The organism is Xanthomonas sp. NCPPB 3442, from assembly GCF_056725145.1.
On sequence record NZ_CM161514.1, the window covers coordinates 3,729,842 to 3,787,512 of the forward strand.

Here is a 57,671-nt window from a genome sequence, read left to right on the forward strand (position 1 = left end):
CGAAGGCGGCGCGGCGACGTGACGCGTGCCAGTCCATTCATCGCCAACAGGCGCTCCAGATGCGGCGCACGTGGCTGCGGATCGGTCTTGAGCGCATCGGCTTCGCGCCGTTTGAAGTCGTGCTCGATCCTCTGGAGAAGACGCAGCCGCGTGTTGAGGTGGTCGATGCGCGCGTCTCCTGCACGGAGTTTGCCTTTGAGCTGCAGCACACGCTCACTGGATCCGAACCAGCCCTGCATGGTGATCCTGGCAGAATCGAAGGCCGTCGCCGCGTCATATCTGGAGTCGCCGATCAGCCGCTCTACGTCGGTGGTGTCCTTGCCAAGCCGCTTGGCGAGCGCGATGAAATCGCCGCCGAGTTCTGCCACCGGCAACGACTCCAGACGCGTGCCTTTCAGTATCTCGTCGGCCTGCTTTTGCGCTGCGCTGCGCTCATCCATGACCCGCCGCGCGGGCGCTGCCGCCGAGCTGGAAGCATCAGGCGTGCGCACGCGTGCCTTGCGCGACCGGCTCGATTTGCCTGCTGTCGTCGTGGTTGTCGGCACGCTTGATGTTGTCGACGCCGGTGCCTGCCCGGGCGAGGCCGCCGCTGTGCCAATCAGCTGTCTGTCCTGGACGGCGAACTCACACATGTCAACAATTGCCTGACGTTGGTCGGCAAGTGCCTGTGCAAGATCGAGCATCGTCGGCCATAGATGATCTCTGGCATGCTCACCTGCTTCGATGAGCGCGGCGGCATCCACACACAGCTGCATCCCGGCTCGGCCGCGTATCTCGGCGTATTCGACGAGTACCTTTTTGCACCGGGCCAGCCCCTCCGGGGTGAGCGAATGCTCGGTTGAGGAAAAGCGTTCGACATGGACCTGGATCACATGCTTGAGTGCTTCGCCCACCTCAGCATGGTGAAGGCTGTCGATTTCTTCGAGCTCCCTCAGTCCGTCAAGCACCTGGGGCAGGCCGCACTCGCTGGCCTCATCGGCAAGGCGCCTTGAATGTATTTCGACGAGCATTCCGCGGACGGTCTGCATCCGTTCATGGCACGATCCCATCATCGCCCTGACGACCGGGAGATGGTCCTTGAGCGAGTCGCGTGGCCCCTGACCCGTCATCGGCGACCTGATGCGCTGGCAAACCTCCTCCATCGCTGCAAGCGCATTCAGAAGATGCCCGCGTAACGCAAGCCATGGTCCCGGTTGCTGCAGACGCATGGCGTCCGCGGACAACACCACCATCTCAACCCTTTGGGTATTCACATGGCCAAATTCGCTGGCCATTTTCTGATCGATCATCTTCTCGCATGCGCCGTAGTGAAGCGATGCGGCTACTGCGAAATGCGGCACCAGGAAATTCTCGTGTTCTTCGACGTTGTCGACCGGCATGCGTTTTTGGATATTCAGCTCGGCCAGCGCCTGCAAGGCTTGTCGAGCGGATTCGATCGCAGACTTTCCGGATTCGAGTCTTGCTTCCAGCGCTCTGATATCCGCTGGTGCGTCACGTTTTTGTGCCAGGTCGTTGAAGCGTTTCAGCCTGGATGAGGCCTTGCTCAATACTTCGAAAGGATCTGGCCCTTGCGGAACTGGCGCCGCGGCAAAGAGCGCCGCCATGACGTCCTGTGCGTTGGTGGACGATGCCGCTGGAAGATTGGCTCTGGAGGCTCGGCCCAGCCGTCGCGGCCTGATGGAAAGTCCGCCGAGTTGCGCTGAGGGCGCCGCACTGGCGGCAGAGCTACTTGCGGCTGATCCCGAGCCCGATGGTGTCGGTGCAGTTTGAATCAATTGCGCGGGATCCGGTGGGGCCTGCTTGGTCGATTCAATTTTAGGCACGGTGCATCCTCCGATATCGCCATTCGATTTGCTCGCACACCGCGCCCAGTTTTCCCCGTCCCGGAATGTGCGTGGAACGTGGCGGCGCCGTACGCCAGGCCTTGCGAGCCGGCAGCGATGCGTGTTGCCACTGCGTGGCGCAGTCACCGCGTGACCCGTGCCATGGCGCTCGAACCGCCTGCCTCATCGTGTTGCATGCTGCAGCGCCTGCCTCACTCACTGCTGGCTCGACCCGGCATTGTTCATCATGCAATTGCCGATGACGTGCAGCGAAAACCGTGTTGCCGTTTCAACGCAGGAAGCGCGACCCGCTCATGTCGATGTGCGTGACATCGCTGCCTTAGTAAACCACCGAATGCGGCGCGGTTTGCATGCGGCGCGAATGCGTGGTGACTGAGACGAAGACGAGCCGGCTGCGCATGCAGTTGTTCAATGACCAGACGAGGCGGTCAAGGCATCTCCCAATAACTTGGGCACCTCTCAAGACCCGTCATCATGTCCGATGCCTTTGAATCATCGGCACAACGCTCAGGAATCAAGAAACGACGCAATGTTGCAGATCCGGTGGACGCCTATCCATGGCAAGCCCTAGTTCGGAAACCTCAGCAGGCAGTTCGAGAGAATTTTCAGGCTCAACGCACGTCTTGCGCATGCACGTTGAGATCGCCCCGCCCTCTACACTGTTTCGGCTGAAAACTGCTGCGCATTCGCCAACGCACGATATTCGCGCGGCGTCATGCCCACCGCTTGCTTGAATTGCCGCGCGAACGCGCTTTGGTCGCTGAAGCCGCAAGCGTGGCCGATTTCGGTAAGGCTCTTGTTTCCGTGCAGCAGATGCATCGCCATCTGCAGACGCAGCTTGGCCAACACTTGCTGCGGCGTGAGCTGGAATACCTTGCGGAACGAGCGCTGCAGCTTGGACATGGAAAACCCGGTGATCTCCACCAGCGCCTGCATGCGGACGTTCTGCGCGTAATTGGCGTTGAGATACGCCAGCGCAAGTCGCAGCTTTTCGTACTGCGATTCGTGCCCGTCCTGCGGGCCCAGATCGCGCGAGATGCCGATGATGCCCTGCACCTTGCCATTCACCAGCAACGGACGCTTGCAGGTCAGGCACCAGCCAGGCTCACGGTTAGCGAACAGGTGGAGCTCCAGCAGGTTGTCGATCACCTCGCCGGCCAGCACCTGCTCGTCCTGATTGGCGTAATTGGCGCCCAGGCCACTGGGATAGACCTCGGCAACACGCTTGCCGATCAGGTCCTTGCGCGATTTCAGCCCCAGCCGCCGCAGCATGGTCTGGTTGACGTGGGTGTAGCGGCCCTCGCGATCCTTGACGAAGAACAACACGTCCGGCACGGCATCGAACAACGCTTCAAGATCGGCAGGATCGATGCTCTTCATGCGAGAGGGTTCATGCAGGGCAAGGTGCTCGAGACCGGGAAAGGCGCATCAAACCAGGCGCGCGATCGAAACGATTCGCCCCTGCCGCGCCATGATACGCCGCATGCGCGATCGGCCTGCGGCCGGAGGACTCAGCGCGAGGTGCTGCCTGCGTCCACTGCCGCCGGTGCAGGCTTGGCATCTCCCGCCGCAGCGGTCGGGTTACCGATGCGATCCAGCGGCACCTGTCGCGCACGCCAGCTCTGCACCACCGCCGCACCGGCCTGTGAGCCCACCTGCACGCGCAGCCGCGCGCTGCCGCCGGGCGCGATGAACTCGATCTCGCAGTCGCCCGCGGCCATGCAGCTATCGGCCGCAAGGGGATCCACCAGTTGCCAGCCTTGCTCCATCACCGCCTGCGCAAACGCGCGATACCCCATGCCGGATTTCAGCACGGCCGGCAATGGCACGCTCGTATCGCCGCCTTGCTCGGAAGACGGAACCGCCACCGGGGCGCGCGCGGGCGCAACGGCAGGCCGCGACGCGGCGCCCAGGGCGGGACTGCAGATCAGAGCGATTACCCACAATGCGGGGCGGAACGACGTGCGCATGCAAACGGTCCTTGCGGTCCTGGCAGGGAACTGGGAAGAGGAAGATGCGCTAGTTTGACATGCCTGTGATGCGCTGCGGCAATTGCATTTGGGATGCATTGGCCCGTGATCTGCACAGCGGCGCTGCAACCGGTTCACGCCAAGCGTGCTCATCCAGCGCACGGGATGTCAGTGGAACGGCCAGACGCTCCGGATCGACAATTGCCGCCGGCAGACTCATCGGTATCAGCGCGTCCACCGCCGATCCGGTCGCCATCGTCGCAAGCAAGCTGCATGATTGCGGTTTGCGCGCGGAGTTCCCGATGGCCATTGCCAACGCTTCAACCACGACGTCTTCAACCTATGCAGTCGGCCAGCTATGGCGCTGCCGCGGGCGCAGTGCCGCCGAAACGCCGCTACTGCTGATCAACCAGATCGATACGCATCCGCAGGGAGGCCAGATCCTGCACGTGACCATCAGCGACGTCCAGGTCCGTCATGCGGGAATGCCCAACGGAACGCTTGACACGCTGCCGCACATTCCGGTGATTGCACAGACGCTGGAGCGCAGCGCTGCCGAACATGTCGGCGACAGCACGCCCAATCAGGCGTATCTGCCCGGGTATGCCGAGTGGAAGGCCGCGTTCGACGCCGGGCGTGCCGGCTCGTTCGGGATTGCGGTGTCGGAAATTCTGGACATCGTGGAAGGCCAGCTGGCCAAACGCGGCTAGCACTGCGCAGGTGTCAGGTGGGCATGGACTGCCGGCAAGACTGCGGTGCACGCGCGGCAGATGCGAGGTGGAATAACCGCTGCTTGCTCTGGCGGTGCGCGAGCACTCCAGGCGCAACGGGCAGGATGCGGTTGCCAAAACGCTGACTTCGACAACGCCCATCGCCCAGGGAAAGCATTCGCTCAAGCAACCGACACGCCGCGCCTGGCGGCGTGTCGGTCGTCCGTCACTGGCCGATATGCTGCTTCAACCAGCCATTGACGGTGTCATGCCACAGGATGCTGTTGTCCGGCTTGAGTACCCAGTGGTTCTCGTCCGGGAAATACAGGAACTTGGAATCGATGCCCTTGCGCTGCAGCGCGGTGAAGGCAGCCAGGCCCTGTTCGACCGGAATGCGGAAATCCTGCTGGCCGTGGATCACCAGCATCGGCACCTTCCACTTGTCTACGTGCAGCACCGGGTTGAACTTCTCGTAGCCGGCCGGGTTCTGCCACGGCGTGCCGCCATTTTCCCACTCGCTGAACCATAGTTCCTCGGTGGCATAGCCCATGGTGCGGTTGTCGAAGACGCCGTCGTGGTCGACCAGGCACTTCCATGGTTGATTCCAGTTGCCTGCCATCCAATAGACCATGTAGCCGCCGTAGCTGGCGCCCAATGCGCAGGCCTTGTCGCCGTTGAGGAAGCCGTATTGCTTCTGCGCGGCGGCCCAGCCTTTTTGCAGATCTTCCAGCGGGCGGTCGCCCCAATGCTGGCTGATGGCGTCGGTGAATTCCTGGCCGTAGCCGGTGGAGCCGTGGAAATCGATCATCACCACCGCGTAGCCCTGGCCGGCGTAGGTCTGCGGATTCCAGCGGTTGCTCCAGCCATTGCCGAAGCTGCCCTGCGGGCCGCCGTGGATCAGGAACGCCACCGGGTAAGTCTTGCCCTGCTGGTAGTTGTACGGCTTGACCACGTAGCCGTGCACGGTGTCGTTGTTCCAGCCCTTGAACTGGAACTGCTCGTAGTCGCCGAACTGCACGTCCGGCAACAATTCGCCCGCGCTCTGGCTGATCGCGCGCAGTCCCTGGCCTTGCGTGTCGCTGACGAAGATCTGGTCACCGCTCTTGAGCGAGTTGCGGGTAAAGGCCAGCGTATTGCCGGCCAGCGTGGGGGCGTGCACGCTGCCCTCGCCCACCAGCTTGGTTGCCTCGCCGCTGGCGATATCGATCTTGAACAGTGGGTGCTCGCCGAGTTCGTCGGCACTGGTGTAGAGGCTGGCACCGTCTTCGCTCAACACGATCTCGCCCGCCGAGCGGTCCCACTTCGGCGCGATCTCGCGCGTCTTGCCGCTGGCCACATCCATCGCCATCAGGCCGAAGCGGTCGGCCTCGAAGCCCGGGCGCTTCATGGCGCGGTAGTACAGCGTCTTGCCGTCGGTGCTGAACACCGGGCCGGCATCCCAGGCCGGGTTGGCCGCGGTCAGGTTGACCGGCGCGGACTTGCCGGTCGCATCCAGGCGGTACAGATCGAAGTTGGTCTGCCACGGCTCGTCATTGCCGGTGGGCTTGCCGCTGGCCTTGGCATTCTTGCTCGCCTCCGGGCCATGCGGCTGCGGAATGCGCACGCTGGCCACCACGCTGGCGCCATCGGGCGACCAGGTGTAATCGTCGTTGCCGCCGAACGGCTTGGACGGCGCGTCGCCGGCCAACGTGGCGCTGATCGCCGATGCCCCGACCACTGCCTTGGCACCGGCCGCAGGCAACTCGGCCACGAACAGGGTGTTGCGGCGGCCATCGTTCCAGGTGTCCCAATGACGGACGAACAACTGGTCGTACACCACGCCGCTGGCCTTGTTGTTCTTGAGCTCGCCCAGCTTCTTCTTGGTGCAGCCCAGGTCCGAGCCGCAGTCCTGGAACACGCCCGCGCTGAAGGCGATGCGCTTGCCGTCCGGCGAGAGCTTGTAGCTGTCCACGTCCACCGCAAATGCGGTGAGTTGCTGCGGCGTGCCGCCGGCCATCGGCTGCGCGTAGAGCTGCTGGCTACCGGATTTGCTGCTGAGGAAGTACACCGTCTTGCCGTCCGGCGACAACGCCGGGCTGTTGACGTTCCATCCTTCCGGGGTGAGCCGCTTGGGCGGCGCCAGATCGCGCGTGCGCAGATTGCGCACCCACAGGCTGGTGGCCGGCTTGCCATTGGCGGTCTTGGCCTGGCGCTTGGCGAACAGCACCACGCTGCCATCCGGGCTGAGCGTAGGCGAGGACACCCGGTCCAGCGCCACCATGTCGCGCACATCGAAACCGCGCGCAGCGGCAAGGCTTGGCAGGGCAGCCAGCAAACACAGGGGCAGTACGGCGTGACGCAGCTTCATCGAGATCTCCGGCAACGGCAAAACGTCGATGGTAGGCGTTGCTGCGGCGCACGCGCAAAGGCAGGAGATCCTGCGGCGCGACGCGGTGCGCCGCGCACGCATGCGCAGACCATGCCGCCTGCACGCGACACGGGCGGCTGGGCGCTTTAGAGCGGCTTACGACGTAGCGAGCAGTCGTCAGGTGGGTGCGGACGGCGCACTCAAAACCGGCGTGGACGAGTGGTACACATGCCGATTCCGGGCACCGGCCGCGCCCGCCTGGCGGCTGCGCAGTCGTTTTGTTCGCTGCTCTTAGAAGCGGTGCGACAAGCCTACGTAGACCTGGGTGTCGGGCGTGCGGTCGTTGAGGCCGAAATTGGCGCCTACGTCCAGCTGCAAGAGCGGATTGAGCAGATACGACGCCGCGATATCGGCCGAGTACTGCTCCACGGTCTGCGCCGGATCGCGGTTGATGGAGGACCACACCTCCACCGCCATCGACAACCTTGGTGTCAGTGGGCGCGCCAGATTGATCACGTTGACGATGGCCACATGCTTGCCGCTGCCATCGCTGTCGGCCAACCAATCCAGTTCCGGACCGAACGTCAGCGAGAAGCTGCTGGGCAGCACGAAGTTGACCGGCAGCGCCAGGCCGCCTTCCCAGGTGTCGTTGCCCAGGCCGGTACGCGCGGTGGGTGCCTTGACGAACGGCAGCAGCGCCACGCTGGCGGTGTCGCTCTCGTACACACGCGCCTTCATGCGCAGATAGAGATCGCCGCCGCCGCTCAGGCTGCTGCGCGCGCCGGTGGCGCGGTCGGTGGTCTTGACCTGCAGTTGCGGCGCCCAGTTGAGTTGCAGATCGGTGCGGTCGCTGACGCCGTACTTGAGCGTGGGATTGGTGAAGTACGCCGTCTCTGTGCGTGTGCCGGGCTGGCTGTCGCGCGTGTAATTGCCGATGTCGGTTTCCAGCTGCCACTCGCCAGCCGGCACGGTGCAGGTGGCATTGGCCTTGGTCGGCCGATCGGTGCAAAGCGCCGCGTCGGTGGCGTCTTGCGCCTGCGCCTGAACTGCGAGGCTGCTCAGCGCTGCCGTAACGATGACGGCGAGCAGTGTCTTGCGGGAAGACGAGCGCGAGGTGATGGTGGGCATTGCGGTGATTCCAGGGCAAAGCGCGGCACGAATCGCATGACCGTGCCGCGCTGAAGAGTGGGAGGTGGTGCGTTACGACGCGCGGTATGGCGGCGCTGCGCTTGGTCAACGGTGCCGCAACTGCGGTTTTTTCGGGCGGCGTCGGTGCGGTCGCGATGCGATGCACACGCCCACTGCAGGGAAGTGCGCGGGCCTGCACTGCCAGACACTTGCCTGGCGTTGCGGCGTCATGCACAGCGCATGAGCGCACCACGGTCTACCGGGTGGTTGGGATCAGATCAGTCCAGCATGCAGCACTCGTGGCGCACCGTTGTGCGGGAGACGGCACGATAAGCAGCAGCGGCATAAAGTCGCTATGCACGGCAGTTGCGCAGGGCGTAAAGCCGGCGCAAAGACATTGAATCTGGATGGCGGGTTAGCGGATGGCTGTGCAGGCCGCGATGCCCGCATGCGGCAGTGCTGCACGGTTTGCATGCGGTGTGCAGGACGCAGTGGCAGCGATGCAATCGAAACGGCGAATCGAGCTCCATCGTGCGCAGGACCTGGCGCCATTGCAGCGCTGGCATGTCTTCGCCAGGTAAAGCCCGGGGGCCCAGACAGCTGTTTCCCGTTCCCTCACAGCTGTGCTGGATCAAGCTGCGCGCACAACCAGGCGCGGCTTGCAGATGGCGCATGCGGGGCGCATGCGGGGCGCATGCGCCATCTGGCATCACACTCAGGCGGCCTGTTCGCCGCGCTTGCCAACGCGATACAGCAGCCAGCCGACCAGGGCCAGAATCGCCAGGCCGACCCACTGGTTGAGCTGCAGCGCGGCCGGCAATGCCAGCACGTCGGCGCGGCTGGACAACACGATCGGCACCGCAATGGCGATGCCCATCAACGCCTCGCCGGTGATCAGGCCAGCGGCAAACAGCACGCCCGGGCGATGCACGCGGTCACGGCCGTCTTCGTCGTCGGCACGGATGTTGTGGAAGCGCTCCACCAGATGCGCGATCAGGCCGCCGAGGAAGATCGGCACCATCAGTTCCAGCGGCAGATAGATGCCGATGGCCGCGGCCAGCACCGGTACACGGAAGCGCTTGCCGTTGGCCTTCAACCATTCGTCCAGCGCGATGATGGCCGCGCCCACGCCGGCACCGATCGCGATCATGCTCCACGGCAGCTGGCCACCGAACAGGCCCTTGGCCACCGAGGCCATCAGCGTCGCCTGCGGCGCGCCCAGCGAGTTGGGATGCTGTGGCGTTGCTGGGCCGATGCCGTAGGCTTGAGCCAGCAGGTTCAGCACCGGCGCCATGATCAACGCGCACGAGAACGCGCCAATACCCAGCATCAGCTGCTGTTTCCACGGTGTGGCACCGACCAGATAACCGGCCTTGAGATCTTGCAGGTTGTCCCCGCCCACCGCCGCCGCGCAGCACACCACCGCACCGATCATGATCGCGGCCACTGCGCCCAGCGGTGCAGCGCCGATACCCACCGGCACCAGGCCGCTCTTGCCGAGCAGCAACACCAGCACCGCCGAGGCGAACAGGATGGTGGAGATGGTGATGCCCGACACCGGGTTGTTGGAAGAGCCGATCAAACCGGCCAGATAGCCCGAAACGGACACGAACAGGAAGCCGGCCACGATCATGATGATGGTCATCGGGATCGACACATGCCACTGCTGCACGATGGCCTGATACAGGCCCAGCAGCGGCAGCGTGCACAGCACCAGCGCCACCAGCATCCACTTCATCGGCAGATCGCGCTCGGTCTCTGCAACCACGCCGCCGCCACTCTTGCGCGCAGCGGCAAAGCCGCTCTTGACGCCGGAAAACAGCGATTTCCGCAGCGAGAACAAGGTCCACACGCCACCGATCAACATCGCGCCGACACCCAGGTAGCGAATCTTCGCGCCCCAGATGCCGAACGCTGCATCGGCAGCCGACGCATCGACCAGGCTCTGCGCCAGGGCCGGGTCCGAGCCCATGAAGAACTGCTGGTACAGCGGGATGGCGATGTGCCAGGACAGGATCGAGCCGGACAGCACCACGATGCCCACGTTCAACCCGACGATGTAGCCCACGCCCAGCAGCGCCGGCGACAGGTTGGTGCCGATATAGCCCACCAGCCGGCTGCTGCCCAGGTAGGTGGCCTGCGCCCAGGTGTCGGGAATCACGCGCAGGCCGCTGGCCGCAGCCAGCTTGACCAGCGCACCGATGGCGCCGGAGATGGCCAGGATCTTCAGGCCCGGGCCGGGATTTTCGCCGGCCTTGAGCACTTCGGCCGCCGCCTTGCCTTCGGGGAACGGCAGCGGGTCTTCAACGATCATCGAGCGACGCAACGGCACCGAGAACAACACGCCAAGCAGGCCGCCCATGCCGGCGATGCCGAGCACCCACCAGTACTTGAAGTCCGGCCAGTAGCCCATGATCACCAGCGCGGGGATGGTGAAGATCACCCCGGCCGCGATCGACGAGCCGGCCGACGCACCGGTCTGGACGATGTTGTTCTCCAGAATGGTGCCACCGCCCAGCAGGCGCAGCACACCCATCGACACGACGGCCGCCGGGATGGCGGTGGCGATGGTCAGGCCGGCGAACAGGCCGAGGTAGGCATTGGCGGCCGAAAGCACGACCGCCAGCACGATGGCCAGCGCGACGGCACGGAAGGTGAGCTGGCGCGGCTGCGCGTCGTGGCTCATTGGGCATTCCCCTGTAGGCAAAAAATCCGCACCACGCTAGCGCCTGCGTCCACGCGAGTCCAGCTGCGGCGCGGCGTGACAGTGTGCGTGCGATGGCGGGTGGACGTCGCAGGGGCAACCCGACGCACGCGCTGCCGGCTGGGTTGCAATCTGTCCGATCGCAGCGGTATCCGGCGCGTTGGCTGTTGAGGACGCGGGCACGTTTCGAACCACGCTCACCCCCAGCGTCGATACAGGTGCGCCGCGCCGTGCAACTGGCGTCAGCTGCTGCCGGGTGGATGTTATTGCGCTAACGCGCCTGCCGGGATCTGCGCCCGGCGCGGCGATCACTGCACGGCAACAGCCCGACACCGCGCGTGCGACGCCAGGCGCAGAAGAGTGCGCGTGCGCCGCTACGCCGGGAATGACGCAGCAGCGCATCCTGCCGAGGGTTAGTGCAGCAACTCGGCAAAGGCGCGATCAGCCTCGATGACCTCCGGCAGCGCGGCGAACAACGCGTCCAGATCCACGCCGTCCATCAGCGGGCTGCGTATCGCTTCCAATGCCGCCGCGGTGGCGCCGCCATGCGCATGCAGCGCATCGCAGACCAGTACCGCCTGGGCCACCAGCAATGGCATGCGTGCCCCGTCCGGGGCCGCGGCGGGCCGGACCTGGTACGCGATGGCTTGCTGGATCACCACGGGCAGCTGCCAGCGCCGTGCCAGCTCGGCCCCGACTTCCGGGTAGCCGAAGCCCAGTTGCAGGGTTTCTTCGGCCGCATGACCGGCAGAGGAGGTTTCGTGATTGATGCGGCTGGCGTATTCCGGCGCACCGGACTGGATCAAGAGCTCGCCGATGTTGTGCATCATCCCGCAGGTGAAGGCCGTCTCCGGGTCCAACCCCTGCTGGCGCGCCAGCAGGCGGCAGATGCCGGCCACTTCGAAACTGTGCCGCCAGAAGGCCTTGAGGTCGAAGCCCGGGCCAGCCCGGAACGCGCCCGTCATCGCCGACGCCAGCACCAGGGTGCGCAGGGTATTGAAGCCCAGCCGCATGGCCGCGTCTTCCACGCTGGTGGAATCGCGCAGGCCATGGAAGCGCGCCGAATTGGCCAGCCGCAACACTTTGGCGGCAATCACCGGATCGCGCTCGATACTATGCGCCAGCGTATCGATATCGGTCTGCGGATCGTCGAATTGACGGATCAGGTCTTGCGCCACCTTGGGCACGGTGGGCAAGGTGTGCAACTGGTCGAACAACGCCTCCAACTTCATGATCGCCTCGTGGGTGAAAGACAAGCCAGCGCGGCTGCGCGGACCTGCATGGTGTAGCACGGACCGGTTCACTGCCAATGACCGACGGCAGGATGATTCACTCAGGCTTCTGGCTGGGTCTGTACAGCGCACTGCCTCACCGCGTGGCCCAACTGACAGGAGAGGCAAGCGAACTGGACAGTTCGACGAGGCGACCGTCTCGGTGACCCTCAGTCGGCCTTGGCGCCACCCAGCGATTTGGATAAAAACGCCAACAGCTGGGTGTAGAACGCGCGTCGATGGGGCTCGGTGTAGAAGCCGTGGCCTTCTGTGTCGAAGTACAGCGTTTCCACTGGGGTGCCGGCCTGGCGCAACGCTGCTTCCATTCGCTTGCTGTGCTGGATGGGCGCGCGCTCGTCTTCGCCCCCTGCAGCCAGAAACACCGGCACCTTGATCTGCCTGGCCAGACTGACCGGCGAACGCGCGGCCAGGGTGGCCGGATCGCCCAACCATTGCTTGAGATAGTTCTCGCCGGAACCGCGCTTCTGGATATCGCCGCTGGTGAACATCATCGGCAAGTCGTAGACGCCCACATACCCGGCCGCGCACGCATACAGGCCCGATTCCTTGGCCGCACCCATCAGGGCTGCGTACGCACCGTAACTGGCGCCAAAGATGCAGATCTTGCGTGCGTCCGCATACCCCTGGTCAATCGCCCAACGCGTTGCATCGGTCACATCGTCCTGCATGGTGCCGCCCCACTGACGCGCGCCGGCGTGCTGGAAGTGGCGCCCATAATTGCCAGAGCCGCGGAAATTGATCTGCAGCACCGCATAACCCGCTTGCGCCAGCAGTTGCGCATCGTCGTCGAACTGCCAGCTGTCGAAGATCTCGAAGGGACCGCCATGGGGCATCACCACCATTGGCAGATGTTTGTCGCCCCCGCTGCGCGGCAGCGTGAGATACCCATGCAGTGGCACCCCGTCACGTGCCTGCAGTGCAATCGGCTGCACGGTGGCCGTGCGCTCGGGGTCGAACCAGTCGCGCCGACTGATCACATGCTGGGCTTTGTTCTGTTGCGTATCGAACACGTAGAAATCGCCAGGGTTGCTGCCCGAATAGGCTTCAAGCATCACGTAGCGACCGTCTTTGGTGCTGGAGGTCACGCGCACCGCATTGCCGGCAAAGGCCGCCTCCAGGCTGTGATACATCCGCGCCTGTGCCCCATGCTCGTCGAAAAAGCGGGTGCGGGGGCGGTCGGCCATGAAAATGGCGCCGACCGGGATGGTGGTGCCGTTGCGGTAGATGATCTCCAGGGGGTCGGCCACCGCGTCGCGCAATACCTGCTCACGGCGATTGGCCTGGATGTCCCAGCCGACGATCGCATCGGGGCCGTCGGCACTTTGCACGCGCAAGTACGCAATGCGCTCGTCTTGCGAAAAACCCAGCGGTGTTTCGACATGGCCACTGACCTGCTCGTCATTGATCAGCGCCCATTCGTCGCCCGCGCCCTTGCGGTAATACAGCTTGCTGACGTTGTCCGAGCCCGCCCCCTGCGCGAAGCGCACCTGCCCATGATGGTCGGTGGTGAAGCTGGCGCGCTGAATCGGCGCACGCGCAAGCGGGAGGCGGCGGCCGGTGGTGACGTCGAGCTTTTCTGCGCGCGTATAAGGATCCTGCCCCGACATCGGCCAGATCGCCACGATCACGCTGCGGTCGTCGTCGGGCAAGGGGTCGGTCAGGAATGCGGCCACCGCTTCGGTCTTCTTGACCTTGATGTTGGTGCCAAGGCCGGTGCCGCGTGCGCGGTAACCCACCAGCAACTCGGCTCCGGTGCCATCGGCATTGATGGCATACAGCTCGCCGGTCGGCAGCGGCTTGTCGAGCAAGCCGTACTTCTGTGCAATGGAGATCAACACGCGGGTGTCGCTGACCCAGGCGAAATCGCTCACGTAGGTGTTTTTTTCCAGCACGAAGGTGGCGCCGATGCTGTTGTCCGAACGCCGCATGATCGCAAGGGCGGTCTTGTCTTCCATCGGCACGGTCGCGGCGAAATACGCGCCGCTGGGCGATAGCTTGATGTCGGCGAACTTGTCCTTCTTGATATAGGCGCCGACATCCACCTGGGCCGTGGCAGTGCCGGCCGCCATCAGCAGCACCAAGGCCGCAGGAATGATCCATTTCCGCATGTACGACTCCGTGTTGTAGGCAAACCGATGGCGAAATCTAGCAGCAATCCATGCACCTAAAAAGCGTCAATGGAAATCGCGCGAGGGCAGCTGCATGTCGCCGAGCAGGTTGCTGAGGTCGTACAGGTCGCAGGCGATGAGATGCTCTACGCCGTCCACGCGTTCCCAGCGACCGCGCACGGCGAGCAGGCGCGATTCCAGTAGCGCACGGCGGCGACGCAGCGCAAGGTGCGACCAGACGATGACGTTGATCATGCCCTGCTCGTCTTCCAGGGTGACGAAGATGGTGCCCTTGGCGGTGGCCGGGCGCTGGCGCTGGGTAACCAGGCCGGCCACATGCACGCCGCTGCCATGGCGGCGGCCCTGCAATTCGCGCAGGCCCAGGATGCGCCGCTGGCGCATCTGCGGGCGCAGCAGCGCCATCGGGTGCTGGCGCAGACTCAGGCCGACCGAGCGGTAATCGGCAAGGATTTCTTCGCCGGCGCGCGGCGCCTCGAACGCCACCGGGCGCTCCTCCGGGCTGCCCGGCAACAGGGGGCGGCGCGCCTCCACGCCGGCCATTGCCCAGCGCGCGGCGTTGCGGTTGCCCACCATGCCGTGCAAAGCGCCGGCTTCTGCCAATGCCAGGCGTGCTTTTTCGTCGAGTGCGGCGCGCAGGCACAGATCGCCGATATCGGCGAACGCCCGCTGCGTGCGTGCGGCAACGATGCGCTGCGCCACCACTTGCGACAGTCCGGCGACCTGCCGCATGCCCAGCCGGATCGCCGGTTGTTCGCCGGGATCGGCAGCGCTGCGCCACGGCCGGCCGCCGACCAGGGTGTTGTCCCAGTCGCTGTGCAATACATCCACCGGCAGCACCTCCACACGCTCGCGCTCGGGGCTGCCGCGGCGCGCATCCTGCACGATCTGGCTGGCCGAATAGAAACCCATCGGCTGCGCGTTGAGCAGCCCGCAGGCGAAGGCGGCCGGCTCGTGGCGTTTGAGCCAGCAGCTGGCGTAGACGAGCTTGGCGAACGAGGCGGCATGGCTCTGCGGAAAACCGTAGGAACCGAAACCCTTGATCTGTTCGAAAATCTGGTCGATGAAGCTGGAGGCGTAGCCTTTGCCTTCCATCAATGCGCGAATGCGCATGCGATGCGATTCCATGTCGCCACCGCGGCGCCAGGCCGCCATCGAACGGCGTAGCTTGTCGGCCTCGTCAGGGTCGTAGCCGGCGTGGATCACCAACTCCATGACCTGCTCCTGGAACAGCGGAATCCCCAATGTCGGCCCGAGAATTTGCTCTACGCCTTCGGAGGGATAGTTGATCAGGCTCTTGTCCTTGCGACGTTGCAGGTACGGATGCACCATGTCGCCCTGGATCGGGCCAGGGCGCACGATCGCCACTTCGATGACCAGGTCGTAGAACTCTGCCGGTTTGAGCCTTGGCAGCATGGCCATCTGCGCACGCGACTCGATCTGGAACACGCCGACCGTATCGGCGCGCTGGATCATCTTGTAGGTCGCCGCATCCTCATCCGGCAAGGTCGCCAACGTGTAGTCGCGATGACGGTGGCCACGCACCAGGTCCAGCGTCTTGCGAATGCAGGTCAGCATGCCCAGGGCCAGGCAATCGACCTTGAGCAGCTTCATGGTTTCCAGATCGTCCTTGTCCCACTGGATGATGGTGCGGTCGGCCATCGCGGCATTTTCCACCGGTACCAGCAACGACAACGGCTCGTCGGAGATGACGAATCCGCCCACGTGCTGCGACAGATGCCGTGGGTGATCGCGCAGGTGGTCTGTCACGAGCAGGATCTTGTTGATCAGCGGGTTGGCCAGATCGAAGCCGGCTTCTTCGATGCGCTGTTCCATCGGTGTTTCGCCATTGCCCCAGCCATAGCAATTGGCCAGCAAGGCAATCTGGTCCGGTGGCAGACCGAAGGCCTTGGCCACGTCGCGCACCGCGCTCTTGCCGCGATAGCAGATCACCGTCGCCGCCAGCGCTGCGCGTTCGCGCCCGTATTTGGCGTAGACGTATTGCAACACCTCCTCGCGGCGTTCGTGCTCGAAATCCACGTCGATGTCCGGCGGCTCGTTACGCGCCTTGGACAAGAAGCGCGAGATCAACAATCGCGTCTTGCTCGGATCAACCGAGGTGATGCCCAGTGCATAGCAGACTGCCGAATTTGCTGAAGATCCACGCCCCTGGCACAGGATGTCTTTGGAACGCGCAAACCGCACCACATCCTGTACCGTGAGAAAGAAAGCCTCGTATTCCAGTTCGGCGATCAACGCCAATTCGTTCTCGATGTCGTCGCGTATTTTCTTCGGCACCCCATCCGGCCAGCGCTCCCGCATCCCGGCTTCAGTGAGCTGACGCAGATAACTGGCAGGCGTATGCCCCTGCGGCACCAATTCTCTGGGATAGGTGTATTGGAGCTTGGAAATGTCGAAGGTGCAGCGTTGCGCCAGCTCCACGGTGGCCTGCAACAACCCATCCGGGTAGATATTGCCCAACGCGCGCCGGGTGCGCAGATGGCGCTCGCCATTGCGGAACAGGTGTGCGCCGCATTCGGCCAGCGGCAGCGTGTGACGGATGGCGGTCAAGGTGTCTTGCACGATGCGCTCGCGACGCTGCGCCATATGTACATCGCCGCTGGCCAACGCGGTCATGCCCAACTGCTGCGCCAGCGCTTGCAGGACCTGCAGGCGTGCGACATCGTCCTGTTCGCGATGCAATTCCACTGCCAGAAACGCCCGCTCGCCGAAGACCTGTTGCAACCAGGCACCCTGCTCTGCCTGCGGCTGCGCACCGGGCAGCCACAGTGCAAACACGCCCGGCGCCACATCGCGAAACTGCGCTTGCACCTCGGCCCGCCCCACGCGATAAGCGCCCTTGCTGGCCGCGCGCCGCGCGGTGGTGATCAGCGCGCACAATTGCGGATAACCGTGCGCATTTTCCACCAGCAGCACGAAGCGGGTGCCATCGACCAGGGCGAATTCGCTGCCGACAATCAACCGCACCCCGGTGGCGCGCGACGCTTCCAGGCCACGCACGATGCCGGCCAGCGAGCATTCGTCGGTGATGGCCAAGGCGCTGTAGCCGCAGTGTTGTGCGCGCACGAACAGCTGTTCGGCGCTGGAGGCGCCACGCAGGAACGAGAAGTCCGACAGGCAGTGCAGCTCGGCATAGGCGGGCAAGCCATCGGCAACGTGCGCATGGCTGATGTCGTCGTTGGCCGCGCGCAACCGTGCGGCCACATTCCAGGCGCGCGGCATGCGCCCGCCGGGCGTGTCGCGGTCTACGCCATCGATGGCGTCATCCCAGCTCATGGACGGCTGCCTTCAACAGCGCGCTGCGCCAGACGGTTTTTGCAATGCGTAGCAGATCGCGCCGTTGCAGATGCTGCTGCTCTTGCCTGCAGCCCTGGCATCGGCCACGCGCGCCCCAGCCGCAACCACCAGACAGCCGGTACCTGCTCCGATACCGCGCGAACATACGCGCGCTCACGCGAACCATCCATGCAGCATCCAGCCGTCCACCCGACCGGGCGCGGCGAAGGCCCAACCACGCCGGCCGCGCGCAGTCTCCACCACGTAGTAATCGCGACGGGCTTCATCGTCGTCCCACCAACCGCTTTCCAGCCGTTCCGGGCCGGACACGATGCGCAGGTGCGGGTCGTGCAGCGGCACCGGCTGCGGCAGCAACCAGGTGGGGCGCGGCGGACGCGGCGGCGCAGCAGCTTCGCGCACCGCATCGCCGATGGCGCGACGCCACGCGCGCTCCGGGCGCGGGTCGTCGGCCGGCAACACGCGATAGACCGCGTCATCGCCAAGCCGTGCACGCAGGCGCTCGCGCAGTTGCGGCCACTCCACCGATTGCTGCGCGCGCTGATCGAACAGGTCGCGCATGGCCGGTACGAACGGTGGCAGCTGCCGTGCCAGCAAGCGCATCGCCACCACCGGCCGCGGAATCTCCACCCGCTCCAGCCGATTGCGGGCCAGCTCGAACAGCAAGGTGGGTGCGCGTTCCGGCGTGAGCAGACCGATCTCCACATCGGTCGCGCCTTCTTCATGCTCCAGGCGCAATAAAAACCGCTGCACGCCGCCATCGCGAATGGACAGATACGTGCACAGGTCGCCGATCAGCCGGCGCAACGGAAACAGCAGCGCTAGATGCGTTTCCACCTCATAGCCCAGCTCCACGCGGTGGTCGAAGTGGTCTGGCGGCGCGTAGCACTCCAGTGGGTCGTCGACCTGCCCGTAGAGGCGATCCAGATGATCGAGCAGGCCCGCACCAAACCGCCGGCGCAACCCGTCACGCGGCAGGCCGCGCACCGCCGCGAGCGTGCGCACGCCCATGTGCTGCAGGCGCTCGCCGGCATCGTCAGGCAATGCAGCGCGGCGTACAGGCACCTTGTCGAGCGTGCTGTGCAGGGCCGGCAATTGCGTCACCACCATGCCGTCGCGCAGCCCAGCCAGCACGCGTGCGGCGCGCGGCGTGGGCGCCAGCGCAAGCCGGTGCTGGAAGCCCAAGGCCTGCAGCTCATCGCGCAGGCGACGCTCGAAGCGCGGCCAGGGGCCGAACAGGCGAAAGCTGGCACCGGCTTCCAGCACGATGGCGCGCGACCACTGCTGGCTGACCAGCGAACTATGCCGATACGCCCAGGCCGCAAGAAACCGCTGCGTGCGCGCTTCGTTTTGCGCGTCGTAATCGATGGTGCGTACCTGCGTCATCAAGGCATGCGCCGCCGATAGCCGCATGCCGGCCTTCAACCCAGCTGCGCCAGCGGCAGCATTGACCGAATGCAGGCTGCGCAGCTGCGCCGGGCCTTCCACCAGCGCCAGTGGCGCCTGCGGTTCTTCCAGACGCCGAAGGACGGCGTCCAGCGCCAGCTGCGGCAGCAATATGCAGGCCCACAACATGCGCGCGCCTCAATGCGCCAGCCGCAACGGCTGCGACGGCACCTGCCCGCCCCGGCATTTGCGCACCTGCCAGGCATCGCGCTCGGGCAGGAATTCCAGCCGCAAGGCCGCCGGCGATGCATTCACCGCATGACGGCGGTCGCGCAGTGCGAACGCGCAGCAATTGCCGCTATCGGCCGCCACCTGCAACCGGCGCAGCGCACGCGCATCGCCGGTCTGCGGCCAGCCCAGTACCGCAGCGCATGCGCCGCTGCGCAGGCATTGTTCGAACGCCCATAACGCTTCGCGCGGCTCGGCCTGCACCACTTCCAGATGCTCCAGCACCACCCCGCCCGCCTGCCAGGCCGGCGCGTAGGGAATGAACGGCGGTGCCACCAATACCACCCGGCTGCTGCTGGCGGTCATGCGTGCCAGCGTGGGCAGCAACAAGGCGATCTCGCCGATGCCATGCGCAGGCAACAACAATTCGGTCAAGGCACGCCGCGGCCAGCCGCCATCGGGAAGCAATGCATCCAATGCCACATGCCCGGTGGATTCACCGCCATTGGCGGTGGCCGTGCCCTGGCCTGCACGCCAGACCGTGCGCGCGGCCAGCAGGGCGTCCAACGGCAGTGCCACGGCCGCATTGCCGTCCTGTCTGATGCGCGCCGGCTCCTGGCTCATGTCAGCCCTGCCGGATCAGGCCGCAGTACAGCCCTTCGATCGCGAAGTCGGCATCGGCCGCCACCACGATCGGCGCATGCGCGCGATTGCGCGGCAGCAGGCGGATCCGTTCGGCGCCGCGCTCCAGGCGCTTGATGGTGATTTCGCCATCCACCCGCGCCACCACGATTTGCCCGTCGCGCGCCTCGTTGCTGCGATGCACGCCCACCAGGTCGCCATCCAGAATGCCGTCATCGATCATCGAATCGCCCTGCACCTGCAGCAGGTAATCCGGGCGCAGCGAAAACAGCGCGCGGTCCAGCCAGAGCTGACGCTCCAGGCCGATATCCGCGCCGATCGGCAGACCTGCTGCCACTCGCCCCAGCACCGGCAAGGCCAGCAATGCATCGCGACCGGCGCCTCCCGGTACACGGATGCCACGTTTCTGATTGGGCAGCAGCTCGATCAATCCGGCGTCGGCCAGCGCCTGCACGTGCTTTTGTGCAGCATTGCGCGAGGCAAACCCGAAGGCCTGCGCGATCTCGGCCAGACTGGGCGAGACGCCCGCCAGGGCCTGCTCCTGCAGGAACGCCAGCACGGCGGCACGTTGGGGGGGAAGCGATGGCATCGGGGCGAGGCAGCAGGACGGGACAAGGTGTACATTTGTACACCCATCGATCGCAGCAGGCGAGACTGGCGTGCTGAGCCGGTTCAGCACGCCACTTGCGACTGGCTGACGACAGGGTTATAACTTTCGTAATAACGCGAGATGCCGCCATGAAACTCAAGATCACCGCCATCGGCAATTCCGCCGGCATCATCCTGCCCAAGGAACTGCTGGCCCGCCTGCGGCTTGGAAAGGGCGACGAACTCTATGCACTGGAAACGCCCGACGGCATCAGGCTGACCGCATTCGACCCGACGTTGGCCGCGCAGATGGATGTGGCCGAGCAGGTGATGCGCGAGGATCGCCAAGTGCTGAACAAGCTGGCCAAGTGAACACGCGCATGCTGGTCTGGATCACGCACGCACTTGCATTGGCGATCCACGAACGTCAATTGAGCGAGCACGGCGGCGCAAGCGGAGTGCGCGACGAGGCACTCTTGGCCTCGGCACTGGCACGCCCGCAGCAACTGTTTTCCTACGGCGATCCTCCACCCGATCTTGTAGAGCTGACGGCCAGCCTGGCCTACGGGTTCGCGCGCAATCATCCGTTCGTAGATGGCAACAAACGGACTGCCCATGTGTGCTATCGGGTTTTTTTGCTACTCAACGGCGCCGAACTCATCGCTTCGCAGGAAGAGAAATACGTCGCCATGATGGGCCTGGCCGATGGCGCGTGGAGCGAAGCGACGTTTGCGCAATGGCTGCGACCTCGCGTGCGTTTGCGCGCGGACACGCATGTACACGAACCGCAGGGCCACTACGGCTGAAAACAGGACTGTGGCACGCGACGCGCTTGTCTGGCATTTGCACGCGCAGTCTTGGATCCACACGCCGCAATCAGTCAGCACTGACGTCACTGCACGGCATAGACGCTCTTACTCGGCACGCTTGCGCGTTGCCGCGGCTTTCTTTGCGGCGGCCTTGCGTACTGCCGGGCCCTTGATCTTGGCCGCCTTCTTTGCTGCCGTCGAACGGTCGCTGGCAGTGCGCTTTTTTGCGGCACCCGTGGTCTGTTTGGACAATGCCTTTTTGCCTACCGTCTTCTTGGCGGTAGTGCCCTTGCTGGCGGTCTTGAGGGCTTTCTTGGCACCGGCCGAGCGCGTAGGCGACACCGGCTTTTTGGAGGTTGCCGCTGCCTTGTCCTGCGCGGCTTTTTTCTTGGTGGCCCTGGACGCGGAACTGCGCGGGGCAACGTCCACGCCATCGCGGCGCGCCTTGGACAAGCCGATCGCAATGGCCTGCTTGGTACTTTTCACACCATGCGCGCCGTCGCGCACCTGGTCGATTTCTTCTTTGACATATTCGCCGGCCTGGGTGCTGGCCGATTTTCCTTCGCGCTTGTCCTTGGCAGCAGCGCGGCGTGTCTTGGCCTGTGGCATGGCACTTCCCCTGTTGTGGATGGCAACTCGATGTAACAAGCGCCGCGTCAATGCGCAGTGGGCGCGGTGCTCACCTGGCGTTGAAGCCTGCCTGCCGCTTTTTCCAGGTCATGCACCCGCGCCGTGACCGATCCACTCAACGACATGCGAAACCGCCAGCGATCACGCCCCCTCACCGGCTGGCAAGGGTTCGCCTTGGGCATCGTAGGCAGGCGGGTGATAGAAATTGACCGTCTTCAACGGTGTGCTCCCGGTATTGCGGATCTCATGGGTTTCACCGCGCTCGATGGCGATCAGGCTACCGGCCTGCAGTGCATGCGTCTGCCCCTCGATCACCGCCTCGCCGGTGCCGTCCACCACGTATAGCCATTGATCGGCACCACGGTGGCGATTGTCTGGCCCGCCCTCGCCCTGGCCCGGTGCAATCGCCATTTCGGCAGCTTGCACCTGGCGCACCGAAAACAGCACCTTGAACGCGTCGGTCAATGTCAGTTGTGCAATCTGCATAAGGCACTCCTCCGGGTTGAGGCGATGCTGAGGCGACGCACGTCAACGTGCTGGCAACATGCTCAGCCGTTGCGGCAATACCAGGCCCAAATATGTTCGGGCACATGTGCCTGCACGGGAAGATCCAATGCGCGGTAACCATCGAGTACATCGCGCAGCGCACGTTGTGCTGGCGTGGGGCCGACCAGGCCATCCAGTTCGTCCGCACTCAACTGCACCGCGGCCCAGTCGTAGAGGCGATCGATACGCTGGGCCATCGCCGCCTGCAGCCAGTCGCGCAACACGAACACGCGATACCCGCCCTGCTGCAGTTGCGCGACTGCACCTTGCAATGCCTCGCCCACGCCCCGAAACCATTCGGTATGCCCACCGGCCACTGCGCGGATCGCCATCGGTGCCGGTGCGTTGTGCGCAAGCAGCGGGCGCCGCAGTTGCAGTTCGAGATCGCGCGCATCGCGCTCGCGCTCGGTTTCCACCAGCAGCCCGTGCTCCAGATCGAAAAAATCGAACCAGCGCGGATGCAGGCTACCGATGCGCCCCAGCGGATCGCGCGAGAAACCGATCTTGCAATGGTCTTCCCACTGGCATGGGAACACATAGGTGAAGCAACGTCCGTCGATGGCCACTGGCGTGCTGCCAGGCGCGCGCACGCTCATCGGCGACCTGCATGCGCTTGGGTCGGCTGCACCGCGCGCGCATCCTCCGGCGCCGGTTCCCACCCGAACACGCTACGCCCGCCATAGCGATGCGAATCGCGACGTTCCTGCGCGATGTAGTCGTCCACCGTCGGCCCTTGCGCGCTGGCTTCGAGTCGACGCGCCTGCGCGTCAAGCCGCGCAATCGCCTGCAAGCGTTCGTCGTTGCCCAGTCTGGCCTGCTGCATCGCTTGCTTGAGTACGCCGATGGTGTGATCGAGCACGCGTGTGGGCACCGGGAACGGTTGCCGGTCCTTGCCGCCATGCGCAAGCGAAAAGCGTGCCGGGTCGCTGAAACGGCATGGCGTGCCGTGCATCACTTCGGCCACCATCGCCAGCGAGCGCAAGGTGCGCGCACCCACGCCGGGCACTTGCAGCAGCGCGGTGAAATCGCGCGGCCCCGCTTCGGCAGCGGCGGCCAAGCTGGCGTGCAGCCGTCGTGTGATCACGTTTTCGCTGCGCACGTCATGATGGTCGGGCATGCACAGATGCGGTTGTTGTGCCGGGTCCCAGGCGTGCACGGCGAACAGATCGCCGGTGAGCGGACCTTGCGCCGCAGGCGCCTCCACACCCGCAATCCGTTGCCACTGCTGTGCCAGCCGGTCCGGCGCGGTGCTGCGCAGCAGTTCCACCTGCGCATCGCGCGAGGCAGCGGCGCGGTGGTCGGCGAGATTGACGATGTTGCCTTGATGCGCGCCATCGATGGCAGCATGCGGCGCATCCACAAAACTGCTCAGGCCTTCGGAGAGCCAGTGATACCGGCGTGCCTGCTTGCGCTGCCCATGCATGCCTTGCTGCACCACCACCCAGCGGCCATCGTCGCTGACGATGAAGCCGTGCAGATACAGATCGAAACCGTCCTGCACGGCAGCGCTGTCCACCTTGGCGACCAGGCGGCTGGCCTGTGCCAATGCGGCGCCGTCCAACCCGACCGCATCGCCCACGGCCAGCAACTCCGAAGGCGTGGCACGCGAATGCCGGCCGCGCCCGCCACAGACATGAATGCCCAGTTCGCCGGACAGTGGCGTCAACCCACGCTTGAGCGCGCCGATCACGCTGGTGGTAATGCCGGACGAATGCCAGTCCATGCCCATGACCGCACCGAACGACTGAAACCAGAACGGGTGCGCAAGCCGCCGCAACAATTCATCGCGCCCATAGCTGTGCACGATCGCCTCGCACATCACTGCGCCAAGCCGCGTCATCCGCTCACCCAACCAACGCGGAACGCGGCCTCCATGCAAGGGAAGATCCGCACTACCACCACGCCGGCTCACTGCTGCCACCTCGTCTTCATGCCGCCAGGATAATGGCGGCACGTCGCAACAGCTGGGACACCAGCGCGCTGACGCGTGCGCAAAGCTGACGAATTCAGCGCATGGCATGGCACTCCACACAGTGCATGCACGCGCGCGCGCCATGCAGGCACGAGCGTGCAGCGATCACGATGCCGCTCCTGAATGCGCGTACGCCGCGTCGCATCGGTGCCAATCGTAGCCGTGGTCACTTTGCGTTGACCACAGCGCCGTCAAGGTGGTGGTCCTTCTCCTCAGCCATCGCCACGGGGTTCGCATGACTGCCACACCCGCCACTGCCCATGACACGGCGCCGGCCACTGCCACCACCAGTGCGCCGACCTACCCGGTCAACCTGCGCATCAACGCTCAGCCGTATCACTTGCAGCTCGAAGCCTGGGTGAGCCTGCTCGACCTGCTGCGCGACCGCCTCGACCTCACCGGCACCAAGAAAGGTTGCGACCATGGCCAATGCGGCGCTTGCACGGTGCTGGTCGATGGCCGCCGCATCAACAGCTGCCTGACCCTGGCCGTCATGCAGGACGGCGCCGACATCACCACCGTCGAAGGGCTGGCCGATGGCGACACACTGCATCCGCTGCAACGCGCTTTCATCGCCAACGACGCATTTCAGTGCGGTTACTGCACTCCGGGGCAGCTGTGCTCGGCCGTGGGCTTGATCAACGAAGGCAAGGCGCACGACCGCGACCAGGTACGTGAACTGATGAGCGGCAATATCTGCCGTTGCGGTGCCTATCCGCAGATCACCGATGCCGTGATGGAGGTGATGGGCAAGCCCAGCGACAGCAGCGACAGCGCGGCCACTCCGTGGACGCCCGGGACGGTGCCGGCATGATTCCGCTCACCTACACCCGCCCGGACACCGTCGATGCGGCGCTTGGCGCCATTGCAGTGCGCAGCGGCGACACGCAGCCGGTGCCCTCCGAGGCACCGGTACGCTTCATCGCCGGCGGCACCAATCTGACCGATTTGATGAAACTGCAGCTGATGCGCCCCAGCAGTTTGATCGACATCAATCGGCTGCCGCTGGACAGCATCAGCACCCAACCCGACGGCGGCCTGCGCCTGGGTGCGTTGGCGCGCAATGCCGACACCGCGTATCACCCGGAGGTGGAAACGCGTTACCCCTTGCTGAGCGCGGCGATTCTGACCGGCGCTTCGCCGCAGATTCGCAACATGGCCAGCAATGGCGGCAACCTGCTGCAGCGCACGCGCTGCATGTATTTCTACGACCATGCCACCCCGTGCAACAAACGCGACCCGGGCACCGGCTGCTCGGCCATTGGCGGGCTGACCAAATACAACGCCATTCTCGGCACCAGCGCGCATTGCATCGCCACGCATCCATCGGATATGTGCGTGGCATTGGCCGCGCTGGATGCCGTGGTGCATGTGCAGGGCGCCAAGGGCGAGCGCGACATTCCGTTCGCGCAGTTCCACCGTCTGCCTGGCGATCACCCGGAACTGGATAGCACCTTGGCGCCGGACGAATTGATCGTGCATATCGATCTGCCCGATGCGCAGCGCTTCGTTGCGCATAGTGCCTACCTCAAGATCCGCGAGCGCCTCTCCTATGCGTTCGCGCTGGTGTCGGTGGCAGCGGCCCTGGATCTGGCCGACGACGGCAGCATTCGCGAAGTGCGTGTGGCACTGGGCGGCGTGGCCCACAAACCCTGGCGCAATGCCGATGCAGAGGCAACGCTGGTCGGCCAGCCGGCCACTGCCGACACCTTCGGCCGCCTGGCCGATGCGCTGCTGCAGGGTGCACAACCGCAGGGCGAGAACGCCTTCAAGCTGCCGCTGGCACGCCGCGCCATCGTGCGCGCATTGAGCGTTGCGCGCGAGGGCACCATCGACAACCGCGGGCGCACCAGCGCGCTGGAGGAATCGCCATGAACGCACGCATCCCCGACCTGTCCGACAGCGCGCTGACCCCGCCGGTTGCCGACAGCGGCACCGGCTATCGCCCCACCGGCACCGGCGTCACGCGCATCGACGGACGCGCAAAAGTCACCGGCCAGGCGCGTTATGCCGCCGAATGGCCGGTGCCGGACTTGGCCTATGGCGTGGTGGTCAACAGCAGCATTGCCAAGGGTGAGATCGTTGCCTTCCATCTGGATGCAGCACGCGCAGTCCCCGGCGTGCTGGAGATCGTCACCCATGAAAACCGCCCGCACATGCGCGGCATGGACCTGTTCTACAAGGACATGACGGCGCCGGCCGGCTCGCCGTTCCGTCCGTTGTACGACAACAAGATCTTGTACAGCGGCCAGCCCATCGCGCTGGTGGTTGCCGAGACCTTCGAAGCAGCGCGCCATGCCGCGCATTTGGTGGAAGTGGAGCTGTTGCAGGACCCGCACGACACCAACCTGATGACCAACCTGGACCGTGCACACGCGCCCAAGCCGCTGAAGGCCGGATTTTCGCCGCCGCCCAAGGACAAGGGCGATCCGCAGAGCGCATTCGACAATGCCGCGTGCCAGGTACAGGCCGACTACTACAGCGGCGTCGAGCACCACAACCCGATGGAATTGTTCGCTTCCACCGTCATCCGCGACGCCGACGGCCATTTCACCATTTACGACAAAACCCAGGGTTCGCAGAACAGCCGCTGGTACGTGTCGCACGTGTTCGGGCTGAGCAAGCGCAAGGTGACCGTGCGCAACCCGTACGTGGGAGGCGCGTTCGGCTCCGGGCTGCGCCCGCAGTATCAGTTGCCGCTGGCGGTGATGGCGTCGATCCTGCTGGATCGCTCGGTGCGCGTGGTGCTGACGCGACAACAGATGTTCACCTTCGGCCACCGCCCGGAAACGCTGCAGCGGCTCAAGCTCGGCGCAGATCGCGACGGCACCTTGCGCTCGGTCTGGCATGAAGCCATCGCCGAAACCTCGCGCATCGAAGACTACGTCGAGGTGGTGGTCAACTGGAGCGGTCAGTTGTACGCCTGCGACAACGTGCACCTGGGCTACAAGCTGGTGAGTCTGGACCAATACAGCCCCATCGACATGCGTGCGCCCGGCGCCGCGCATGGTGTGCATGCGCTGGAAGTGGCGATGGACGAGTTGGCCTATGAGGTCGGCATCGATCCGTTGGCACTGCGCCTGAAGAACTACGCCGAGGTCAATCCGGCCGACGACAAGCCCTACTCCACCAAGGCGCTGCGCCAGTGTTACGAGCAAGGGGCTGAGCGCTTCAGTTGGGCGCAACGCCCCCTGCAGCCGCGCGCGCGCAAGGAAGGCAGCGAGTGGGTGGGCTGGGGCATGGCCACCGGGCAGTGGGATGCGATGCAGATGTTCGCGCGCGCACATGCGGCGCTGCATGCCGACGGCCGTTTGGTGGTCAGCAGCGCAGCCAGCGATATCGGCACCGGCACCTATACGGTGATGGCGATGATCGCTGCCGAAGCGCTGGGCCTGCCCCTGGAGCAGGTGACGTTTCAACTTGGCGACTCCACCTTGCCCGTTGCGCCGATCGAAGGTGGCTCCTCGCACGTCACCACGGTGGGCTCGGCAGTGGATGGCGTGTGCGCAAAGCTGCGCGGGCGTCTATTGCGTCTGGCCCAGGCCCTGCCGGACTCGCGCTTTGCCAAGGCCAAACCTGACGATGTGGTCTTTGCCGACGGCAAGCTGGCATTGCGGGCCGATGCCGGCAGCGCCATCGCCCTGACCGACCTGCTGCGCACTGCAGGGCTGGAGCAGATCGAAGATAAGTTCCTCCTGCTGCCGAACGTGCTCAAGCAACGCAAATACACCCGTGCCACGCACGGCGCGGTGTTTGTGGAGGTCCGGGTGGACGAAGAACTGGGCACGGTGCGGGTCACCCGCGTGGTCAGCGCCGTTGCCGCCGGGCGCATCCTCAATCCGATCACCGCACGCAGCCAGATCGTGGGTGGCGTGGTCTGGGGCATCGGCCAGGCGCTGCACGAGCACACCCAATCGGACCATCGCTTCGGCCGCTTCATGAATCACGATTTGGCGCTGTATCACGTCTCCGCCAACGCCGACATTCACGACATCGACGTGATCTTCGCCGACGAAGACGACCGCGTCGTCAGCAGCCTGGGTGCGAAGGGCGTGGGCGAGATCGGCCTGGTCGGCGTGTCTGCGGCGATCTGCAACGCCATCTTCCACGCCACCGGCAAGCGCATCCGCAGCACGCCGATGACGCCGGACAAGGTGATGGCGGACTGACCTGCAGTGCACGTTGCGCTTGCAGGCAATGCTTGGCGCTTTGGGTATTGAAGTGATCCCAACAGTCGGGCCCAATGCAGCGATGCATTGGGCCCGCTGCCATGTCGGTCAGACGCATGGCCGTACGGTAGCGCGGCAAATGCGACGCATGCCACTTGCAACCCTGTCATGCGCAGCGTCTTCTGCCTTATGTGTCGATACCGCTCGTACGCACCTGCACAAGCGGTCGTGATCGACAGGCAGGCATGCGGGTGATCAGCCTGGGCAGGCAGCGGCAAGTTGACCGCGATGCCAGATACATCCCGCAACGCATCACAGCTTTCCGGCATCATCCGTTAGCGTCGTCCGTAGGCTCACGGGGGATCGCAGGCACGGCACTTCGTACGATGCGGCGCGGGCTGACCTGTTGGTTCTACTGTCCGCGCAACACCTGCGCCAGAAACGGTGCGGTGCGGCTGCCACGATGGCGCGCCACGACATCCGGCGCTCCGGCCACCACGACCTTGCCGCCCGCACCGCCCGCGCCCGGCCCCATATCCAGCACCCAGTCGCTGCTGGCGGCCACGCGCATATCGTGTTCGACCACGATCACGGTATTGCCTGCATCGACCAGCCCTTGCAACTGGGCCATCAAGGTATCCACGTCGGACGGATGCAGGCCGGTGGTGGGCTCGTCCAGCACGTAGACGGTGTCGCGCCTTTGGGCGCGTTGCAGTTCGGTCGCCAGCTTGATGCGCTGCTCTTCGCCACCGGACAGTTCGGTGGCCGGCTGGCCAAGACGCAGATAGCCCAGCCCCACTTCGCGCAACACCTGCAACGGGCGCAACACGCTGGCATCGTCGGCAAAGAAGATGGCTGCCTGATCCACCGTCATTTCCAGCACCTGCGCGATGTTGCGACCGCGTAGCGCGATCTCCAACGTCTTGGCGTTATAGCGCGCGCCGTGGCAGGTGGGACACGGTGCGTAGACGCTGGGCATGAACAGCAATTCCACATACACCGAGCCTTCGCCCTCGCAGGTGGCACAGCGGCCCTTGGCGACGTTGAAGGAGAACTGCCCCGGGTCGTAGCGGCGCCGGCGCGCGGCGGGCGTGGCCGCAAACAGCTTGCGCACCGGGTCGAACAGGCCGGTGTAGGTAGCCAGATTGGAGCGCGGGGTACGGCCGATTGGTTTTTGATCCACGCGCACCAGGCGGCGCACCTGATCCAGCCCGGCAACAATCGCACCCTCCGACGGCACCTGCGTGCCGCGCTCCAGTGGATCCAGTGCTTCTTCGTCCTCTGCCTGCGCCTGCCCCAGATGGGCGGCCAGCAGTTCCACCAGCGCCTGACTCACCAACGACGATTTGCCCGAGCCGGACACACCGGTCACGGTAGTGAACACACCTAACGGCAGGTCCACATCCAGCGCGCGGACGTTGTTGCGGGTGATGCCGCGCAGCTGCAACCAACCGCGTGCCGCGCGCGCCTGGCGATGCACCTGCGGCGGCGTGCCGAACAGATAGCGCCGTGTGGAAGAGGCCTGCACCTGCTCCAATCCCGCGGGCGGCCCGCTGTAGAGCACTTGCCCGCCCTGTACGCCGGCTGCCGGGCCGACATCCACGATCCAGTCTGCATGGCGGATCACGTCCACTTCGTGTTCGACCACGAAGACCGAATTTCCGGCCGACTTGAGTTGATCCAACGCACCCAGCAGCGCCTGCGCATCGGCGGGATGCAAGCCTGCCGATGGTTCGTCCATCACGTACACCACGCCGAACAACTGCGAGCGGATCTGCGTGGCCAGCCGCAGCCGTTGCAACTCGCCCGGCGACAAGGTGGGCGTGCTGCGCTCTAGGCTGAGGTAGCCCAGACCCAGCGCCTGTACGACGGCGATACGCGCGCGCAGATCCGCGGCGATGCGTTGCGCGGCGATCGCTTGTTCCGGATGTTGGCGCGCATCTTTACGCGTACCTTTGGATGGGGCGGCTTCGGCGGCGGGGCGCAGCAGCTCGGCCACCTCGTCCAGCGGGCGCCGCGACAGCTCCCCGATATCCAGCCCGGCAAAGGTGACCGACAAGGCCTCGCGGCGCAGGCGTTTGCCATCGCACTGCGGGCATTGCGTGCTGAGCAAATACTGCGCCACGCGCTTTTTCATCTGCGCGCTCTGGGTGGTGGCAAAGGTGTGCAGCACATAACGCCGCGCACTGGTGAAGGTGCCCATGTAGCTGGGCTCTTCCTTGCGCTTGAGCGCGCGTTTGACCTCGGCCAGGTCGTAACCGGCGTATACCGGCACCACCGGCTGTTCGTCGGTGAACAAAATCCAGTCGCGGGTCTTCTTCGGCAGCGTTTGCCATGGCACATCCACATCGATGCCCAGCGTGGTGAGGATGTCGCGCTGGTTCTGCCCATGCCATGCGCCCGGCCAGGCGGCGACCGCACGCTCGCGAATGCTCAGGCTGCGGTCCAGCACCATGGTCGCTTCGGTGGCGTCATAGATGCGCCCCAGGCCGTGACAGGTCGGGCATGCCCCCGCAGGCGTGTTCGGCGAAAAACCGTCGGCGTAGATGATCTCCTGCCCCGGCGGGTACTGGCCGGCACGCGAATACAGCATGCGCAACGAGTTGGAGATGGTGGTGACACTGCCCACCGACGAGCGTGCACTGGGCGCGCCGCGCGCCTGCTGCAAGGCCACTGCCGGTGGCAGGCCATCGATGGAATCCACCTCCGGCACGCCTACCTGGTCGATCAGCCGCCGCGCATACGGCGAGATCGAATCCAGATAGCGCCGCTGCGCCTCGGCAAAGATGGTGCCGAACGCCAACGACGACTTGCCCGAGCCGGAAACGCCGGTGAACACCACCAGTGCATCGCGGGGAATATCCACATCCACGTTCTTGAGATTGTGCTCGCGCGCGCCGCGCACGCGCACCAGGCCAGTGGAAGACGTCGCGTTTGACATGACTACCGAAACCAGAGATCGACAAGACGCCAGCCTAGCGTGCGCGCCATGCAGCCGGTGTCAGCGATGGTGATCGAGCGCAGGCAACACCCAAGGTGCCAGGCGCTGCAGGGCGCATGCGGTGGCTGACGAGGCACGGGACGCATTCATCAGATGGAGGGCGGACAGGGCCCAGCAACACATCTGCGCGTCGTACCTGCCGCTGCCGGACGTACCGCCGTCTCCCAGCGGCGCTCAGCCCAGCGCATGTGCCGGCGTCACCTGCTCACCGGTGTCGGCCAGGGTATGCATGCGCGTCACCACGCCACTGAACAACCGCGCGGTAGCGGCATTGCGTGTACGGAAGACCTCTTCCAGCGCGGCGTAATACCACAGCGTGCCTTCGCGCCCGGCAGTGAACACATCGAAGATGCCCTGACCGACGGCAGGATTTTCCAGGTCCTGCACGATGCTGCGCGCGTTATAGAGTTTGTCGCAGCCGGACACCAGCAGCGCGCGCTCGGGCGTCTTGCGCAGGTGCGCAAGATAGGCCTGCTTGCGCTCGCGCCAATCGCGTTTGCGTGCGCGCTCGCTGTTGTCCACCTCGGCCTTGTCTTCGGCAGTGGCATCGGTGCAAGCCATCACGATATCGGCCACCGCATCGCCGAACTGCGCACGGATCGAGGCCTCGTGCCCGCCACCGCAATCTTCCACCACATCGTGCAGCAGGCCGGCGATGGCTTGTTCCTCATCGCCGCCGCATTCCAGCACCAGCGTCGAGACGCCCAGCAAATGACTCAGGTAGGGCACCTGCGTGCCCTTGCGCACCTGCCCGGCGTGAGCGATGCGCGCGTAGTCCACGGCCAGGGCGTAGCGTTCGGTGAGAGCGGTCATGGGGCATCCGATGCGAGCGATGCGCCTAGTATCGCCGAGCCCGACTGCCGACAGGTGAGGACGCTGCCATGAGCGATTCAGGCTCAATCCCACGCGATTGCAGCCGATAGGTCTAGGCTGCACCTACGCCGTTCGATGACCTGACGCCATGACCACGCTTCCTGTCTGCAATGCCTGCCGCGACGGCCAGGACTTCCCCACCGCGATCACCATGGCCTTCCAGCCCATCGTGGACGTGTCCACCCGCAGCATCTACGCAGGCGAGGCGCTGGTGCGCGGCATCAACGGCGAGTCGGCCGGCAGCATCCTGGCCGCAGTGGATGAGCGCAATCGCTACGCATTCGACCAGGCCTGCCGCATCAAGGCCATCGAATGCGCTGCGCAGATTGGCTTGCCGGCGCTGCTGTCGATCAACTTCATGCCCAACGCGGTCTATAACCCCGAGCATTGCCTGCGCGCCACGCTGTCGGCCACCGCGCAATATGGTTGGCCGCTCAACGCCATCATCTTCGAGGTCAGCGAACAGGAACATCTCGCCGACCCGGCGCATCTGCTCGGCATCCTGCGCACCTATCAGGCGCGCGGCATGAAAACGGCCATCGACGACTTCGGCGCCGGCTACGCCGGGCTCGGCCTGCTGGCCGAGTTCCAGCCGGATCTGCTCAAGCTGGACATCGCCCTGGTCCGCGGGATCGACACCGACCGCAGCCGCCAGGCCATCGTGCGCCACGTGACGCGCATGTGCGAAGAACTCGGCATCGCCGTCATTGCCGAAGGCATCGAACAACCCGATCAATACCGCGCCCTGCGCGACCTGGGCATCCACCTGCAGCAAGGGTATCTGTTCGCCAGACCGCAGATCGGCGAACTACCGAAGGTGCATTGGCCAGAGTGAGTACGCGCGCGTGCGTGCTTACCGATGAAGTGGCCTTGAGCCCTTTCTGGAAAGAGCATCAGCGAACAATCACCACGCACTGCGGCTTCACGGGAAAAAAAGCGCAGTGAATGCGCTCTTACGATTCCCCAATCCCGATTCCCGATTCCCAGCGCCGCCTCGCAAGCCAGCAGCGACCGCCGAACACCACGCGGCGCCGCTCACACATACCGCGGAATCGGCCCCAGCTGCGGCGTCTGATCCGGCAGCTCCACTTCCACTTCGTCCACATAGCACCAGCCCCAGCCTTCAGGCGGGTCGTAGCCTTCGATGATGGGGTGGCCGGTGGCGTGGTGATGCGCGGTGGCGTGGCGGTGGGGCGAATCGTCGCAACACCCGACATGGCCGCAGCTGCGGCACAGGCGCGGATGCACCCAGACGCTGTCGATGGCCAGGCACTCCTCGCAGCCGCGCGCACTGGGCGTGACTGCATGGATTTGATCGGTATGGCGGCAGTGCTGGCTCATGCGCTGGTCGACTCCTGGGTGGCGCTGGCAAGTTCGGAGACCGGCACCGGGTTGGCCTGATGGGCGAGGTACCGATGGATCTGCGCGACCACGGCGGCGCCCTCGCCCACCGCGGCCGCCACGCGCTTGACCGAACCCGCACGCACGTCACCAATGGCGAACACGCCAGGGCGATTGGTTTCCAGCGGCAGGCACGCCGGTACGCCGTCGCCACGCGCGGTGCCGGTCATGACAAAGCCGCGCTTGTCGGTGTCCACGCAGTCCTGCAGCCAACCGGTGTTGGGATCTGCCCCGACGAACAGGAACAGGTGCCGCAACGCCACGCGCGCGGTTGCACCGTCCTTGCGGGTGCGCAACACCGCGGCCTGCAGGCCGCGCTCGGGGTCGCCTTCCAGCGCGGCCACTTCGGTGCCGGTGTGCAGCTGCACGTTCGGCAACGCGGCGATGCGCTCGATGAGGTATTGCGACATCGAGCTCTCCAGCCCATCGCCCCGAACGATCAGGTGCAGTTCCTTGACCCGCGGCGCCAGGAACGCCACCGCCTGCCCTGCAGAATTGCCGCCGCCCACCAGCGCCACCACGCCGCCTTCGCACAGGCGCGCCTCCACCGGCGAGGCCCAGTACGAGACACCGTGGCCTTCGAAGCGATCCAGGCCCTCGATCTCCGGGCGCCGGTAGCGCGCGCCCGAGGCGATTACCACCGTGCTGGCCAGCAACTGCTTGCCATCGGCAAGATCCAGCTTCAGCGCGCCATCGTCGCGGCCGCATTCCAGCGTGGCCGCTTCGATCGGAATCGCCAGTTCCGCGCCGAATTTCAGCGCCTGGTTGTAGGCGCGCCCGGCCAGCGCCTGCCCGGAAATGCCGGTGGGAAAGCCAAGATAATTTTCGATACGCGCCGAGGCACCGGCCTGCCCGCCGATGGCGCGCTGGTCCAGCACCAGCACCGACAAGCCTTCGGATGCGGCATACACCGCCGTCGCCAGGCCGGCAGGGCCGGCGCCGACAATCGCCACGTCGTAGCGTTTGTCCGGGTCGATGTCCGGCGTCATGCCCAGGCAATGCGCAGCTTCGGCATCGCTGGGCTGGCGCAGCACGCGCCCGCTCGGGCACACCATCACCGGTAGGTCGTGCTCCTGGATACCCAGGCGCTCCACCAACGCGCGGCCTTCGTCGTCGGAGACGTCCATCACCGTGTTGGGGTAGCCGTTGCGGGTCAAAAAGCCCTGCAAACGGGTCAGATGCGGATCGTCAGGCTCGCCGATCAGCACCGAACCCGACGCATCGCCCTCGATCAGCCCAACGCGGCGCAGGATCAAGGCACGCATCACCACTTCGCCCACTTCGGCCGAACTGATCATCAGCGCGCGCAGATGCGCAGTATCGAATGGCAGCGCCAGGCAGCCTTCCGGCCCGGCACGTCCAGCCGCCAGCGACGCGCGCCCGGCCAGCTGACTCACCTCGCCGGTGAACTGGCCGGGCGTGTGCCGGGTGATCGGCTTTTCGTTTCCCAGTCCGTCGCGGCGCACCACTTCGATGGCGCCCTCCAGCACCACCCACACCGGCGCATGGGCATCGCCGACCTCGAACACGGGGTCGCCCGCGTCGAACCGTTGCGCCGGCCCGCTGGCAAAGCGCCGGGTGATCGACAATTGGCCCGCGTCCAGCTCGGGAAACATCTGATGGTGGCGGGTCTGGTCCAAAGACATGGAGGGGCGACGCGGCTAGGGGATCACATGCAAGCATGGGCAGTGGTGATGGCAATGGCAATCACCCGAAATGGTCACTGAAGGCCACGACAGCGCGCAGACGCCAGGCACGCGTAGGCGAGCGAGCGCTGCTGCCGGTCAGGCGCACGCAGCTGCTGTAAAGATCGCATGCGCCCAGCATGCGGGACATCCAGCACAAAAATAACCTAGCGAGCAGCCCTCAGGCCGGGGGCGAACCGCACATGGCAAACGCAGTGCGGTGCATCCAGCACGAAGCAACGGCCGTGCGTCTCCGGCAGCAGCACAGGCGGTTTGCAAGCTGCCAATCAATCGAGCCCAAGCCTGTGCCTTACGATCGCACAGGCTCCCAGTGTGGCCCATGTTGCCCGGCCGCCATGCGCTGGGCCGGGCGCACGCGAAACACCACACTGATGCGCTCGCCCACCGCGCGCGCGGTCTTGGCAATGCCGTGCGCGTGCGTGTGTTGCGAGGCGTGGCTCATCGCCAGCAGGCTCCCCGGCGCCAGCTCCAGCGCAACCGCCCGCGTGCTGCCGTCCTTGGCGCGCAGTTGCATCCGGCGCGGTGCACCCAGCGACAGCAGCGCGATCGGGTGCGGTGCCACCAGCGTGTGCAATGCGTCGTGATGCATTGCCACGCTGTCGCGCCCATCGCGGTACAGATTCAAACCTACCGCGTTGTATGGCGCCGGGAGCACCGCCTGCACCGCATCGAGCAAGCGCTGCAGCGGCAATCCCGCAGGCCATGCATCATCCAACCGATACGAGGCCAGCAGGCGCGGTACGTCCACGACCCGCTCGTACATTTCGCGGCGCTGGCTGCGCCAATCGGCGCCATCGCGCAATGCGTCGAACGCCCCTTGCGCAAGTGCGGGCGGCAACAGCTGCGGCCAGTAGCGCACGCCGCCTTGCTGGTCGTGCAGCACCTGCAGCGGTGCGATGGGAGCGTTGAACAGATCCATCAGCGCGATATGCGGGCGCCTGCCGCCGATTTCAGCGCCACGCTGTCATCACGCGTGGCGCCAGCCCGACAAGTTCAGCTTCACGCTACGGTACGCAAAGCGCCGCACCGTGTTCACGCACGACGATCAAGCATGCCTGCTCGTTTTCGTGGAGACATCGCATGCATCGCACCCCTCCTGCCCACGTGGTGATTTCCGGCGCGTCCAGCGGCATCGGCCAAGCCACTGCAGAAGCATTCGCCGAACAAGGCGCCCGCCTGGTGTTGGCTGCACGCGGCCAAGAAGCCCTCAATGCGGTTGCCGAACGCTGCCGTGCGCGCGGTGCCGAAGTCTTGGTGGTGCCCACCGACGTCAAACAGGCCGAACAGGTCAAGGCACTGGCCACCAGCGCGCAGAGTTTTCTGGGCCGCATCGACCTGTGGTTCGGCAATGTCGGGGTGGGCACGGTCGGCAAATTCCACGAGGCACCGATGGAAGCAAGCGCGGCCGTCATCCACGCCAATCTGCTCGGTCGCATGCACGACGCCCATGCCGCCATCCCCATCTTCGTCGAACAAGGCCACGGCATCTTCGTCAACATGATCTCTTCGGGCGGCTTTGCATCCACGCCGTTTGCAGCGGCGTACGGCGCCAGCAAATTCGGCCAGCGCGGCTTTTCCGAAGCGTTACGCGCCGAGTTGAGCGACTACCCGCATATCCACGTGTGCGATGTGTACCCGTACTTCGTCGACACGCCAGGCCTGACCCATGGCGCCAATTACGTGGGCCGCCGCATCAGCGGGCTGCCGTTGATGCTGGACACCCGCACCGTCGCGGCAGCTGTCGTGCGCCTGCTGGACCGGCCACGCAACACGGTAGTGTTGGGCACCGCTGTCCATGCGATGCGCCTAGGTCATGCGCTGGCACCGCAGACCCTGGCGCGCGCCATGTACCGTATCTTCAAGCGGTATTTTGCGCAGGCACCACAGGTGGCGCGATCCAGCGGCAATGTGTTCGCAGCGCCCGGCATTGCCGGCGGCATCGACGGTGGCTACCGGCGGCGCCCCGCGTTGCGGGCACGCTCTGCGCGCGACAAGATGTTGATCGGTGCGGCCGCTGCAGCAGTCACGGGTTTGGCAGTGCTGGCTTTACGACGCAAGTGAGTCGCTGAAGTCTGCAATGCCGTGCCGACAATTGCGCGTTTGCCGGCGATTTCCAGACGCTGCGGCAACGCGGGAAAGTAGACCAGCCTCAATGCGACACCACCGCAGCAAGCGCGTGCGCCGCCGTGCATGCCGATCGGCACACATCGTGACGCCGTGAGTGATCAGCGAACCCAACCATGGCCGCGAGGGCCATCGCACCCTCCAAGAGCGGCTAACAAACGTAGCGCGCAGCCGTCGGGTGGGCGCGGAAGGCGCGCTCATCACCGCAGTGTCCGCGTGGTACATGCCGATTCCGGGCACCGGCCGCGCCCGCCTGGCGGCTACGCAATGGCTTTTGTTGGCGGCTCCAGGGTGTAGCGCGCCCACGCAGCTGTGCTACGGTCCGGCGCTGCATCCGCCTGGAGCATCTGCATGTCGCCTCGCTTGATCGCCCCGCGTCGGGCCCGTTGGCTGGCAGTGCTTGCCGCTGTCGTCGCAGTTTTCGGCAACGCCGCGCCGCGCACGCCTGCAACTGCCTTCGACGCGGTAGACCCGTTCATCGGCACCGGCGGCGAAGGCCATACCTATCCTGGCGCCACGGTGCCATTCGGTATGGTGCAGCTGAGCCCGGATACGCAAATCAAGCCGCGCAAGGACGCCTACGGCTGGGCGGCCGGCTACCGGCACAGCGACACCACCATCGTCGGGTTCTCGCACACGCATTTTTCCGGTTCCGGGCATTCGGATCTGGGCGACATCCTGCTGATGCCGCAAGCTGGCGCCATCAAGTTGGAACGCGGCGATGCCAGCAAGCCGGGCAGCGGCTATACCGCGCAGTTCGACCACACCAGCGAACAGGCGCAGCCCGGCTATTACGCAGTGACCCTGAAGGACCGCAACATCCGCGCCGAACTCACTGCCAGCGCGCGTGTGGGCGTGCACCGCTACCAATTTCCGAAAGGTACGCCGGCGCATGTGCTGGTCGACCTGCGCACCAGCCTGTACGACTACCCCGGCAAGGTGCAGTGGTCGCGGCTGCGGGTGCGCAGCGATGGCACGGTGACCGGCTTTCGCGAAACGCGCGGTTGGGCGCCCGGCCGGCAGCTGTATTTCGCCATGCGCTTCTCGCGCCCGCTCACTGCCACGCAACTCCATGACACCGAACAGGACATCCCCTACAAGGGGTTCCCACCGCCGGGCGAAAAGAATCCTGCGCAGCGCGCGCAGATCGAAGGCCGGCAACTGGTCGGTGTATTCGATGTCGCCAACGACGGCACGCCGCTGGTGGTGAAGGTGGCGCTCTCGCCGGTCAGCGAGGCCGGTGCCATCGCCAACCTCGATGCCGAAATGCCCGGCTTCGATTTCGATCGCGTACGCGCCGATGCACGCGCGCAATGGACGCAGGCGCTGTCGGCGATCGATGCACAAGGCACCACGCAACAACGCACCCAGCTCTACACTGCGCTGTATCACACCCTGCTGGGACCAACGCTGTTCATGGACAGCGACGGCCGCTACCGCGGGCCAGACAATGCGGTGCATCAAGCAACTGGCTGGACCAACTATTCCACCTTCTCGCTGTGGGACACCTACCGCGCCCTGCATCCACTGCTCACCCTGGTGCAGCCGGCACAACGCAGCAGCGACGTGGTCAATTCGCTGCTCGCCTCGCGTCGCCAAAGCGCCTACGGCATCCTGCCGGTATGGGCATTCCACGGCCTGGAAACCTGGTGCATGATCGGCTACCACGCCGTCCCGGTGATTGCCGACGCGTACATGAAAGGCATCGGCGGCTTCGACGCAGAGGAAGCCTTGCAGGCCATGGTCGCCAGCGCCAACTACGGCCCGTACGATGGCATTGCGCAATACCGTGAGCTGGGCTACGTGCCCATCGACGAAGAAGGCGAAGCCGCATCCAAGACGCTGGAATACGCCTTCGACGACTGGACCATCGCGCGCATGGCCGACAAGCTCGGCAAGCCCGCCATCGCCGCAGAATTCAGCCAGCGCGCCGGCAACTGGAAGCATGCCTTTGACCCGGCCACCGGCTACATGCGCGCGCGCACCCGGGCCGGCACCTTCCGCGAGCCGTTCGACCCGTCTGCCAGTGGCTACGGTAGCGACTACACCGAAGGTAACGCGTGGCAATACTCCTGGTACGTGCCGCAGGACGTGGCCGGGCTGGCTGCCGCGCATGGCGGCGACGACGAATTGCTTGCCCGGCTGGATGCGGTGTTCGATGCGAAGGTGGACCCGAAGATCTTCGAGCACATGGAAGACATCACCGGCCTGATCGGCTGGTACGCACACGGCAACGAGCCCAGCCACCACGTCGCCTATCTGTATGCATATGCCGGCCAACCGTGGCGCACGCAGGCGCGCCTGACCCAGATCATGCGCAGCCAGTATCACGCTGGACCGGAAGGCCTGGCCGGCAACGATGACCTCGGCCAGATGTCGGCCTGGTACGTGTTCACCACGCTGGGTTTCTACCCGGTGGCGCCCGGCAGCAACCAGTACATCATCGGCCGCCCGTTCCTGCCGCGCGCCACGCTCAACCTGCCCAATGGGAAGCGTTTCGCGGTGATTGCCGAGAGCCTGAGCGATGCACGCAGCTACATCGGTAGCGCCACGCTCAATGGCAAACCACTGACTCGCGCTTACGTTACGCACGAGGAAATCCAGGCCGGCGGTGAACTGCGTTTCCGGATGCAGGCGACACCGAATCAGCAATGGGCCACCGACCCAGCGCAGCGGCCGTATTCGATGTCGGCGCAGCTGCAATGATCCAACGCAATTGCAAGGTAGCGGCCGGATGGTCCTGTAGCGATGCAACCGCAGCAGATGCGGTGTCTGCGCGGCCACGAGCTGATGTTCGCTATGTCGGTAGCGGCATTCGCAGTGGCACTCGGTTTCTGACTCGGTAACAGATCCGCATGCGCAAGCCGCACGCAGCGCGTTCCACCACCGCTGCCATGTCGCCAGCAGTGCCAGCGCCGTCGATTCCTGCATGACGCACGCGCTTGTCTGCCGCCGGTTTCTGAATGCGACGTTTTCAAAGCCGAGGTGATCGCACGGCGTGCACCGCCGTCACGCATTCACATGATGCACAACTTTCGTTCACTGATACGCATCGCCTCGCTTTCCACACTGCCGGTCATCGGTACGCACGACGACTGCGTGCCTGCCCTTCCCCCAATGCAGGAGAGCGTGCATGTCCGGCAGCAAGAATCAGTACGAAATGCAGAACCCGTTGACCCAGTTCCCGCAGCCGCAATTTCCGCACCAAACCCAGCAGGCTCCGGGCACCATCCACGAACTGCAGCCCAAGGCAGACCATGGCGAGCACAGCTACAAGGGCTTTGGTCGTCTGCAAGGCCGCAAGGCCCTGATCACCGGCGCAGACTCCGGCATCGGGCGCGCCACCGCCATTGCCTTTGCACGCGAAGGTGCGGATATCCTGCTCAATTACCTGCCTGAAGAAGAACAGGACGCAGCCGAAGTGGTGCAGCTGATCCAGGCAGAAGGGCGCAAAGCCATCAGCGTTCCGGGTGACCTCAAGAACGAGGCATTTTGCACCGAACTGGTGGACCGTGCAGTGAAAGAGCTCGGCGGGCTGGATGTCCTGGTCAATATCGCGGGCAAACAGACCGCCGTGAAAGACATCGCAGACATCACGACCGAGCAGTTCGACGCCACCTACAAGACCAACGTCTATGCGATGTTCTGGCTGTGCAAGGCCGCCATCCCGCATTTGCCGCCGGGCGCATCCATCATCAACACCGGCTCGATCCAGTCGTACCAGCCCTCGCCGACGCTGCTCGACTACGCCTCCACCAAGGCGGCCATCGTCAACTTCACCAAGAGCTTGGCGCAGCAAGTTGCCGAGAAGGGGATCCGCGTCAACGCAGTCGCGCCCGGACCGGTGTGGACGCCGCTGCAGCCCAGCGGTGGTCAGCCGCCGGAAAAGATTTCCGATTTCGGCTCGGAGACGCCGCTCAAGCGCGCCGGCCAGCCGGTAGAAATGGCGCCGCTGTATGTGATTCTGGCATCGCAGGAATCGAGCTACGTCACCGGCGAAGTGTTCGGTGCCACCGGCGGCCTGCTGTTGTCTTGAGCCGTCCCGGCGCCGAGTTTCAGCGTGATGCCACCGGCACCTTGCCAATCGCCGCTTATGCGGCGATTGGCGACGGGCGCTCGGTGGCGTTATGCGGTGCCGATGGCAGCATCGATTGGTGGTGCGTGCCGAAGATGGACTCGCCGCCGTTGTTCGATCGCCTGTTGGATGCAGGCGAAGGCGGCTATTTTGCCCTCACGCCGCAACAGCTGCAGCAGGTACAGCGCCGATACCGCGATGGCAGCAATATTCTCGAAACGACCTTCAGCACCGCAACCGGCAGCGCACGTCTGACCGAGTCGCTTAACAGCGGCGAAGCCGGCCGGCTGCCGTGGTCGGAACTTGCGCGACGCATCGAAGGTCTCGAAGGCCGCGTTGTCTTCGACCTGATCTACCGCCCCGGTACACGTGCCGGAGAAGCCACTCCCTGGCAAAGCGAGACGCCGAACGGCCGTGTGCATCACGTCGGCCCGCTCATGACCATGCTGCGCTACGACACGGAGGCAGCGCAGCTGGTGCACTGCGACGACCGCGGCGTGCACGCCACGCTGGCGATCCGCGCAGGCGACACACAGGTCGTTGCGTTGCTGGCCGCCGAAGAAGATGCGCTACCGGTGCCCGCGCTGGAAGACATCGGTGGGCGCATCGAGCGCAGCGACCAGGAGTGGCGCGAGTGGAGCGGCAACCTGTCTTACGCCAATAGTTACCACGATGCGGTCGTGCGCTCTGCGCTGGCGCTCAAGTTCCTGTGGTTTTCACCTACCGGCGCCATCGCCGCTGCGGTCACCACGTCATTGCCGGAGCAAATTGGCGCAAATGGCAATTGGGATTATCGCTATGCCTGGGTCCGCGATGCCGCCTACACCACCAAGGCCTTCCTGCGCGTGGGCGCATTGGCCGATGCCAAGGCCGCGTTTAGCTGGTTGATGCGCACCATCCGCCAGCATCGGCCTGGCGTGCGCCCCTGCTACACCCTGGATGGCGCGTTGGTGCCGGACGAACGCGAGATCGACATTCCCGGTTATTGCAATACGCGCCCGGTGCGCGTTGGCAACACTGCCAACAACCAGCTGCAGCTGTGCCTGTACGGCGATATCTTCGAAATGGCCGCGCGCTTTCTTGATGCCGGGCACATCCTGGACCAGGAAACCGCACGCCAGTTGTTCGAGCTCGGCAACGAATGCGCCAACACCTGGATGCGCAAGGACGCCGGCTTCTGGGAACTGGAAACCGCCGAGCATTACACCATGTCCAAAGTGGAATGCTGGCTGGCGCTACGCCGCGCCAGCGAGCTGGCCAAGGCCGGCCATCTCTCCACCGCGATGCTGCCACGCTGGGAACGCGAACAGGCGCGGATTCTCGAGTGGATCGACATGCACTGCTGGTCCGACGCCAAGCAGGCTTACACCTTCTACGCGGGCACCGACGACCTGGACGCAAGCCTGCTGTTGGCCTCGCGCTTTGGGCTGGGCGGGCCGCGCCGCCAGCGCATGATCGCCACCCGCGATGCCATTGCCTCAGAACTTGGCAGCGACGCATTGCTGCACCGCTACAGCGGCATGCAACAACGCGAAGGCGCATTTATCGCCTGCTCGTTCTGGCTGGTGGAAGCCTATGGCCTGCTCGGCGAGCGTGCTGAAGCCAGGCGCTTGTTCGAACAGTTGCTGGAACAGCTGGGCAACGATGTCGCGCTGATGCCGCAGATGCTGGACACGAGCACGGGCGCCGCGCTGGGCAACGTCCCGCAAGGCTTGAGCCACCTTGCGCTGATCCACGCGGCGCTGGCCGTGGATGGCGAATAAGCGAAGCGCAGCATCTGTCGCCTTCACCAGGCTGTTATCGCCGCAAACTCCTTCTCCCATCGGCAGAAGGAGCACGCTCGGTGGATGCAGCTGCGCCAGAACGCAGCTCAACCAAGTGCGTCGATTCGTTTACTGCGCCAGTACCACGGTCTGGATCGCATGCGCCGGAATCTCCAACGTGCTGGATGCCTCGCCCACATACAGGTTGTAAGCAATCGCAGCGTCGCTGGCATTCATGACCACCATGGCCAGGCTGCCATCGGTGTTGAGAAACGCGGTGGTTGCCAGATTGCTACGGCTGCTGGCTGCGCTGACCCGTCGTGCACCCGGCCGGATGAATTTGGAAAAGTGGCCGATATACCAATAGCTCGGCGTGTAGATCACCTCGCCCGTGCGCGTATCGGCATGCACCGGCGCAAAGCAATAATTGCCCACGTGGTTCGGGCCACCGTGTTGGTCGAGCAGAATGTTCCAGTCCGTCCAGCCCACTGCGCCATGATTGAGGTCGTTGATGATGGCCGTGCCGTAGCGCTCGCCATTGGGCCAGTACTGCAACTTGGCCGGGTCGAACTTTTCCACCGCCGCTTCGGTCAACAGCAAGTGCTTGTCCGGGTACGCCTGCGCCACTGCCGCCACGTTCTCCACCATCGGCTCGAATCCGGCCCAGGTTTCATACCAATGAAAGCCCATGCCCCACGCATATTTTGCCGCCTCCGGATCGTCGAAGATCACATGCGCGCGGTGCACCATCATGTCGCGGTTGTGGTCCCACACGATGATCTTGCGATCGCCGTAGCCGGCGCTGGCCATGGTGGGCCCGAGATGATGCTTCAAGAAGTCGCGTTCTTCCTCGGCCGAAAACAGCATCGACTCCCAGGTCTGCACCGCCATCGGCTCGTTCTGCAGGCTGATGCCCCCAGATCGGGATGCCCGCTTTTTCGTATGCCGCGATAAAGCGCGTGTAGTAGCTTGCCCAGGCCTGCGCGTAGTCGGGCAATAGCTTGCCGCCCTTGAGCATGGTCTTGCTGTCTTTCATGAAGGCCGGCGCGCTCCATGGGCTGGCAAACGTGGTGAGCTTGCCGCCGGCCGCCGCAATCGCCTGGCGCAACATCGGGATGCGGTACTTGGCATCGTGCTTGACCGAAAAACTCTTCAGCGCCGCATCGCCCTCCTTGATGTAGGTGTAGCTGCCTCTACTGAAATCCGAGCTATGGATGGTGGTGCGCGCCAGCGTGTAGCCGATGCCCTGTTGCGGATCGTAGTAGGCCGTGAGCAACGCACGTTGCGTACGCTTGGGCAGCTTGGCAAAGGTCTCTGCGCTGGAATCGGTGATCGCGCCGCCGATGCCCAACAGTTCCTGAAATTGCCGTTGCGGATTGACGAAGATGGAGTTTTCTTTTTCGGTCAGCGGATGCCCGTTGGCAGGAGCAGCAGCCGTGCTGACGCGCATCTGCTGCGTGGCGCCTTGAGAACTGGTGTAGACGCGCAGTGCACCAGTGCTGCTCACCGCTGGCGAGGTCTCATCTACCGCTGTTGGCGTCGCTGCGGATGCAACAGCCGTCGCTGCTGCACTCGCGCTGCTCACTGTGCCCAGCCCCATCCCTAACATCCCCACCACCGACCACGTCATCGCTCGCTTCACCGCGCACCCTCCCAGGTAGATCGCGCAAGCCTAACCGACCAACGCGCCGCAGCATTGCAGGACAAACGAGCGCAAGCGCAGTGCGGTGTGACATCAGACTTCCTTCTCCCGTCGGGACATTGCCCCCCTTCATGGGAGAGAAGGTGACGCGCAGCGCCGGATGAGGGTACGTGTGCACTTAAAGGTGCCGGCCGCGCGCGTAATGCGTCGCGAACAAAACAACGTAAAAGACTTCAATCTTCACCAATCCCAGCAGCCGTACCCTCACCCCAACCCCTCTCCCGCAGGGAGAGGGGCTCACTCACTTGCGCGACAAACGATCCAAAATCCCGGGCACTTCTTGTGGAATCTCGCGTGCCAGAAATCCAACCGTGCCAATCCGCCTGGACAGCTGCTTACCCGCTACCGCGTGCACAAATACACCCCACAGCGCGGCGGTCAACGCATCGCTGCCCCGCGCAGCAAACCCCGCGATCAAGCCGGCCAAGGTGTCGCCCGAACCAGACGTGCCTAATCCGGGCACACCACCCCGATGCACCCACAACGCACCATCCGGCCCGGCGATGAAACTGTCCGCCCCCTTGACGATCACCACGCTGCGCATCTTCTGCGCGAAGGCCAGCGCGCACTCGCCCGGCGCTGCTTCCACCGCAGCCTTGTCGTCGCCAGCGAGGGTCGCCATCTCCCCCGCATGCGGCGTCAGCACGAAGGGCCGCCCAGGCGGCGCACGCAAGCTGCGCGACAACGCACCGGCGTCCAACACCAAGGGACAGACCGCCTTTGCAGCGGCCAGCCTGACCAGCGCCGTTGTCGTTGTGGTGGACGCCATGCCCGGCCCGATCACGGCGGCGTCGCAGGCTGCCAGCGCCGCATCCAACGCACGGTGCCCGCGCGTGATCTCGCCCTGCCCGTTCTGCCCCAGCCCCAGCACCAATGCCTCGGGCACCGCCAGGGCCATGGCCGGCGCCACGCTGGCAGCGGTGGCGATCTGCAATTTGCCGGCGCCCGCGCGCAATGCAGCTTCCCCGGCCAGCAATGCCGCACCGGGCACGCGCATCGAGCCCCCCACCACCAACACGCGCCCCCGCTGCTCCTTGTCGCCGCCGGGCGATGGCAGCGGCATCGCACGCAATGCAGCAGCGCTCAGCGTGCGAAGGCGTGCGGCAGCCATCAGCGCGCTCCGGCCGGGCGGTCGGATTCGGTGGTTACCGGCTCATCGGCCAGCTCTGGCGGTACGAACTTGGTGCGCACCAACTGCAGCGATTGCCCATCGGCCGCGGCCGCATATTCGGTGACGCCACAATTGGGCACGTCGCCTTCGCGGTCGATGGCCAGGATGGTGGCCTCGTCCATCCGCTCGATCAGGTAACGGAAGCAATTGACGATCACCTGGTGCCCCACGATCAGCACGCGCGCCCCCACATGGTTGCGCTGCAGGTCGCCCACGATGCTGCGCAACCGAAAGATCACATCGCACCAGCTCTCGCCACCAGGCGGGCGGAAATAGAACTTGCCCACCAGCTTGCGCTGCTCGGCCAGCTCCGGAAACGTCGCCAGGATGCCGGACGTGGTGTAGCGGTCGAGCACGCCGAATTCTTTCTCGCGCAGCCGCTCGTCCACGCTGACCGCATCGGCCGGCCGGCCGAGCGCACGCGCAACCGCAGCGGCGGTCTGCCGCGCACGCACATAGGTCGAACTCAGGATCAAGGTCGGCCGCTCGTGTTCGGGGAGCCCAGCCATCCACGCGCCCAAGGCTTCGGCCTGGCGCTCGCCCAGCGCCGAGAGCGGCACGTCCGCATCGCGGTGCTCCAGGTCGATCAGCGTCGCGCCATTGGACTCGGCCACATCGCGCGCCACGTTGCCTGCGCTTTGCCCATGCCGCACCACCCACAGGCGCGCCGGCCACTGCGCCGACACCCCTGCAACCGCACTGTCCTCACTCACATCCGTCTCCTGCATCACGTCGGCACCACGTGTCGCACAGCCGCCGTGAACGGGTGGTCGACCATGCGTGCGGCCATGCGCCGCCGCGCCACCGGTGTCATGCATGAGCCCGCACACGGTGCATGCCGCAGGGAACATGCGCCATGGCACGGACCAGCGCCGCTCCAACGGATGCATAACCCTGGCTCGGTATACTGCAGGCCCCCGCCACGCCGCTCGCCCATGTCCAACGTCCTTCAGCTGCGCACCGCAAAACAGCGCGAAGAGCTCCTGCTAGACGACGTACTGGATGCCGCCGAACGCTGCATCGACGAGATCGGCCTTTCGGCCACCAGCTTCGAACTCATCGCCGAACGCACCCGTCTGTCATGCGGCAGCCTGCTGCAGCGCTTCGAAGACAAGGACGCGCTGGTGCGCGCATTGCTCGAACGCAACTACATGCGCGCCATCCGTCAGATGTGGCTGGTGGAACGCCCGGCCAACGTGCACGTGGTGGACTTCATCGCCGGCCTGCTCGAAGACTGGCTGCTGCAGGAAATCAACATCAAGCGCACCCGCATCGACCTGGAGCTGCACCTGGCCACCCTGCGCGACCCGGTGCTGGCCGCCTTCATGCGCCGGCAGAGCGCATCGCTGATCGAACACCTCAGCGCATTGCTCAAGCGCCTGCTCCGCGGCCACACCGACACCGCCAGCAGCGAACACGAATTCCAGGCCCGCGTCTTCGCCGTCGCTGCCATGTGCGGCGGCCTGCACAGCGTGATGACCAGCGGCATGGAACTCAACCGCATGCATCTGCAGCTGATCCTGCGGGAGAGTTTGTCGGGCATCCTCAAGTCGGCGCCGGTGTAATCCTCGAGCAGCACCGGCTCGGCGATTGCGGGCCGCATGCTCCCGCCATTTGCCAGCGCTCACTCAGTCTGCCGACGACGTCGACGCTTGCGCCGCGGCGCGGGCTCTGGCTGCCTGCAAAAGCTGGGTGACCAACCTGTGCGCATCGTCGCCAACACCGCTGGCCGCTTGCCACAATTCCGGCGGCAAGCGAGAACGCTCCACCGTCATGAGGTGCATCAGATCCCTGGCCAAGGCCAGCCGCTCGCCTTCGTCCATGCCAGGCCCAGGAGGATCGGCGTCCAATCTGGTCACCATGTCGACCGCCTGATCCAGGCAGGCCTCGGTGGCTCCCAACTCGCTTGCGCGCTGCGCCTTGGTCGGCACTTCGTACCACCGGGTTTGCGCCTCCACGTAGCGCGCGGCCAGCACGTCGGCCAGCCCCATTCCCAGGAATGCAGCCAGCGCTCCCACTGCCTGGTAGCCACTGACTACAGCAAGATTCTTGTAATACAGGTCATCGTTGAAATAGCCGTAGGCCGCCGCTGCAGGCGCCTGGATTGCCGAAAAACCGCCCCATACTGCGGCCCCGGCGGCGCCCACGTGGGCCATCGTTCGCCCTAGATTGGCAAGGGGAACACCGCGCGGGGAGCCTGGCGCCCTCAGTTGCGCCTCGCGCACCGGCCGCCGCGGCAGGCTCTGCGCCAATTGTGTGTTGGCGTGCGGGTCGCCGGCCGGTGCAGACGGGCCGGCGTCTGCCACGGTCGCATTCTCTGGCTGCTCGCGCCTGGCGCCTCGGCGCGTGACGGATGTCAATGCTGAAGGTCGCATCGTCACCTCTCCGCTATCGATGTGCACCATTGTTCCCCAGCATGATCGAGCATGACGCATCCGGCCGAAAAACCATTGCCGAACACGAAACAAGCGGCACGGAGCTTGCCAAAGTGCGCGAGCGGTGCATGCACGCGCCACCTATCGCTGCAGGCAAACGAGCAGGGCGGCTGGCGATCGTGTTGAAAGCGCGCGTTGGCCACCACAGCCGGCGCCGATCCTCCGCGCCAGCGGCCAGGACATGCAGCACCCGCGCAACTTCGCCCACGCCTGCACTGCTTCGTGCATTGCTCCCTCCGCATGCACCACTGCCTCAATGATGATGAAAGTGACGCAGCCGGCATCGCCGCTGAGTGACCCCTGGTGCCAGCGGCTCACTCCAGCTGCCGCGTGTTGCAAGCGAACCGCCAGAGCCACCTCCCCTGATCGTTGACCACACTGTCCTCGACCATGAAACAGATCTCCGGCAACTTCACTCTCCCTTCCACCGCGCTGCGCGCAGACGCAGAGCGCGATGCGCCCGAAACTGCACAGGCGCCCGAGCCACACACCCCGCCGCAACCTGTCGCAGACCATCCGCTCAACCTGCTGGAAAAAAGAAGAAGCATCACCGGCGTACTTGCCGACGAACGTAAGCGCCTGGAGGTCGTGGTGCCCCGCCTGCAGGCAGCGTTGGCACCGCACACCTGGTCCTCATCCAGTAGCGACTCGCCAACGACGCCTCTCACCGGCCGCAGCCCCCGTCTGGGCCCGCAACCCGGCTCACCGACCTGGGCCTGTCTGCTGGAGACGCCGGCGCGCCTGTCGGCCCTTGCGGGCGCCGACAGCAGTGACGCATTCCAGAACTTGCGCAACGCACGGCGGCTGGTCAGCGATACGCGTCATGCCCAGCAGCACGTCGTGCTGAGCCCGCGCCTGGTGAAATCGCTGACCAGCCGCTCCGAACGCCCGGACTTGATCCAGAAGCTCTCGGCGTTGAAGCCCGGCGCCCTGGATGTAGACAATGGGTTTGTCCACGTGACGCTGGAAACCGGGCACGCAGGCACTGCAGGAACGCTGGACGCCATGCCCACCGTCGGCACCGGCGCATCCGCCTCGACCTACGCGGTGCGGCTGGCCGAAGATCTTTGGCAGGGCGAGCAAAATTGCGGACGCGACTTCATCTTCAAGGCCTTGTTGCGCACCGACCCGCAACGGCCGATCCCGCCGACATTGTGCGACCCTGCCACCGCTGCAGACGCACCGGCGCTGCAGCAACGGGTCGCTGAGCGCAAAGCCATGATCTTCCAGGAATATCAAATGATCAGGTCGGTCGATGCAGTGCCGTATATCGTGCGCGCCCACGGCGTGGTGCAGATCGAACACACCTTCGGCATTTTGCTGGAGAAAATCGACGGCATCAGCGTGCGCAGCATGATTGGCCGCGCACGCACAGCGCTGCAGCAAGGCGCCATCAGCGCAATGGAGTATCTCGGCCTGGCCCGGCAGCTGATGGCCGACGTACTGGTGGGGATCGCCTGCTGCGAAGACGCCGGCATCGTGCATCAGGACATCTCGCACAACAACGTCATGTACGACCAACCCATGAAGATCTTCCGGCTGATCGACATGGGGCTCGGCGCAGAAGAAGGCGACCCTAACCGCGGCGGCACACCGGGCTTCTACGACTTGAGCACCCCTGCCAGGCATGCGCGCGACGTCTACAGCGTGGCGCAATTGCTGGTGCATGTGCTCAAGCGCCCCGACTACAACATGGGCATGATCGGGATCAATCGCGCCAAGACCGCAGACACCTTCCCCTTCATGGATGCGTTGCAGGCTCTCCCGGCCGACCACAAGCGCATTGTGGTCCGCTTCTTCAACAGCATGCTGGACGACGGAACCGGCGAGCGCACCAAGGCAGAGAGACTGCTGCGCGACCCATTTTTCACCGAACCACCGCTCCCGCCCCGTGACCGGATGCATCGCACCTTCGAAAAACTGAAGCGGCTGCCTTCTTTTTAGCAGCAATTATTTTCAGCAGCGCCCACGGTTACAGGTGAGCGCGAGCCGATGGACCACGTAGGGTGTAGTGACCGCGCCTAGATGCGCGGGATTGAAAGACAAATGAGGCAAGTGTGCAGACACGCGCGCAGCCTGAGCGCTGACTCGGGCATTCAATCGGCACCGCTGCGTGCTGCCATACCCGTGCGGATCATGCATACATTCGGCGGTGATCCAGACGGCACACCACGTCATGGCAATGGATGCGCCCCTTCGACGACAGCGCACTCCACATCGTCCAGCACCCGGCCCACCTGCTCGGCCAGTAGCTCTAGACAAAACGCCAACTCGTCCATGCAGATGGCCGGCTGCCTTGCCTGCTCTTCGGCCTGCGTGCGTGGCTGCGCCAAGCGCGCTAAAAACCGCATATGGTCGCGCAGTTGCTGCAAACGGTATTGCGCGCCTTCTGGCAGGTAGTAGCCAGTGTTCATACTCAGCTGTTGATCAGCCCCGGTCATTCGATCTCTCGCATTTGTCTAAGCGAACCACCGATGTCGGAGGTGGCGAACCGCTGTACGAGGAGTTCCGAGGCTCCGTGAGGTGATCGTGCTACTGGCAAGGCTTGGCGTCAAGGTTAGCCGGCAATAGCGTTAGTGACCTTACCTGTATGCCGACCAGAGCGCGTGGAATCCACCAGCTCGGCGGCACCGCCACAAGACCGGCCAAATCGCGCAATCGGCGCAACGCATCAGAGTTTTCAAATCCCTTCTACGTCCATCCCATGCTCGGCAAGCCACGCCTTGCGTTGCGCATAGTCTGGCATGGCACGCTCCAACCGTAGCCAGAACGCAGGAGTGTGGTGCGCCTCATGCAGATGCGCCATCTCATGCACCAACACGTACTCGGCGATGCGCGGCGGCAGCAGGATGGTCTTCCAATGGAAGTACAACCAGTCGCCCTTGCCACACGAACCCCAGCGGTAGCCCAGATCCTGCACCTTTACGCCCGCCGGTGCGACTTCCATCCGGGCCGCATGCTCCACCATGCGCGTGGACAGCCAGGCTTTGGCACGTGCCCCATACCAGCGGACGAAATGCTCCCTGGCCTCGGGCAAGGCCTGCGACGCCAGGCAAAAACGCCCGGCGGACAGTTTCAGGGGCACGCTCTGATCGGACATCACCTTCAGCCGATAGCTCCGCCCCAAATAAAGAAAGCCCTCGCCGCCCACGAACTCCTTGCGCGGCGCATGGCGCTGCAGGCGATCCTTCTCCGCCAACCGGGTGTAGATCCAGAAGCGCTTTTCCTGCACAAAGGCACGCAACCTGGACTCTGCCACGTCCGGCGGTGCAGACAGCACCAACGCGCCATCACGCTCGACGGTAATCTCCATCGTCCGGCGGCGCCCACTGTGTCGCACCGTGAACAGCAGATCGTCCACCTGCAGACTGGAGGCTGTCATGGCTGCTCGCATGGCATCACACCTGCATCAACCGCGCGTGGCTGGCACGCGCCTGTTCCATCAGCTTGTCGGTGAGCAGCCCGGCCGCAGCTTCGTCCATCAGCGGGGGACGCAGCCGCATCAGACGGTCGAACAGCAAACCGTTGAGCTGTTCCTGTGCCGCGCGCTTGTGCAAGCTCCAGATATTGCGGTTGCTCTGCAGCTCCTGCACCAACAACTCGACCAGCTCCACGGTCACGTCCATCAACCGGAGCAGTTCCGCTGGGGGCGGCTCGCGCCCGGCACAGACCACGTCCATCACCGTGCGAAGAAACGGCGCGCAATGCTCCGGCACACCTGCTGGCGCATCGGCGGCACCGGCGCTGCCGTTGCGCACATCGTCCACCAGTGCCTGCAGCTGGGCAACCACCGCACTCCATTGTTCGCCTAACGTCCGCAGGATCTCGTTCAATCGCTCGGAAAGCTTGCGATACAGCACCGGGTCCTCGTCGGCGTGCTTGCGGATATGCGAGCGCACCGCGTGTTCCATTTCCGAAGCCTTGGCGCGGTCATTCGCGGCCCGGCTCACATGTGCATCGAACTGGGCATCTGTCAGCTGGATCGGCGCAATCTTCGGGTCGATGCCCAGCGAGATCACATGATCGTCGATCAGCTTGCGCACCTTGGCGCCCACGTCCTTCCCAAGCACCGGCGTGTCCTTGTAGCGATTACGGGCGCGCGCATGGATATAGGCCAGGCGCTTGGCATCGGCAGAGAACGGCAGGCCTTCCGGACGTGGCAACACCGTGTCCAGCGATCCTAGAAACGCCTTGAGTTTGACCACGAACTCCGCTCTGAGCTTTTCGTTACCGAGTGCATCCACACAGGCCTCGGTGTCCGCCAGCGAGTCGATGCCCCGTTCGCCGAACAGGTCAACCACCCGGGCATGCCGATCGCGCAGTACCGGTACTTCGTCCTTCAAACTCGCCAATGCGCCAACCACATCTTCATCGGCGTAGGCAGCCAGCGCTTCCTTCAGATGCTGGGCCACACCGTAGTAATCCACCACGATGCCGCGACGCTTGCCAAAGCCGGTGCGATTGACGCGCGCAATGGCCTGCAGCAACTCGGCCTCACGAATGGGCCGGTCCAGGTACATCACGCCGGCAATCGGCGCATCGAATCCCGTCAGCAACATCGACTTGACCACCAGGAACGCCAGCGGATCCGCCTTGGTCATATCCGGATGCAGCAGCGGCTTCTTGAAGCGTTTGATCAGCGACTCATGGGTGGCACTGTCGGTCCAGTGCTTCCAGCCGGGATCGTCGTTGTTGCTGCCGGAGATGATCGGCGCGAACGCGATACGCGCCAGCACCTCGCGATAGCGCCACGCCTGCACCACTGCCCGCACCTTCGGCGGCCGCAGACAAAGGGCTTCATCATCCATCGCCTTGTCCTGCGGGGTCAGCGCGTCGGCCTCCTGCAACAGCTCGTCGCGCGCGGCTTTCAGGGCGACGAAATAGCGGGTGGCGGCCAGCCGGCTGTAGGCCACCACCTGGGCCTTGTAGCCATTGGGCAGGATGTTGGCGACGTAATGTCGCAGGATGTCGCGCGCCTTGTCGGCAATCAGCGCCGGCGCATCGAAGATATGGCCCTTGGTGGCATACTTTTGCTTGATCGCTTCCAGCTCTTCCGGCGTGTGCTGACGGAACAGATCCTCGAACAGTTCATCCAGATTCGCGCCATCCTTGATGGCGCCGTTGGCAGTACGTCCTTCGTAGAGCACCGGCACCGTCGCTCCATCGGCCTCGGCCTCCTTGATGGTGTAGCGGTCGATGAACTCACCGAAGATCTCGTGGGTGCGCTTTTTCTCGCCCATGATGATCGGCGTGCCGGTAAAGCCGATGCGCGCGCAGTTGGGCAATCCGGCCAGCAGGTTGGCATGCAGGTCGCCGGCCTGGGTACGATGCGCCTCGTCCACCAGCACCAGGATGGCCTCATCATCGTTGAGCACCTCGAAGTGCTCCGCAGCCGCTTCGGCCTTGCCATACAGCGCCCGCGCCTCCTTGACCGCGTGTCCAGCACCCGGCAGGTCCTCGGCCTTCAGCGGCGCATCGTTGGCCGTGTCGCCATCGCGGTACTTCTGGATGGTGACGAACACCAACCCCGGCCCCTTGCGCCGTGCCAGGGCTTTCAGGCCTGACGTGCTGTCGGCCACCTCTACCGTCTCGCCGGTGAGCGTGGCGGTGACGGACAGCTGGCCTTGCAGGTCCTTGCGGTCGGTGACCACGACGACCTTGAAGCGTCGCAGCGCCGGCTCGGCGCGCATCTTGCGCACCAAAAACACCATGGTCAGCGACTTTCCCGAGCCCTGGGTATGCCAGATGATGCCGCCACGCTGATCGCTTTCGCCATGCTGCAGCCGGGTCTGGCCGCGCTTGAGCCTTGCGATCGCACGGTTCACCGCACGGTACTGCTGATAGCGGCACACCGATTTGATGGTCTGCCCGCCCACCTGCATGAACAGCAGGAAATGCTTCACCACATCCAGCAGGTTCGCTGGCGCCAGCAGGCCGGCAATCAATCGCTCCTGGGCATTGAGCGCCTGCTTGCCGAAGCGTTGCGCCGCCTCTGCCTCTGATCCTTCGCCGTCCGGCCCCACCACGGTCTTCCACTGCGCGAAGTGCTCGAAGCCCGCACCGATACTTCCCACCCGCGCCTCATCCACGCAGCTGGCCACCAACAACTGGTTGGCGGCGAACAGCGCCTCGTTGCCCTCGTTCTCGTCCACTTCCAGCGCCGCCTTGCGCTGGTTGCTGTAGCGGCGCAACTGGTCCACTGCCTCGCTCAACGGCTCGGGGATGGACGGACTCTTGCACTCCACCACCACCAACGGGATGCCATTCACCAGCAACACCAGGTCCGGCACGATGAAGGCCTTGGCGCTGTTGAAGCCAGGCGGGCAGTCCACGCGATACTGGCTGACCACGGTAAAACGGTTGTTGCCCGGCGTGTCCCAATCGATATAGCGGATCGTCTGCCCACGCCCGCCATCCCAGCCAGGCAGCCCGTCGACCGTCAGGCCCTTGATCAGCAGCTCGGTGGCCTGCTGATTGGCCTCCATCAACTTGTGTGCGCCCAGGCGCGTGATGGCGGCCACCGCGTCAGCCAGGCGGGCATCGTCCAGCCACGGTTGGCCGTCCGGCCCCGGGTTCAGCGCCAGCAGGCGCTCGCGCAGCCGGGCTTTCTGAACGACCTCGGCGAAGCCGCTGCGTTCCGTGACGGCAGGGTCGTCCAGGCTGCCGGCCAGATGGGCCCAGCCCACCGCCTGCAGCTGCGCCACGAAAGGCTTCTCAACGTCTTCCAACTCCCAACCCATCAGCATCTCCCTGGCTGGATGCAGGCATCCATGAACATCCCAACATTCTCACGGACCTCCAAGGAACCCCAAAGCGATCCAAAGACATCCAAAGACCTCCAAAGATGTCCAAAGACCTCCAAAGATGTCCAAAGACCTCCAAAGAGTCCCAAAGACCTCCGAAGAAAGAACCCCGTTCTCCTGGCGACACCCTTTCAGTCGTCAGGTTCAAGGGTGTAGTAGGCCACCCGGCGTGTCCCATGTTGGGACAGCCGCCCTTGCTCTTTCAGCCGCCACAACAGCGCCTTGGCCTGCAAGGCACCCAATCGACACAGCTCCATCACCTCGGCACGGCGGATCTGCCCGTGCTGCTGCACGTAGTTCAGCACCAACTGCTCGTTCTGCAGGCTGGTGAAGCCGGCTTGCCGGGTATAGGCGGCCTTCTCGCCCTGGCGCTGATACACGGCCGCCGACAAGGTGTAGCTGCGCCCACGGGTCTGCCCGTGCGCTTCGATCAGGCCGGCCTCGGTCAGCGCCTCCAGCGTGCGCTTGGCGCTGGCCGGGTCTCGCTGGATGCGCGCCGCCAACTCGTCGGCGGTCACGCGCTTGAGCTCGCGCAACGCGGCCAGTGCGATCAGGCTATCGATCGGCAACTCGCCATGGCTGCGCCGCTCCTGCTCCACCACCATGCGGCCGAAGTCGAGATCCGCCGCGCCGGTATCCAGCCGCACCACCACGCTGTGGCTGTCGGTGCGCGTGTAGTCCGGCGCCGAGCGGCCGAAGCGCAGCAGGCCGCGATAGATCGTATCGACCCCGCGCCCCGAGCGTTCCACCACCCCGATGCGCTTCATCGCATCGGCCAATGCCCGGTTGCGTGGGCGCGGCTCGGTGGTCAGCAGGTTATCCAGCGTCACCCCGTCGACCAGGCCGCCGGGGTTGCTGACCACCAGCGCGTCGTTCTCCAGCCGCACGTGCACCGCGCCCATGCGGTGGTAATCGCGGTGGATCAGCGCATTGGCCACCGCCTCGCGGTAGGCCCCCATATCGACCTTGGGCACCGGCACGCGGAAAAGGCCGACCTGCAGTTCTTCCTCCGGGTTGTACGGGCGGAAGTTGGTTTCCAGCCACTCGATGGCCTGCAGCAGCGGCACGCGCCGGAACTCATTGAAGCGTACCGCCTGCTCGGCCAGCACCTGGAACGCAAACTCATGCGTGGCCACATGCTGACGCAGCGCTTCGACCCGACCGATCACCAACAGGCCACACAGCGTCGGCACGCGGAGGCCGTCGGATTGGCGCGTCGTGAAGCCCAGCGCGCCGTCCAGCGCCTCGTCGTCCAGCTCCAGTAGCACGCGGTCGCCGCCGTACTGCTGCACGGCTTGGCGCAGGCGCTCGCGCTCCAGCGGATCGAAATCGGACAACTGCGCGCCGGCCACCGGCTGCGCCGACGCATCGACCAGGCCGAGCTGACCGAGACGGCTGTCGCGCTCATGCGGCAGCATCGGCACGCATTCGGGCGTGCCATCGTGTTTAAGGCGGCGACGCAGGTAGACGCCAGCGGCGGTAGCCACCACCGAGGCGGCCTTGGGTACCACGATCCGTGCCACGGGCACACCGTCAATCTCCACCGCCTCCACCTGCACCGCGATAGCGGGCGAGGTGCGCGCCGCGATCAGGCCGGGCAAGCCGACCAACTGCCGGTGATCGGCATGCAGGCCGGTCGGCCTGCCATCGTCTTCCACGCCCAGCCACAGCTCGCCACCGTCCGCGTTGGCCAGACACACCACAGCCTCGGCCAGCTCGGTGTCGGACAGCTTCCTGCGGTCGCTCTTGAACTCGACCGTCAGCGATTCGGCAGGTGGCAGGGTGTGGGTCATGCGGTGGCGGCATCCAGCAGCGGGGTGACGCGGACGCGACCGGTGAGGAGGTCGTGCATAAGACCTAACTTGGCTTCATGTAGAGCGCTCATATTCCTCTCGGTGAAAGCCCGGGATTTGTCATGCTCATCGATGATCCTGTGGATGGCGTTCTGCTCTTGGGTAGACGGCGCGGGCACCCTCAGACCCTTGAGATCCTTCCAGTAAATCGCCGCTACAGACGTAGTACCGGTGGCTAGTCGACGAACACGCCGACGGCCTACTTCACTTCCCAGATAGTGGGCAAAAAAATGACCGCTCCCGATATGGCTGGGTATCCTCGCCCTAAGAATATTGTTATCGAAGACGTGCTCAGCCTCTACGTCGCGCCAAGAACAGGTCTTCCCGACCAGCTCTGGGGTGTTACGTGTATTGAATA

General features: G+C 64.9%; 43 protein-coding genes, 2 other RNA genes and 1 pseudogene (2 of these 46 running past the window's edge). 13 read left to right on the top strand and 33 right to left on the bottom strand.

Annotation, left to right across the window (positions count from 1 at the left end; genetic code table 11):
• From xopP to AC1POX_RS16100, 4 genes are all read right to left on the bottom strand, one after another.
• Window positions 1-1,823, bottom strand: the 5' portion of a protein-coding gene (gene xopP / locus AC1POX_RS16085; protein ID WP_218489167.1) for a type III secretion system effector XopP. It extends 322 nt beyond the left edge of the window; only the first 1,823 of its 2,145 coding nucleotides appear in the window; its start codon is at window positions 1,821-1,823; the stop codon falls past the left edge of the window.
• 675 nt (window positions 1,824-2,498) lie between these two features.
• Window positions 2,499-3,224 (bottom strand): AraC family transcriptional regulator, encoded by a 726-nt coding sequence (locus AC1POX_RS16090; protein ID WP_008578160.1) that lies wholly within the window; start codon window positions 3,222-3,224, stop codon window positions 2,499-2,501.
• 131 nt (window positions 3,225-3,355) lie between these two features.
• On the bottom strand, window positions 3,356-3,814 hold the full coding sequence (locus AC1POX_RS16095; RefSeq protein WP_372356377.1) for a hypothetical protein: 459 nt from the start codon (window positions 3,812-3,814) through the stop codon (window positions 3,356-3,358).
• Window positions 3,815-3,863: 49 nt separating this feature from the next.
• Entirely contained in the window at window positions 3,864-4,124 is a 261-nt protein-coding gene (locus AC1POX_RS16100; protein ID WP_372353924.1) for a hypothetical protein, read from the bottom strand.
• Between AC1POX_RS16100 and AC1POX_RS16105 the strand changes: the two genes are divergently transcribed.
• A complete protein-coding gene (locus tag AC1POX_RS16105; protein WP_370486015.1) occupies window positions 4,099-4,524 on the top strand; it encodes a hypothetical protein in 426 nt (141 codons plus the stop codon). The two genes, AC1POX_RS16100 and AC1POX_RS16105, sit on opposite strands and share 26 nt — an antisense overlap.
• 226 nt (window positions 4,525-4,750) lie before the next feature.
• On the opposite strand, the gene AC1POX_RS16110 is transcribed toward AC1POX_RS16105, so the two are convergent.
• The 10 genes from AC1POX_RS16110 to lexA all read right to left on the bottom strand — a co-directional run bounded on the left by AC1POX_RS16110 (window position 4,751) and on the right by lexA (window position 20,281).
• Window positions 4,751-6,871: an alpha/beta hydrolase family protein gene (locus AC1POX_RS16110; protein ID WP_014089605.1), complete on the bottom strand. Its 2,121-nt coding sequence runs from the start codon at window positions 6,869-6,871 to the stop codon at window positions 4,751-4,753.
• A 153-nt stretch (window positions 6,872-7,024) separates the two neighbouring features.
• Window positions 7,025-7,099, bottom strand: a non-coding RNA gene (locus tag AC1POX_RS16115) — sX9 sRNA.
• A 63-nt stretch (window positions 7,100-7,162) separates the two neighbouring features.
• Window positions 7,163-7,999 carry a transporter gene (locus tag AC1POX_RS16120; RefSeq protein WP_372356378.1) on the bottom strand — a complete coding sequence of 279 codons (837 nt, stop codon included), beginning with the start codon at window positions 7,997-7,999 and terminating at the stop codon, window positions 7,163-7,165.
• A 715-nt stretch (window positions 8,000-8,714) separates the two neighbouring features.
• Window positions 8,715-10,685: an OPT family oligopeptide transporter gene (locus tag AC1POX_RS16125; RefSeq protein ID WP_011346708.1), complete on the bottom strand. Its 1,971-nt coding sequence runs from the start codon at window positions 10,683-10,685 to the stop codon at window positions 8,715-8,717.
• 431 nt (window positions 10,686-11,116) lie between these two features.
• A complete protein-coding gene (locus tag AC1POX_RS16130) occupies window positions 11,117-11,935 on the bottom strand; it encodes an HDOD domain-containing protein (protein WP_014089602.1) in 819 nt (272 codons plus the stop codon).
• A 209-nt stretch (window positions 11,936-12,144) separates the two neighbouring features.
• Complete coding sequence (locus tag AC1POX_RS16135) at window positions 12,145-13,737, bottom strand: alpha/beta hydrolase family protein (protein WP_041470025.1); 1,593 nt, start codon at window positions 13,735-13,737, stop codon at window positions 12,145-12,147.
• Window positions 13,738-14,169: 432 nt separating this feature from the next.
• On the bottom strand, window positions 14,170-17,418 hold the full coding sequence (locus AC1POX_RS16140; protein ID WP_372356379.1) for an error-prone DNA polymerase: 3,249 nt from the start codon (window positions 17,416-17,418) through the stop codon (window positions 14,170-14,172).
• A 174-nt stretch (window positions 17,419-17,592) separates the two neighbouring features.
• Complete coding sequence (locus AC1POX_RS16145; protein WP_218489170.1) at window positions 17,593-19,011, bottom strand: Y-family DNA polymerase; 1,419 nt, start codon at window positions 19,009-19,011, stop codon at window positions 17,593-17,595.
• A 9-nt stretch (window positions 19,012-19,020) separates the two neighbouring features.
• Complete coding sequence (gene imuA, locus AC1POX_RS16150; protein WP_011346702.1) at window positions 19,021-19,674, bottom strand: translesion DNA synthesis-associated protein ImuA; 654 nt, start codon at window positions 19,672-19,674, stop codon at window positions 19,021-19,023.
• A gap of 1 nt (window position 19,675) precedes the next feature.
• Window positions 19,676-20,281, bottom strand: coding sequence for a transcriptional repressor LexA (lexA, locus tag AC1POX_RS16155; RefSeq protein WP_031421534.1), 606 nt, complete (start codon window positions 20,279-20,281; stop codon window positions 19,676-19,678).
• A 149-nt stretch (window positions 20,282-20,430) separates the two neighbouring features.
• On the opposite strand from lexA, the gene AC1POX_RS16160 reads away from it, so the two are divergent.
• Window positions 20,431-20,652 (top strand): AbrB/MazE/SpoVT family DNA-binding domain-containing protein, encoded by a 222-nt coding sequence (locus tag AC1POX_RS16160; RefSeq protein WP_008574105.1) that lies wholly within the window; start codon window positions 20,431-20,433, stop codon window positions 20,650-20,652.
• Window positions 20,653-20,660: 8 nt separating this feature from the next.
• Window positions 20,661-21,086, top strand: coding sequence for a type II toxin-antitoxin system death-on-curing family toxin (locus tag AC1POX_RS16165; RefSeq protein WP_011346700.1), 426 nt, complete (start codon window positions 20,661-20,663; stop codon window positions 21,084-21,086).
• A 108-nt stretch (window positions 21,087-21,194) separates the two neighbouring features.
• Here AC1POX_RS16165 and AC1POX_RS16170 read toward each other — a convergent pair whose 3' ends face one another.
• The 4 genes from AC1POX_RS16170 to AC1POX_RS16185 form a co-directional block, all read right to left on the bottom strand.
• Complete coding sequence (locus AC1POX_RS16170) at window positions 21,195-21,698, bottom strand: DUF6496 domain-containing protein (RefSeq protein ID WP_372356380.1); 504 nt, start codon at window positions 21,696-21,698, stop codon at window positions 21,195-21,197.
• A gap of 162 nt (window positions 21,699-21,860) precedes the next feature.
• Window positions 21,861-22,205, bottom strand: coding sequence for a cupin domain-containing protein (locus AC1POX_RS16175; RefSeq protein ID WP_008574109.1), 345 nt, complete (start codon window positions 22,203-22,205; stop codon window positions 21,861-21,863).
• 62 nt (window positions 22,206-22,267) lie between these two features.
• Window positions 22,268-22,861 carry a GIY-YIG nuclease family protein gene (locus AC1POX_RS16180; RefSeq protein WP_029818872.1) on the bottom strand — a complete coding sequence of 198 codons (594 nt, stop codon included), beginning with the start codon at window positions 22,859-22,861 and terminating at the stop codon, window positions 22,268-22,270.
• A complete protein-coding gene (locus tag AC1POX_RS16185) occupies window positions 22,858-24,177 on the bottom strand; it encodes a DUF763 domain-containing protein (RefSeq protein WP_029818871.1) in 1,320 nt (439 codons plus the stop codon). The genes AC1POX_RS16180 and AC1POX_RS16185 overlap by 4 nt, the downstream gene beginning before the upstream one ends.
• Window positions 24,178-24,472: 295 nt before the next feature.
• Here AC1POX_RS16185 and AC1POX_RS16190 point away from each other — a divergent pair, with 295 nt between their 5' ends.
• From AC1POX_RS16190 to AC1POX_RS16200, 3 genes are read left to right on the top strand one after another with little or no spacing between them, the layout of a single operon-like run.
• Window positions 24,473-25,051, top strand: a complete 579-nt coding sequence (locus AC1POX_RS16190) for a (2Fe-2S)-binding protein (protein ID WP_005916366.1) — start codon at window positions 24,473-24,475, stop codon at window positions 25,049-25,051.
• A complete protein-coding gene (locus AC1POX_RS16195) occupies window positions 25,024-26,112 on the top strand; it encodes an FAD binding domain-containing protein (protein ID WP_219196371.1) in 1,089 nt (362 codons plus the stop codon). The genes AC1POX_RS16190 and AC1POX_RS16195 overlap by 28 nt, the downstream gene beginning before the upstream one ends.
• A complete protein-coding gene (locus AC1POX_RS16200; RefSeq protein WP_372356381.1) occupies window positions 26,109-28,406 on the top strand; it encodes a xanthine dehydrogenase family protein molybdopterin-binding subunit in 2,298 nt (765 codons plus the stop codon). The genes AC1POX_RS16195 and AC1POX_RS16200 overlap by 4 nt, the downstream gene beginning before the upstream one ends.
• Before the next feature lie 412 nt (window positions 28,407-28,818).
• On the opposite strand, the gene AC1POX_RS16205 is transcribed toward AC1POX_RS16200, so the two are convergent.
• Window positions 28,819-31,347, bottom strand: coding sequence for an excinuclease ABC subunit UvrA (locus AC1POX_RS16205; protein ID WP_372356382.1), 2,529 nt, complete (start codon window positions 31,345-31,347; stop codon window positions 28,819-28,821).
• Between the two features lie 234 nt (window positions 31,348-31,581).
• On the bottom strand, window positions 31,582-32,220 hold the full coding sequence (locus AC1POX_RS16210) for an HD domain-containing protein (protein ID WP_011346691.1): 639 nt from the start codon (window positions 32,218-32,220) through the stop codon (window positions 31,582-31,584).
• 148 nt (window positions 32,221-32,368) lie between these two features.
• Between AC1POX_RS16210 and AC1POX_RS16215 the strand changes: the two genes are divergently transcribed.
• Complete coding sequence (locus AC1POX_RS16215; protein WP_127165529.1) at window positions 32,369-33,115, top strand: EAL domain-containing protein; 747 nt, start codon at window positions 32,369-32,371, stop codon at window positions 33,113-33,115.
• 200 nt (window positions 33,116-33,315) lie between these two features.
• Here AC1POX_RS16215 and AC1POX_RS16220 read toward each other — a convergent pair whose 3' ends face one another.
• The 3 genes from AC1POX_RS16220 to AC1POX_RS16230 form a co-directional block, all read right to left on the bottom strand.
• Window positions 33,316-33,621: a UBP-type zinc finger domain-containing protein gene (locus AC1POX_RS16220; RefSeq protein ID WP_338334895.1), complete on the bottom strand. Its 306-nt coding sequence runs from the start codon at window positions 33,619-33,621 to the stop codon at window positions 33,316-33,318.
• Window positions 33,618-35,327 (bottom strand): FAD-dependent oxidoreductase, encoded by a 1,710-nt coding sequence (locus AC1POX_RS16225; RefSeq protein WP_338334896.1) that lies wholly within the window; start codon window positions 35,325-35,327, stop codon window positions 33,618-33,620. Before AC1POX_RS16225 ends, AC1POX_RS16220 begins: the two co-directional genes overlap by 4 nt.
• A gap of 349 nt (window positions 35,328-35,676) precedes the next feature.
• Complete coding sequence (locus AC1POX_RS16230; RefSeq protein ID WP_011346688.1) at window positions 35,677-36,306, bottom strand: alpha-ketoglutarate-dependent dioxygenase AlkB; 630 nt, start codon at window positions 36,304-36,306, stop codon at window positions 35,677-35,679.
• Window positions 36,307-36,467: 161 nt separating this feature from the next.
• Here AC1POX_RS16230 and AC1POX_RS16235 point away from each other — a divergent pair, with 161 nt between their 5' ends.
• Window positions 36,468-37,448: an SDR family oxidoreductase gene (locus tag AC1POX_RS16235; protein ID WP_338334898.1), complete on the top strand. Its 981-nt coding sequence runs from the start codon at window positions 36,468-36,470 to the stop codon at window positions 37,446-37,448.
• Window positions 37,449-37,660: 212 nt separating this feature from the next.
• Here AC1POX_RS16235 and AC1POX_RS16240 read toward each other — a convergent pair.
• Window positions 37,661-37,736, bottom strand: a non-coding RNA gene (locus AC1POX_RS16240) — sX9 sRNA.
• Window positions 37,737-37,862: 126 nt separating this feature from the next.
• Here AC1POX_RS16240 and AC1POX_RS16245 point away from each other — a divergent pair.
• From AC1POX_RS16245 to AC1POX_RS16255, 3 genes are all read left to right on the top strand, one after another.
• On the top strand, window positions 37,863-40,217 hold the full coding sequence (locus tag AC1POX_RS16245) for a GH92 family glycosyl hydrolase (RefSeq protein WP_372356383.1): 2,355 nt from the start codon (window positions 37,863-37,865) through the stop codon (window positions 40,215-40,217).
• 427 nt (window positions 40,218-40,644) lie between these two features.
• Entirely contained in the window at window positions 40,645-41,547 is a 903-nt protein-coding gene (locus tag AC1POX_RS16250) for an SDR family oxidoreductase (RefSeq protein WP_372356384.1), read from the top strand.
• On the top strand, window positions 41,544-43,349 hold the full coding sequence (locus AC1POX_RS16255) for a glycoside hydrolase family 15 protein (RefSeq protein ID WP_008574136.1): 1,806 nt from the start codon (window positions 41,544-41,546) through the stop codon (window positions 43,347-43,349). The genes AC1POX_RS16250 and AC1POX_RS16255 overlap by 4 nt, the downstream gene beginning before the upstream one ends.
• 129 nt (window positions 43,350-43,478) lie before the next feature.
• On the opposite strand, the pseudogene AC1POX_RS16260 reads toward AC1POX_RS16255, so the two are convergent.
• The 3 genes and pseudogenes from AC1POX_RS16260 to AC1POX_RS16270 form a co-directional block, all read right to left on the bottom strand.
• A pseudogene (locus tag AC1POX_RS16260) lies at window positions 43,479-44,958 on the bottom strand (glycoside hydrolase family 30 protein).
• 334 nt (window positions 44,959-45,292) lie between these two features.
• Complete coding sequence (locus AC1POX_RS16265) at window positions 45,293-46,162, bottom strand: NAD(P)H-hydrate dehydratase (RefSeq protein ID WP_372356385.1); 870 nt, start codon at window positions 46,160-46,162, stop codon at window positions 45,293-45,295.
• Window positions 46,162-46,950 carry a histidine phosphatase family protein gene (locus AC1POX_RS16270; protein ID WP_031421505.1) on the bottom strand — a complete coding sequence of 263 codons (789 nt, stop codon included), beginning with the start codon at window positions 46,948-46,950 and terminating at the stop codon, window positions 46,162-46,164. Before AC1POX_RS16270 ends, AC1POX_RS16265 begins: the two co-directional genes overlap by 1 nt.
• A gap of 207 nt (window positions 46,951-47,157) precedes the next feature.
• Between AC1POX_RS16270 and AC1POX_RS16275 the strand changes: the two genes are divergently transcribed.
• Window positions 47,158-47,787: a TetR/AcrR family transcriptional regulator gene (locus tag AC1POX_RS16275; protein WP_008574141.1), complete on the top strand. Its 630-nt coding sequence runs from the start codon at window positions 47,158-47,160 to the stop codon at window positions 47,785-47,787.
• Window positions 47,788-47,850: 63 nt separating this feature from the next.
• Here AC1POX_RS16275 and xopAV read toward each other — a convergent pair whose 3' ends face one another.
• A complete protein-coding gene (gene xopAV, locus AC1POX_RS16280) occupies window positions 47,851-48,627 on the bottom strand; it encodes a type III secretion system effector XopAV (protein WP_136733022.1) in 777 nt (258 codons plus the stop codon).
• Window positions 48,628-49,026: 399 nt separating this feature from the next.
• Here xopAV and xopAU point away from each other — a divergent pair, with 399 nt between their 5' ends.
• A complete protein-coding gene (xopAU, locus tag AC1POX_RS16285; RefSeq protein WP_372356386.1) occupies window positions 49,027-50,601 on the top strand; it encodes a XopAU family type III secretion system effector serine/threonine kinase in 1,575 nt (524 codons plus the stop codon).
• 230 nt (window positions 50,602-50,831) lie between these two features.
• Here xopAU and AC1POX_RS16290 read toward each other — a convergent pair whose 3' ends face one another.
• From AC1POX_RS16290 to AC1POX_RS16310, 5 genes are all read right to left on the bottom strand, one after another.
• Complete coding sequence (locus tag AC1POX_RS16290) at window positions 50,832-51,071, bottom strand: XAC0095 family protein (protein WP_181388307.1); 240 nt, start codon at window positions 51,069-51,071, stop codon at window positions 50,832-50,834.
• Between the two features lie 266 nt (window positions 51,072-51,337).
• Window positions 51,338-52,018, bottom strand: a complete 681-nt coding sequence (locus AC1POX_RS16295; RefSeq protein ID WP_218540344.1) for a M48 family metallopeptidase — start codon at window positions 52,016-52,018, stop codon at window positions 51,338-51,340.
• Window positions 52,019-52,055: 37 nt separating this feature from the next.
• Window positions 52,056-55,397 (bottom strand): type I restriction endonuclease subunit R, encoded by a 3,342-nt coding sequence (locus AC1POX_RS16300; RefSeq protein ID WP_372356387.1) that lies wholly within the window; start codon window positions 55,395-55,397, stop codon window positions 52,056-52,058.
• A gap of 194 nt (window positions 55,398-55,591) precedes the next feature.
• The gene (locus tag AC1POX_RS16305; protein WP_031421491.1) at window positions 55,592-57,253 is read right to left on the bottom strand and encodes an ATP-binding protein; all 1,662 of its coding nucleotides are present in this window, start codon (window positions 57,251-57,253) and stop codon (window positions 55,592-55,594) included.
• Window positions 57,250-57,671 carry the 3' end of a restriction endonuclease subunit S gene (locus AC1POX_RS16310; RefSeq protein WP_372356388.1) on the bottom strand. The gene runs 868 nt beyond the window's last position, so the window shows 422 of its 1,290 coding nt (coding positions 869-1,290); the start codon falls outside the window, past its right edge; it ends in the stop codon at window positions 57,250-57,252. The genes AC1POX_RS16305 and AC1POX_RS16310 overlap by 4 nt, the downstream gene beginning before the upstream one ends.

Bases quoted from the DNA above. Each gene is read 5' to 3' on its own strand.
- AC1POX_RS16100 (WP_372353924.1), bottom strand. From the start codon at position 4,124: ATGGCCATCGGGAACTCCGCGCGCAAACCGCAATCATGCAGCTTGCTT.
- AC1POX_RS16215 (WP_127165529.1), top strand. From the start codon at position 32,369: ATGACCACGCTTCCTGTCTGCAATGCCTGCCGCGACGGCCAGGACTTC.
- AC1POX_RS16205 (WP_372356382.1), bottom strand. From the start codon at position 31,347: ATGTCAAACGCGACGTCTTCCACTGGCCTGGTGCGCGTGCGCGGCGCG.
- AC1POX_RS16200 (WP_372356381.1), top strand. From the start codon at position 26,109: ATGAACGCACGCATCCCCGACCTGTCCGACAGCGCGCTGACCCCGCCG.
- AC1POX_RS16090 (WP_008578160.1), bottom strand. From the start codon at position 3,224: ATGAAGAGCATCGATCCTGCCGATCTTGAAGCGTTGTTCGATGCCGTG.
- AC1POX_RS16180 (WP_029818872.1), bottom strand. From the start codon at position 22,861: ATGAGCGTGCGCGCGCCTGGCAGCACGCCAGTGGCCATCGACGGACGT.
- AC1POX_RS16120 (WP_372356378.1), bottom strand. From the start codon at position 7,999: ATGCCCACCATCACCTCGCGCTCGTCTTCCCGCAAGACACTGCTCGCC.
- AC1POX_RS16245 (WP_372356383.1), top strand. From the start codon at position 37,863: ATGTCGCCTCGCTTGATCGCCCCGCGTCGGGCCCGTTGGCTGGCAGTG.
- AC1POX_RS16170 (WP_372356380.1), bottom strand. From the start codon at position 21,698: ATGCCACAGGCCAAGACACGCCGCGCTGCTGCCAAGGACAAGCGCGAA.
- AC1POX_RS16110 (WP_014089605.1), bottom strand. From the start codon at position 6,871: ATGAAGCTGCGTCACGCCGTACTGCCCCTGTGTTTGCTGGCTGCCCTG.
- AC1POX_RS16250 (WP_372356384.1), top strand. From the start codon at position 40,645: ATGTCCGGCAGCAAGAATCAGTACGAAATGCAGAACCCGTTGACCCAG.
- AC1POX_RS16270 (WP_031421505.1), bottom strand. From the start codon at position 46,950: ATGCAGGAGACGGATGTGAGTGAGGACAGTGCGGTTGCAGGGGTGTCG.
- AC1POX_RS16210 (WP_011346691.1), bottom strand. From the start codon at position 32,220: ATGACCGCTCTCACCGAACGCTACGCCCTGGCCGTGGACTACGCGCGC.
- AC1POX_RS16190 (WP_005916366.1), top strand. From the start codon at position 24,473: ATGACTGCCACACCCGCCACTGCCCATGACACGGCGCCGGCCACTGCC.
- AC1POX_RS16160 (WP_008574105.1), top strand. From the start codon at position 20,431: ATGAAACTCAAGATCACCGCCATCGGCAATTCCGCCGGCATCATCCTG.
- AC1POX_RS16305 (WP_031421491.1), bottom strand. From the start codon at position 57,253: ATGACCCACACCCTGCCACCTGCCGAATCGCTGACGGTCGAGTTCAAG.
- AC1POX_RS16130 (WP_014089602.1), bottom strand. From the start codon at position 11,935: ATGAAGTTGGAGGCGTTGTTCGACCAGTTGCACACCTTGCCCACCGTG.
- AC1POX_RS16125 (WP_011346708.1), bottom strand. From the start codon at position 10,685: ATGAGCCACGACGCGCAGCCGCGCCAGCTCACCTTCCGTGCCGTCGCG.
- lexA (WP_031421534.1), bottom strand. From the start codon at position 20,281: ATGCCATCGCTTCCCCCCCAACGTGCCGCCGTGCTGGCGTTCCTGCAG.
- imuA (WP_011346702.1), bottom strand. From the start codon at position 19,674: ATGAGCCAGGAGCCGGCGCGCATCAGACAGGACGGCAATGCGGCCGTG.
- AC1POX_RS16140 (WP_372356379.1), bottom strand. From the start codon at position 17,418: ATGAGCTGGGATGACGCCATCGATGGCGTAGACCGCGACACGCCCGGC.
- AC1POX_RS16290 (WP_181388307.1), bottom strand. From the start codon at position 51,071: ATGAACACTGGCTACTACCTGCCAGAAGGCGCGCAATACCGTTTGCAG.
- AC1POX_RS16225 (WP_338334896.1), bottom strand. From the start codon at position 35,327: ATGTCTTTGGACCAGACCCGCCACCATCAGATGTTTCCCGAGCTGGAC.
- AC1POX_RS16230 (WP_011346688.1), bottom strand. From the start codon at position 36,306: ATGGATCTGTTCAACGCTCCCATCGCACCGCTGCAGGTGCTGCACGAC.
- AC1POX_RS16145 (WP_218489170.1), bottom strand. From the start codon at position 19,011: ATGTTGTGGGCCTGCATATTGCTGCCGCAGCTGGCGCTGGACGCCGTC.
- AC1POX_RS16220 (WP_338334895.1), bottom strand. From the start codon at position 33,621: ATGAGCCAGCACTGCCGCCATACCGATCAAATCCATGCAGTCACGCCC.
- AC1POX_RS16095 (WP_372356377.1), bottom strand. From the start codon at position 3,814: ATGCGCACGTCGTTCCGCCCCGCATTGTGGGTAATCGCTCTGATCTGC.
- AC1POX_RS16175 (WP_008574109.1), bottom strand. From the start codon at position 22,205: ATGCAGATTGCACAACTGACATTGACCGACGCGTTCAAGGTGCTGTTT.
- AC1POX_RS16275 (WP_008574141.1), top strand. From the start codon at position 47,158: ATGTCCAACGTCCTTCAGCTGCGCACCGCAAAACAGCGCGAAGAGCTC.
- AC1POX_RS16300 (WP_372356387.1), bottom strand. From the start codon at position 55,397: ATGGGTTGGGAGTTGGAAGACGTTGAGAAGCCTTTCGTGGCGCAGCTG.
- AC1POX_RS16165 (WP_011346700.1), top strand. From the start codon at position 20,661: ATGCTGGTCTGGATCACGCACGCACTTGCATTGGCGATCCACGAACGT.
- xopAV (WP_136733022.1), bottom strand. From the start codon at position 48,627: ATGGTGCACATCGATAGCGGAGAGGTGACGATGCGACCTTCAGCATTG.
- AC1POX_RS16265 (WP_372356385.1), bottom strand. From the start codon at position 46,162: ATGGCTGCCGCACGCCTTCGCACGCTGAGCGCTGCTGCATTGCGTGCG.
- AC1POX_RS16235 (WP_338334898.1), top strand. From the start codon at position 36,468: ATGCATCGCACCCCTCCTGCCCACGTGGTGATTTCCGGCGCGTCCAGC.